A 57,671-nucleotide genomic window follows, 5' to 3' on the forward strand; every position below is an offset into this window, starting at 1 on the left:
TCGCCTTGAGGTCCTTGAGGTCCAAGAGGTCCTGTATCGCCTTGAGGTCCTTGAGGTCCAAGAGGTCCTGTATCGCCTTGAGGTCCTTGAGGTCCAAGAGGTCCTGTATCGCCTTGAGGTCCTTGAGGTCCGAGAGGTCCTGTATCGCCTTGAGGTCCTTGAGGTCCGAGAGGTCCTGTATCGCCTTGAGGTCCTTGAGGTCCAAGAGGTCCTGTATCGCCTTGAGGTCCTTGGGGTCCAAGAGGTCCTGTATCGCCTTGAGGTCCTTGAGGTCCGAGAGGTCCTGTAGCTCCGGTAAGTCCTGTGGCACCAGTAAGACCGAGTTCTGCAATGATTTCTTGAACAATGTCTGCGATGGCTCCAGTAGTACCAGTGGGCACTTCTAGACTTACGACGGCAGAACCAGGTGTTACCGAAATGTCTAACGTATTGGATATAAAGTTTATTGTATCTCCGAAACCGAGTGGAACGGTTCCGTCAGCGCCTGTATTCCCTTGAACCACGAATAAGGTGCCACCTGTAGCAAACGTTCCAGTCGGTCCTTGAGGTCCTTGAGGTCCTTGAGGTCCTTGAGGTCCTGTGATACCTTGAGGTCCTGCCGTGCCTTGAGGTCCTGGAGGGCCCGATGGTCCTGGAGGTCCTCCTGATGATCCGGTGGTTCCCGGAGGTCCTTGGGGTCCCGTTGGTCCCCTCGTAACGTCTGTGTCTAACACGTTTTCTAACTTCTGGTTTAAAATCCATTCTTTCTTACCGATTACATTAATTGTGTCGCGAACACTCGCATTGATCGTAAGTAAGTCGGTGATCGTTGGTTGAAAGGTGGTTGATACTCCGGGGAGCGTTCCGAGAACATATTGGAGTTTTTCCCCTTCGGCATTAATAATATGGCTAAGTCCTAGCTCTTCTAACGCAATCGAGGACAGCAGTAGATTGACTGCATCTTCTCTCGTAATGGAAATGTTTGGTGAAATGTTTGGGATATTGGCTTGAGACATGTTATACCTCCTTTGAAATAATTCTTGCTATAGTTATGCTCCTTAACTTGTTCGTGTTCCAGTTTTTTTGGGTAGGATGTCTACAAAAAAGTGGGTGAATGCTTGAAGAGGGGTAGGCTGTCGCTCTTCTCATAAAGAGGACGGCCTTTCCATTCAAACCTTCATCCCAATTGTTTTGTCTAGCATTTGTAGTTTCTGAGATTAGACAATAGGACCTAATCTTTTTAATGTCATAGAAGCATTGCTGAGTGGTGAAAGGGCACCAATTAGGCTGCCTAGTAAGGGAACAGATACACCACTTACATTTCGTAGTGTGATGGTTGCGTTCGCAGGGACGTCGATGATGACGGAACCGGATATTTGTGCTGCTAGATTTAGAACCCCTGTTAAGTTAATCGCAAAAGTAGATTGTGGGACGACTGTACCATTTACGGTAACGGCAAAAGCAGCTAGTAAACCTAGAAGTGCTCCTACGGCACTAACTTGGAAGTTGACTTCATACTGTCCTGCTTGAGGTAGGATGATCTGAGTGGATCCTGTAGTATGTGTAATGTTATTTAATACACCATTATTACTAAATGGTATATCTCCCCCTGCTCCAATGGTTAGTACTATACCAGTGGATAGATTGTATACTTGGCCATAAGCAGATAGCCCACCTTGAGCCGTCCGATTCTCTAAGGCTATGATTCGTCTTCTCAAACCATTAATGCGGTTGCCAAGTGCACAGAGTCTTTTCAGGATTTTCTGGATAATAGAGCACTTCGGTGATGGACAATGTTCTCTCAATCCTGCTGCTTTATCCTTCATAATAAACCTCCTTTTCTCCTACTATTCATATGGTGGACAAAATCGTTTGGCTTGGATCATTCATCTATTTTTTCGAGAATACACATCTAATTTTGCGTATTCTTTTGGATATATCGGGTTTAAATATCTGGAATATTTTGATAGAAGGATGGATATTTACTTCATAAATCCAGATGTGACCGTCTCGATCGATTCCGATATCGATGCCAAATTCGTTCCATTTGGGATAGGCTCTACTAATGGTATGGGCAGCTTGGAGGGAGAGTGCACGGATTTTCTCTACGGTTTTCTTTGCTTTGGGAGGAAGATAATCTAAGTCGTTTTTTAGTAATTTTCGAATTGGTTTGTATTCGACTCCGTGATTATAGTTGGTAACAATCAAGTGTTCAGAGGCTACACGACCTGCAATCCCTACAATTTTCCATGTCCATTTTTGACGGATAAGGTGGACTCGTAGGTCAAATAGATTGTGATTCTTTGTCAGACTATGGATGCCTTGCTGAATCAGATAAGGGCGATCCATGCGAAATTCTTGAATGTGATCGAAGATTTTTTGGGCATGTAGGGGGGCAGTGAGTGTATTACCGTGGTCGCTCGACATCAGGATCACGCGATTTTGTCTGTGGCGTTCGATCCGCACGATTCCTTTTCCTTGGCAGGAGTTGTTCGGTTTGATATAAAGCATTCTATATCTGCCTAGCATTTTGTGAAGGGAACGTAGGGTAAGTACTTGTGTGTCAGGGATGTTTTTCGCAATAAGAGGATTTTTCTTCAATAAATAGCTATTTGAGATTTTACTAATCACGCTCAATGTTACATAACTCCCTTCGACCTATATGAAGAGTACGGGATGATACACTTTATTCATGATATGAAAAAGAGCAACGTTATCAAGAGCGTATTTTCATAGTTTTAGAGAGATGTTTCAAATAGTAGGTGCAGTACGGTTGCTAACTTTTCAAGCATTTACTATACTTGATGCATAATAATTTTAGTGAGGTGTTTGGCATCCGCAAGAAACGGGTGCCATTTCCTATATGAGCCAATACCAAATACATGATCTACGCGAAGTCCGAGTCCGAGTGGCTTCGATTATTTATTCTGACCCAGTGGCTGAACCAGAGAAGATCGAACAAGAGATGACCGGTTCGTTTGAGCAGTCGAGGACAGATTGGAAAATCCGCTATAAAGAGAATCCGAATACATCCGAAGAGGTAGCCACGATGGTACGAGCTGGAGAAGAACAGCTTGTCATTATTCGCCGCGGTGGAATTTCGTACCGTCAAGTATATCGCCCGGGTGAGGTAACGGTAAGCCTGATGACGACACCGGGTGGACAGATGGAGATGGAAGTGCATACCCATCAGTATCACCGAGAGATGGGACAGGGTAGTGGAAAGATCGAGTTTTCATTTGAGTTATCGATGAGTGGGCAATTATTAGGATTGTACGAGCTGACGATTGATTGGTTGGAGGGGTAAAGATGAGCGTTTTGACGCAGATGAAGGAAACGTTAAAAGAGCAGATTAAGCAGGCTATTATGCAAGCGGAATTGGTAACAGAGGAACAGATTCCTGATATCTTACTAGAGGTGCCAAAGGATAAGAGCCACGGAGATTGGGCTACCAATGTGGCGATGCAGTTGACACGGATTGCCCGTCGTAATCCGCGTGAGATTGCGAATGTGATTGTAGAGAAACTAGATCAATCCAAAGCACAGATTCGCAAGGTCGAGATTGCGGGTCCGGGTTTTATTAACTTTACGATGGATCGTTCTTTTTTAACGGACGTGGCGCTTGAAGTTTATAAGCAAAAAGAGGCATTTGGTAGAAGTGAAGCAGGTAAGGGCGAGCGGGTAAATGTAGAGTTCGTGAGTGCCAATCCAACAGGCAGTCTTCATCTGGGACACGCGCGTGGCGCGGCAGTCGGGGATGCATTATGCAATGTATTGGATGCGGCTGGTTATGATGTAACCCGTGAGTATTACATTAATGATGCGGGCAATCAGATGAATATGATGGCGTTATCACTGGAAGCGCGTTATTTCGAGGGCTTGGGCATTGAGTGGGCATTTCCAGAGGACGGGTACTATGGACAGGATATGGTGCAGATTGCGGAGCAGATTATCGAGGTTGACGGGAAAAAGTGGACCGAGGTAGAGGGCTCTGAGCGTTTGGCTTATTTTAAAGAAGTGGGACGTGAGAAGCTACTTAATAAGATTGAGACGGATCTAAAAGGGTTCCGTGTCGGCTTTGATAAGTGGTTTAGCGAGAAGACTCTCTATGAATCGAATGTGATTGAACAAACGCTAGAAGAATTAAAGAAACAAGGTTGTACGTATGAACAAGATGGCGCGCTCTGGCTACGATCCACCGATTTTGGTGATGATAAGGACCGTGTGCTAGTGAAACAAGATGGTTCCTATACCTATCTTACGCCTGATATTGCGTATCATCGGGATAAGTTAAGTCGTGGTTTTGATCGTCTGATCAACATCTGGGGTGCAGATCATCACGGTTATATCGCTCGGATGAAGGCGGCCCTGCAAGCGCTAGGGCATTCGGCGGATACGCTTGATGTGATGATTATTCAACTCGTGAAGCTTTTCCAAGGTGGAGAAGTGGTGAAGATGTCGAAACGTACAGGGAAGGCGGTTACGTTGGTAGACTTGATGGAAGAAGTGGGAGTGGATGCGACTCGCTATTTCTTCGCGATGCGTAGCCAAGATACCCATTTGGACTTTGATATGGATTTGGCGATGAGTCAGTCGAACGAGAATCCTGTTTACTATGTTCAATATGCCCATGCGCGGATTCATAGTGTGTTTCGTCAAGCAGTCGAGAAAGGGGTCTCGGTTTCATTTGACCCTGCTGTGTTGAGCCGATTGTCGGAGGATGCGGAGTATGACTTGTTGCAGAAATTAGCTGAGTTCCCAGATGAGATCGCATCCGCGGCGGCAGCCATCGCCCCGCATCGTGTGATTCGTTATTTGTATGATTTGTCGACACAGTTCCATAGTTACTATGGTGCGCATCGGGTTGTGACAGAGGATGTGGAGTTGTCGCAGGCACGTCTGGCTTTACTTCAGTGTACGGCGCAGGTGATTCGGAATGGGCTGGGGCTCGTAGGAGTGACGGCTCCGGAGCGTATGTAGGGTTGTGTGGTTGTTGATGAAGTGGGCTATTGGATGATGGGAGAGAAGGGGGAGTCTATTTGATCACCACTCAAATACCCAACATCTCCTCTTCTCTTATCTATCGTGAATCCGATTCATTAACAAATTTGCTTGAGTAGTAGTGAGTAGGTACATTAATTCTATGGGTTAACTTGTATTAAACGCCTTCTTTGTAGTCTAGTTAATAGACGCGGGAGGGCGTTTGTTTTATGGTTTGGCTTTTTTTATCTTCTTGGTTAGTAAGGATCGTTTCATCTCTAGCGGGGGGAATGTTTTTTGATCGGTTTTGCTTAGATGTTCGGTGATTCGTTTGGCACGGTTGCCTTTTATATGGAATTCTCCTTGGAATCCGCCTACGATTGTATAGATATCTTGTGAGAAGAGGAGGTCCTTTGGATGGTATCGACCGAATAATATGACTTTCTCTGTTGCTTTCATGGTACTAAATCCTAGGAGGGTGACAAAGGTGATCGTGTTGCCGGCTACTACTTTCCCGCTTAAGGAGTTTGTTATTTTTACAGTCGATTTTACAAAGGTTACTCCCTCGGATTGAAAGGTGCTTCGGCTGGTCACGACTCCTTGGATGATAATGGAAGACTCTTTACTTAAGCTTTCTACGGAAGGATACACTTCCCCGATGCCTAGAGCTGTTCGAATGATTGAGTTAGTTGTAGTTGTTTTTTCGATGGAAGCTTTTAAAATTTCTGTTCTCTTCGCCTGCTGAGCCTCTATCGCCGCATTACAACCTGTCCCCATCAGCAAAACACCAATCATACATAGGAAAAACATTTTTCTCATAAAACTCAGTTCTCTCCTTCGATTTCTCTTATTCTATTAATGTGACATCGAGGTGGGAATTTCCTGCAATATGGAAATAGAATGAACCCCTTCAGTAGTCAATATTTTCTTCATTTCTTAAACCGACATCTGATACAATTTGGTTTGTGAAGCACATATGGATGACAAAATAGGAGGTACATAATATGAGCAGTCAGTCTAATAATGGAGATCAATTTCTAGGGAAGTGGGAAACGGAGATTGCTAGCCCGATGGGGAAAGTCCCGGTTTCGGTCGAGTTTACTTTTCAAGATGGACAAATAGTAGGAAATGCAAAGCAAGGCGAGGATACCTTTACGTTTCATCCTACGGTAGCTGGGGATCAGCTAAAGTGGACGATGAAGATTACGAAGCCGATGAGTCTTAGTTTGAACTTTGTCGTATCGGTAGACGGAGACACCATGAAGGGCGAGGCGAAGGCTGGATTTTTCGTTTCCTCCAAGTTAACAGGACACCGCGTTTCATCATAATCCAGAACCCCCCTATGCTACGGCTTAGCGGGGGGGTTCTTCTGTAATTTCTAAATATGAGAATATTTTACATGTATATTGTGTACACTATGTACATGTTATACAATGGAGGTGAGGAGTGATGTTGATGCAACCAGCTCTATCGACGGATGTACGTAAAAATTGGTCAGAGTTTTTTGACATGGTTGTTCGAGGGAAGCCCCAGGCTGTGCAACGTAATCGTGACTTAGCTATGTTTATTGCATTACCGCACATGAGAGAAATCCTTAAAAGATATCGTTTCACATTAGAGATTATACAAGAAGATGATGGCTCCTTTACAGGAGAATTACAAGAAGTCGATCTAATGTGGAATACGGATAGTATAGATCAGCTAAAAAAGATTTTAGCTCAAGATTTAATGGAGTATGCTAGAAACTATATGGAGGAATTTAATTTACACTTCCATTCCCCCAATCGTCGAGATCATTTCCCCTACGTTCTACATGTACTCATTCACGATAATCTAGTTGATATAGTGAAGCTAATCGATGGCGACTTGGAAAGAACTTAAGAGATATTGTGAGTCAAATGATTGGAGGCTTTACAAAGACACAGACCATTATTTTTACCGCAAAATCTTGCCAGATGGGACTGTATTACTTACAAAAGTATCAAAAGGGAGTGGGGAAATCCCGAAGGGTCTTTGGAAGCGAATCTTGAAGCAACAGTTAAAAACAACACAAGAAGAGTTTAACCGGAAAACATAATCCAGAGGCTGGGCACTTTGTGCTTTTTCCTTATTTGCGTTTCTTCTTTGCATCCACAATGAGTGAAGTAAATCCTAATTTTCCATCTTGATTTCGATGGTCGAATCGTTTCGAACGATAGATGAATCCATCTGCTTCGTTCCAGTCGAGATAATGGAACTGACCATTTTCATCAAAGTATTCTAAGAGGGTTACATCGAAGCCGGCAGATTCGAACATGGAGGTAATGGTTGTATAGGTGTATACGATTTGATGACTGGCGGCTGGATGGTCTGTGGGACCGGGTCCGCCGACTTGTACGATTTGTTGATATGCTTGATCTGGAAAGTATCCATCTGGTACGGCACATCGAATAAAGCCTTCTGTTTGAAGGAATTCGTGGCATATGGTGGCGGCTTGGATGCCTTCTCCATAGGTCAAATGTTCCCATACGTGTTCAGCGAGAATGGTATGGATTGAGTTAGGTGAGAAGCGTTTTATCCAATCATTTCGATTTAATAGACTTAGTTCATGTTGCTCGGTGTGAATCCAGCCAGGGTTGTTGTTTATTCCTTCCGCGCCTATAACGACTTTTAACTCTTGGGTGTGGCTCATCGTATCACTGCTTTCTGTAGAGTAAGAGATAAAAGAATAGCCCTTGCTTATAGGGTTCCTCTTGATGATGAGGAATCTTATAAGCAAGGGCTATTCATTGTATATGATTTCAGAGTTTCCGACAAACATAGATTGGAATGAGTCAGACTAGCGGTCGTTCACGGAACCAGAGAGTGGCGATGTATTTGATGCCCTCATTTAGTGGATGAGATCCGTGTAGTGACAGCGGATGAGGGTCAATGGTCCCCTTTATACAGTTTTGAAATACAAGGAGTGTTCCTGCCTGCGGTACAATTTCTAGGCCTAGGTTGGGGAAGAACGTCTCTCCGCCGACTCCAGCAGGAAGTGTATTTAAATAGAGTAGAGCCGTATAAGTGCGTTGTCCTCCGTGGGTCATGAATTGATAACTTGCTTCTTTATGGAGTTCAAAGGCATCAAAATGAGCGCCAAATCTTCCTCCAACTGGATATTGCCCTATTTGCATTTGTTCGGCGTGGCTGAGGGGTTGTCTCGTAATACTCGCAATTCGTTCACATATTTCAGTGGTGAATGGGCTAGTATGATGGGGGACCCAACCGGTATTACAGACTCTAAAGTCGGAATAGATTAGTCCGGTTTCTCCTACAATGGTCGACGGCTGCAATTGAGGCTGGACGATTTGAATGAGCTCTTGGCATTCCTCCAATGTAAGAATCTGTTCATACGTAACGATTAATGGGTCCAAACAGAGGACTGTTGCGGACCTGTGAATCATATGCCCCACCTCGTTTCTAAGTTATAAACAATATATTACGTAGAAGGAAGGAACATGATTTGAAAATGACGTAGAAGGTAGAGCCTAGCATAATAAGTAGAAAACATATACAATTATAAATATAAGTCAATGCCGACTATTGATCTTTTTCTGCCTAATTTTCAGCATAAATCAAATCTGGGGGGATTCCGTTGGTTCAACATGGGGGGCAAGGTGAATGTAGTGAGCATGTCTTTCAAGAGGTGTTGCATGGGATCCAAGAAGGTGTACATATTGTAAATGCGCAAGGGATTACGATTTTTTATAATCAAGCGGCTTCCCGTATAGATGGGATGGAATCGACAGAGGTGTTAGGGACGCATGTTTTGGAAGCGTTTCCATCCTTGACGGAGAAATCAAGCACGCTTTTATATGTGTTGGAGACTGGAGAACGGCTTCCGGATACCCAACAAACCTTTTTGAATCAAAAGGGAAAGCAGATTACTACCTTAAATCGTACCTTTCCGGTTCATGTCGAAGGGCGATGCTTAGGTGCGGTAGAGATATCCCGCGATTATACGCAAGTGAGAGAGCTATCCGAAGAGGTTCATGCATTGCGTGAGCAAGTGTGGAAAAAGGTGCCGCATAAGGAAATGAAGGCTTGTTTGTACCAGTTTGAAGATTTTCTAACCCAACACCCCGCCTTAGTGGCAGAGGTGAGCAAGGCGAGGAGAGTAGCCCATTCCAAGGCTCCTGTCTTGATTATTGGAGAGACAGGTACAGGGAAGGAGATTATTTCCCAGTCGATTCATCAGTTGGGGATGGGGAAGAAAAAGCCGTTCATTGTTCAGAACTGTGCAGCTATCCCTAGTTCGTTGTTAGAAAGCTTGTTGTTTGGAACGGAAAAGGGTGCTTTCACAGGTGCGGAAGATCGTGCGGGGCTGTTTGAACTAGCAGATGGTGGGACTCTCTTTTTAGATGAAATTCATGCGATGCCGATTGATCTGCAAGCAAAGTTGCTAAGAGTTTTAGAAGATAGTTTTCTGCGAAGAGTGGGGAGTTCGAAATTACGATCCGTTGATGTACGGGTGATTGCGGCTATTAATGAAGATCCGTGGTTGGCTGTCGAAACAGGGAAATTTCGAAAGGATTTATTTTACCGGTTACATGTGGTGAGCATTCATCTTCTTCCCTTGAGAAAGAGAAAAGAAGATCTGCAACTTTTGACAAATTATTTCCTGGGAAATCTTTCTCGGCAATATTCGATTTCGTCGCTGTCGCTTTCTGTAGAAGTGGAAATGTTATTCAGGCAGTATGATTGGCCGGGAAATGTGCGTGAGTTACGGAATGTGCTAGAGGGAGCGGTTCATTTTATCGAGTCAAATTGTATTGAACTCCGCCATCTCTCTCGTCATATGACAAAACATTCTACTCATGCTTTTCAAAGGAGTACGACGGTTAGCTTAGTGGATCGATTAGCCCAGTACGAAAGCGAGATGATTACACAAGCGATGATTCAAGCTGAGGGGAAAGTATCTAGAGCGGCAGAAGCGTTACAGGTTCCGAGGCAGACGTTGCAGTATAAGTTAAGAAAGTTAGGAATACAGAGGTAATCGGATAATAATCAGAACTGGATTGCCCCTAGTCTATTCTCATTTCGATTACATGATTGTGTGGGGAATGGAAGTGAGCTTCGTTGATATCTACATATGATTGCTTTTTTGATTAGAGAGGTGCCTAATAATGGGCACTTTTTTTGATGTGTTCAGCTATTTCCCTGTAGACACGCTATTTTGTGAATTGGCATAAAACTTGCATAAGGTAAGGATGTGGAGGTGGAGGAAGATGCAACAACGAAAAGGAGACCCGTTTGGGACGCATCGAGTGATCGAGCCAGAGGGTGTACTGCCTCAACCGGCTTGGAGACTTGATAGTGTATCTCCCTTATACGCAAATGAATGCCTTATAGACGTAGAACGATTAAATATTGATTCCGCTTCCTTTGTCCAGATCAAAGAAGCTTGTGAACATGATGATGCAAAAGTAAAAGAGATGATCATGAAGATTATTTCGGATCGGGGCAAGATGCATAACCCTGTAACCGGCTCTGGTGGAATGTTAATCGGAAAAGTGAGCCAGATAGGGGTGGAGTTTCCTGCATCAGATCTACAAGTGGGAGATCAAGTGGCGACGCTGGTGTCGCTTACGTTAACTCCGCTTTTAGTCGAAGAGATCCAACATGTAAATATGAATAACGGTCAAATTTCAATAAAGGGAAAGGCCATCTTGTTTGCGAGTTGCCCGTTTGCGATTCTCCCAGATGATTTGCCAGAATCCGTTTCTCTAGCGGCACTGGATGTGTGTGGTGCACCTGCGCAAGTGGCGAGATTGGTTAAACCGAGCGATACGGTTGTCGTGTTAGGTGCGGGTGGGAAGTCGGGCTTATTAAGCCTTGCGGTCGCTTGGCAAGCGGCTGGTGAGCAGGGTAAGGTGATCGCGATTGAATCCAATCCCGCGGCTTGCGAAGTCATTCGAGAATTAGGGATTGCTCATGAGGTGCAGTCTGTTAATGCCAAGCAGCCACTTGCTGTTAAAGAGATGGTTGAGGGGTTAACAGACGGGGGATTGGCAGATATTACGGTGAATTGTGTCAACGTACCTGACACCGAACTCTCTTCGATCTTAGCAACTCGAGATGGTGGAACAGTTTATTACTTCAGCACTGCCGTAAAATTTACCGCCGCTGCTCTCGGGGCGGAAGGAGCAGGCAAAGATGTCCAAATGATGATCGGCAACGGATACGCACCCGGTCACGCTGATTTAACTCTTCAGTTGCTTCGAGATCATCCGGCTTTAAAGGACATTTTTTATCAACGGTATCAGGCATAGGCAAACCAAACCCAAGGAGGAATTTAAATGAGAGACTGGCGCGAAATCGAACTATGGAAAGACGTTACCGAAGAGCAATGGAACGACTGGTTATGGCAACTCACCCATACCATTAAAAATTACGATGATCTTAGTAAAGTAATCGAACTAGCACCTGAGGAAATAAAAGGTGTTGAGATCTCCAATCAGACCATCCCGCTCAACATCACTCCTTACTATGCATTACTAATGGACCCAAAAGACCCAACTGATCCAGTACGGATGCAATCAGTACCAGTATCTTCCGAGTTATACCGCACTCCGTATGACATGGAAGACCCTCTGCTAGAGGATACCGATTCCCCTGTTCCGGGTCTCACGCATCGCTACCCAGACCGTGTCCTATTCCTGATTACCAACCAATGCTCGATGTATTGCCGTTACTGTACACGTCGTCGTTTTTCTGGGCAAGTGGGCATGGGCGTTCCAAAGAAGCAGATGGATGCTTGTATCGACTACATCCGTCGTACACCAGAGATTCGAGATGTGCTACTTTCAGGCGGAGACGGCTTGTTGGTAAATGACCGTATCCTAGAGTATCTACTGAAGAACTTGCGTGAAATTCCGCATGTGGAAATCATTCGGATCGGTACACGTGCTCCAGTCGTATTCCCTCAACGTATTACCGAAAACTTGTGTAACATTTTACAAAAGTACCATCCAGTTTGGTTAAATACGCACTTTAACCACCCGCGCGAAATTACACCAGAGGCTAAAAAGGCTTGTGAAATGTTAGCGAATGCTGGGGTTCCACTAGGTAACCAGTCAGTTATCTTAGCAGGGGTGAACGATTGCCCTCACGTGATGAAGAAGTTGATGCATGAGCTAGTGAAGATTCGCGTTCGTCCGTACTATATCTACCAATGTGATCTATCAGAAGGAATCGGTCACTTCCGCGCACCAGTCTCGAAAGGGATCGAAATTATTGAATATCTAAGAGGCCATACATCTGGATACGCGATTCCTACCTTCGTTGTCGACGCACCGGGTGGGGGAGGAAAAATCCCTGTGGCTCCTAACTATATTCTGTCGCAAAGTCCGACGAAAACGATTTTGCGAAACTTTGAAGGGGTTATCACCTCGTATCCGGAGCCGGAAAATTATCGTCCAACCCAATGTAACTGTGAAGATTGCCAGCGTGAACGTCAGTTGGTCGGAGTTGCGGCTCTCATGAGTAATCAACAGATTAATCTAGAGCCGAAGCAGCTAAACCGTGAAGAGCGCCGCCAACAGATGGAAGTGAAAGCCGCTGAGATTGAAGCAGCCTCTGCTCAGAGCGGTGATGGTGTGAAAGAAATTACATGAACCAAACGATGAAACAGTGGAGCCAGCGAGAGGATTTACAAGTTCTTTCGCTGGTTGGCATTTCTAAAAATGCAGGAAAAACCACTTTTTTAAATGGATTGGGCAGAGCATGGTCGGCAGAGTCGGTTGGTTTATTCAGCATTGGCGTAGATGGTGAGGCACAAGATGTGTGGAGCGGACGATCCAAGCCAGAGGTACGTGTTCATAAGGATTGGATCGTGGCAACATCAGGTGTTTGCCTCCAAAACGAAGCAGATGCGTGGGAGATTATCGAGGCTCTACCGATTGATTCGGTAGCAGGGCGAGTCTATCTAGCTCGTGCGAATCGCGATACCTCTGTCAAATTAACGGGAGTGCCTACTCGTCAGTGGGCTTCTCTTTGTATAGAGCAATTAAAAAAGGTCGGATGTGCCAAGGTGATTGTGGATGGAGCCTATAATCGGAAAGCGATGGCTAGCCCCGTTTGGAGTGATGGGTTCATATTAGTGGTGGGGGCTAGTTTTTCGCCATCGCTTCCTGCACTCGTGAAAGAAGTAAAGGGGTGGATGGCGAAACTGCTCCTTCCTTCTCCGGCTGATGATACAGAACTCTATCAATCATTTTATAGGCGGGAGGTTTGTGCGCTCCAAATAGATGAAAAATGGGTATCGTTTTTTTCCCATGAGTGGATTCAATCGCAGGGGAGCCACATTCCAGCGGAAGATCTTAAACAAGCTACGAAACTTTACTTTCATGGTGCACTGACGAAACGCGTTTTAGAACAGCTTCGGTCGAGTGGTTTTACAGGAGAGATCACGATCCCGGATTGGACCTATTTGTTTGATTTGCTAGTAAAAGGGTCCCAGATTCAGGTGTTGTTTCCTAGTAATCTACTTGCGGTTTCAATCAATTCTACTTCTCCAGATGGTTGGCAAGTAAATCCTGAGGAGCTTCGGACACAGATACAGCAAGTAGTAGGCGATATACCCGTCTGGGATGTATACCGAGAGGAGTGGAATCCAGATGTTTCTTGACTCAGAGACTGCGGAAGCGCTCCGCATTTCTGAATATCTCAAACGAGTTGCGCCCTATACTCCTTTAGGTAAGAAGTGGAAGGGTCGATTAAAGCCCTATACGCTTTCTCGGGTAGAAGAGTGGGAGCTAGATTTACAAGATCAACAAGAGATAATGGAGCTATTTTCAGAATCACGTGCTACGTATTTCCTTACCTGTTGTGAACTAGTAGATGATATTGATTTCACCTTACAGGAAGTGTTACAAGACCGATCTACTACGCTTACTTGGTTTCATATAAAGAGATTCTTAGTTACATGGTTCAGGTGGGATGAGTTTGTAAGCTCAGAATCAAGTCCGCGCTTTATGAGAATGAATCCGGAAGAGCAGAGAAAACTCCATTTCCTTCTTCTGTTGCTTCAAAAATCGGGTCACTTTACGACTACATTTGAAGTTTCGCAGCTAGGTGATTCAAAATGGATCGAGATGAATCGGCAGAAGAATCAGCTGACGAAAGCGATTCAGCAACTTCGCAAAGAGCGGCAAAAGCAGATTAGCGAGCGATTACAGCGAAATCCGAATTTCCAAGGGGAATGGGTGATCAGCAGGCACCAAGAATCGGCTAAGGTGTTTGCAGTGGACCCGGATATCAAGCTGGTACGGGAAACGATTTATGAACAGATTTACGAGCTTGTACCGGATAAACAGGAGCATGTATGGCAAGAGCAGTTGCTGAGCTTCCAGGAAAAGCTATCGATTCATGAACAATTGTTGTTTCGGCAGATCAATCGTCTATTCAGAGATCATATCCCCTTTTTACAAAGCCTCGTACAACGATGGACAAGACTTGATTTATTATGGGCGAAATGTCGTGCGGCTCAGAGTTGGAATGGGGTTAGACCTGTCTATCTAGAGAATCAAGTTCGAATGATCAAGGGGACTCTTCCACTGGAACAAGGGGCTTGGATGCAAAAAGGGTATGAAATGACTCCTGTTACGCTAGAGATGAAGCCGGGATGCACACTACTGATCGGTCCTAATATGGGAGGAAAGACGACTGCCCTGCGAGCGGTGGGTTTATGCACCGTATTAGCGCAATATGGCTTATATGTACCTGCTGAGGAATTTTGTTTCCCATTATTTCCGTGGGTTCGTACATGGATAGGGGATCATCAAAATGCAGAGCAGGGGCTTAGTAGTTTCGGTGCGGAGATGAATCGACTTGCGCAGTGGATAGACAGAGATCCGGAAAACCAAGGGTTAATCTTATTAGATGAAATCGGACGAGGCACCAATCCAATCGAAGGCTCTGCGATCAGCTGTGCGATTACTCGCTATTTGCACGAGTCTCAGGCATGGGCGGTTCATGTAACTCATTTCCCAGAAGCTCTTCAGATCGAGGGAATTCGAGGCTATCGGGTACGGGGGCTTTCTACTATCCCGAAGTGGGATTCAGATTATCCGAACCAAGCAGAGGATTGGATCCGGTTGCTTTATCAGGCGATGGATTATCATCTTGATCCTATTGCGGAACAGGATGTGGTGGCAACTCAAGCCATTTCCATCGCAGAGATATGCGGGCTACCTGAAAAGGTGATAGAACAGGCGCGGACAGCTGTAAAACAAAGAATACAGGAGGGGGATTATGGAAGAGAGATTGCATTTGGATCCACAGAAGATTAACAGGGGTCGAGAAGCGGCTCGCAAGATTGCAGAGGGTGTCGATCAATTTATCGCTCCGCTTACTACAGTGGCGGTTGAGCGGACGGTAGCGCGCCTCTTTGGGATTGATGGGATTGATGATGAATATGTTCCGCTTCCCAATCGGGTAGTGGATCATCTATTGGAGAAAGGGGGCCTCGGCAGGGGCGTTGCACCGTGGCTGATTCAAGCGATGATGCACGAGGAACAAGATGCGCAAACCATTGCGGAGCGTGTGGCACAGGGAGAGCTTGATTTAACAAAAGTCCCGACTCGATCAGACGAAGAAATTAGTCGCTTTGGTAAACAAATTGCCGATCAACAACTAGACCGCATTGCGCAAAATCGAAAAAAACGGGATGAGTATCTGGCTACATTGGGAGAAGGAAAAAAGCCGTACCTTTATGTCATCGTGGCTACGGGGGACATCTATGAAGATGCGGTGCAAGCCCGTTCGGCTGCTAGACAAGGAGCAGATATCATCGCGGTGATTCGCTCAACGGGGCAGAGTTTGATTGATTATGTCCCTTATGGCGCTACACGCGAGGGATTTGGCGGAACGTATGCTACACAGGAGAACTTTCGTATTATGCGTCAAGCACTGGATGAAGTAGGCGAAGAGGAAGGCAGATATATTCGTCTCTGCAATTATTGTTCGGGGTTATGTATGCCAGAGATTGCCGTCATGGGTGCGTTGGAACGGCTTGATGTGATGTTAAATGATGCATTGTACGGGATCCTTTTCCGCGATATCAACATGCAACGAACCCTAATCGATCAAGCATTCTCCCGCATGATTAACAGTTATGCCGGTATCATTATTAATACAGGTGAAGACAATTATCTCACGACTGCTGATGCCGTAGAAGCCGCTCATACGGTGCTGGCTTCTCAGTTTATTAATGAACAGATTGCGTTACTATCAGGGCTTCCGGAAGAGCAGATGGGGCTGGGCCATGCTTTTGAGATGAGTCCAGAGCTAGAGGATGGCTTCTTACTGGAATTAGCGCAGGCGCAGATGGCTCGTCAAATCTTCCCAGACGCCCCGCTCAAGTATATGCCTCCCACAAAGCATATGACGGGAAATATCTTTAAAGGGCATATTCAAGATACGCTATTTAACCTCATTAGTGTTATGACTGGTCAAGGAATTCAGCTACTTGGGATGATGACGGAAGCGATGCACACCCCGCATATCCACGATCGTCAACTCGCGATTGAAAATGCCCAATATGTATTTAATAATGCGCGTAATCTAGGGCAGGAAATCCAGTTCCGTCCGGGTGGCAAGATTGAGAAAAGAGCACAAGAAGTGCTCGATGAAGCAGTCCAGTTGTTAGAGGATGTACAGGAAACGGGTTTTTTTGAAGCGATCCATCGGGGTACCTTTGCCGATGTGAAGCGAGCCTTAGACGGTGGCAAAGGATTAGTAGGTGTTATCCGAAAGTCTGTCGATTACTACAACCCTATGGAACAAGAGTTGCGCAAACGTCTACAGCTACCCAGTCGGGAGGAGGTGTCCCATGGCTACCGATCTTACTAGAGTCAAACCGTATGGAGATACGATGAACGATGGCGTGATGCAGCTAAGCTTCTCCATGCCTGCTCCCTATGGAGAGGAGGCGAAGGAGGCAGCTAGACAACTCGTGATGAAGATGGGACTGACCGAACCACAAATCTATCACATGAAAGATCTAGGAGAGGGTTACACCTACTTCATTGTCTATGGGAAATGCGAGCATCATGTGGATTATACGACGATCCAAGTTCCAAAGGTAGAGAGCCAAGTGATGAGCTTCTACGATATTAATCACTATATTGAGGAACACATCGGTCGAAAAGTCGTCGTCGTAGGGGCTTGTACAGGTACCGATGCTCATACAGTTGGCATCGATGCGATTATGAACATGAAAGGGTACAACGGTGAATATGGCTTAGAGCGATACCCATGGGTGGATGCGTATAATTTAGGTAGCCAAGTCGAAAACGATGTCCTCCTTGCCAAAGCACTCGAATTACAAGCCGATGTCCTGCTCGTCTCCCAAATCGTCACCCAAAAAGGCGTTCATATCACCAATTTAACTGAGTTAGTCGAACTACTTGAAGCCGAAGGGTTACGGGACCGCTTTCTCCTCATCTGTGGTGGTCCCCGCATCTCGCATGAGCTAGCTCTCGAGCTAGGCTTCGATGCCGGCTTCGGTCCTGGCTCCCTCGCCCCACACGTTGCTTCCTACTTCTCACAAGAGATTGCGAAGCGGGTGGAGAAATAAATGACACCTCTATTAGCTAGATTAGAAGTCTAGTTAATAGAGGTGCTTTTTTTTCTTACAAACTAGTAAGGGAATTGAAAGATGAATCCATGGGAAGAATATATAAAACAGATTAGCATAGAGATAGAAACGATGGAGGTGGGAGAATGAAGGGTTTAACAGCGATCAAGACTTTTGTTGAAGTAGTTTTTAGCGTTTGGATTGGAAATGAGAGAGGCGGCATCTAGATATGGAAGCAATTAAAATATAAGGGACGATTCTACTTTAAAAATAGAATCGTCCCTTTTTCTACAGTCTATTTATATTCTAGTAACCAACAATCCTCATCTATGCCCTCATGTAGTTCGTGCTGTGGTAGAAAGGATATTTTTCTAAATCCACACTTTTCATAACAACGAATCGCTCTTTTGTTACGGGCTTGTGGATCCATCACAATGGCTTTTGCTCCTATCTCATGAATGAGATAATCGACCATGCAGGAAATCAAACGAGTTCCGACGCCTTTGTTCCAATAATGGGTTTCACCAATGAATTGATCCATGCCCCATACATTTGGTTCTTCCCAATAGTCGATGTCCTTCTTTTCCTGATCGGTTAGTGGATAGAATTGGATATATCCAATGGGTTCATGATCATATTCTACGATGCACCTTTTTTCTCGTTGATCTTTGTGGTTCATGTACTGTTTCCGTACTTGCTCAGGAGATTGTGGCTGATCTCTTCCTTCATAAAAATAAAGAACATCCGGATTTGTGAGCCATTTTGAGAGGATTTCTACATCGTCCTCGCTAACAAGTCGTAACGTAATGAGACCTGATTTTATCATCATTTCCCCTCCTTCTATCGATGATAACAGTGTATAGGAAAAGCAGGCACACCATGCAATGCATGTACCTGCTTAGAAAGAGCTCCTTTCTCCTATCTCACAGTTTCAGTAATTCACGTATCTCATGATATCTCTTTTCCAATGCTTCTTTTTCCTCTTCTTTTAAAGAAAGAGATAACCGACTTATTACCTCGGTTAGTTCGTACTGTAATAGAAGCTGGTCTGGATTTTGTTCCGATGAGAAACTCCCTTTTTTCTTTTCTAGATATTCGTCATAGGTTCCATTAAAACAAGTTGCAATACCTTCTTCTAATATAATGAGGAATGTGGCTACAGAAGAGAGTAGTTGCCGATCATGTGAGGAAAATAGAATGGTTCCTGGATGAGAGACGAGTACCTTTTCTAATTCTTCTCGTGTGGAAATATCTAAAAAATTGGTTGGTTCATCTAGTACAAGGAAATTGGCATCACTGAGGAAGATCTTTGCCAATTGAACTCTTTGTTTCTCCCCGCCACTTAAGGAAGAGACTCGTTGCCATATGGTATCTCCTGGGAAAGACAGACGAGCAAGGATCGTGCGAATCATCGATTTCGTATATCTACTCTGCTCACTCACGTTTTCTAAGATGGTTTGATTTCGTTTTAGGTTCTGTGTTTTCTGATGAAAGTAGCCCATTTTCGCCTGAGGAGAAAGTTTTACACCCGATTCTTGATTCACAATCATGTCCAATAAGGTAGACTTTCCTGCACCATTTTTCCCGATGACGGCTACCTTTGCCCCAGTAGGAATCGAGCAAGTTAGCTCTTGGAATAGAGCGCGGTCCCCGATTGTCTTCGAAACATTCTCCAGTCGAAGGGAAATTTTACTCTCTAATGGATGATGATAGTGTAAATCCAACGGAACGGGTTTGATCTCTGTTGGCTTCTCTACTTTCCCTACCTTTTCGATCCGGCTCTCAAATGCTTTTACTTGTTTCGCTACTTTTGCAATTTGAGCTCCTTTACCAGCTTTGTAAAGCCGTGACTCGGACGTGCTCATACGTGTTGGAGTTTTCCCCATTCGCTCAGCTTGTAACTTCTTTTTTCTAGCTGCATCTAGTAGCCGCTTCTTCTCATTTTCTACTTGTTGGTATTCAAACTGCATTCGATTGGTTGCCAGTTCTTTCTGCTCTAGATAGGATTGATAGTTTCCGTTGTATATATGGATTTTCTCTCCATCGATCTCTAGTATTTGTGTACAAATAGTGTTAAGCAATGCCCGATCATGGGAAACGATAAGCAGAGTACCTGGATAATTGACAAACTCCTTCTCTAGCCATTGGACCCCTTGCGCATCTAAATGACTTGTGGGTTCGTCGGCTAATAGCAAAGAAGGTTGTTGACTGAGAGCATGTGTAATGCGGCGTTTCGTCTCTTCTCCGCCACTTAAGGAGGAGCCATTTTCATCTTCCTCTTGCTTAATCCATGCGACCGTGCCCTTCACACGAAGGATACCTTCATTGATATCCTCTTCATGACTCAACATGCGAAGCAAAGTCGTTTTTCCCGTTCCATTACGCCCAACGATGCCGATCTTCTCGCCATATTCAACTTGAAGCTTATCAATTGAAAATAGCAAACGATTTCCGAACCATTTTTTAACATGATTCATCTCTAAAATAAACATAAAAAATCCCCCTCCAAATAACACCGAATAAGGCGTTGTTTTCGCTAGAGAGGGTTGAAAGGATGACAATGAATGCCAGCAACAACCTACTCTAACGCATTTGTTTGTTCTACACGCACCGATTGTTGTTTGTTCATTGGTCCGTACCATCCTTTCGATTAGATAGAATGATTATACAATAGGGTATGAAAAAAAGAAAACGAGATGAGAGGAGTTGAAGTTAAGAATCTTCTTATTAGCCTTCTTTCCCCTCAATACTAGATTTGTGTCGGGCTACTTTTACGCGGTTTCCGCAGATTTTCATCGAGCACCATTTTCTCCGTCCTCTTTTATCGATGAATAATAATACACAGTCAGGGTTGTTGCAGAGTCGAAGATGCTTCCATTCCTTATTTGCGAGAAGTTGTAGTGCATCGAATGAAATGAGCGAGAGAAGGGAATCTACGGGATTACCAACGGGGATTGGAGTTAACTGGTGTTCTATGATTTTGTAGATAAAAGGCGCTTTTTCTATCAACATTTCTAATTGGGATGTCCATTTTGCTTGTAGTTGTTGTTCTTTTATTGCTATTTCTAATATATTTCTTAGTGTGGAACGGAAATGTTGTAGAGCATGTAACACGTCGGTTGAACCATAGGCTAGGGCAGGCTCCATTGTCGGCAGTGCTCCGATTTCGTTCATCCGCTTGATCCATAGGTCTAGTTGCTCGATCGATGATAGTAGATTATGACGGCTCCCCCACCGTACTACCTCCGTATTTACTAAATCAAGGGAGATGTGCCCTGAGATGAGCGGAAATGTCTCTTCCATTTTGTGATTCTCCTTCATGTCTAGTAACTAACCTCATAATATATCATTGACAAGTTAGCTACAACAAAATAAAGTAACCATATAACATTAATTAATAGGTTAGTAATAGGAGGATTTTAAAATGATTAAGCCCCCGTTTACGTGTGAAATGGCATTAGCTAAGGTGAAAGCAGCTGAGGATGTGTGGAACACTTGTGATCCGGATCTTGTCGTGAAAGCGTATACATTCGATTCAGAATGGAGAAATAGAACGGAGTTTTTGATGGGGAAAGAAGCGATTCATGAGTTCTTGCAACGTAAGTGGTCGAAAGAACTTCATTATCGTTTAATGAAGGAACTGTGGTGTTATAATCATGATCGTATTTCCGTAAGGTTTGAATACGAATGGATGGATAGAGATACAAGACAGTGGATGAGAACACATGGAAATGAACATTGGGAATTTGATGCAGAAGGCTTGATGAAGAGGCGCGATATGAGTGCAAATGATTATCCAATTGACGTGTCGGAGCGGCGATATTAAGGATTCCTTCTTGCACATCTATTGAACATTTGGCAGAGTTAAAATGAACAAGAGAAAAACGAAAAACAAATAAACAGGCCAAACAAATGAGGAATCATCATGGTAGAGTTTAAGGAGATAACGTCCCGAACCATTTTAACGCCTGCCAATGGTTCGCTGGATGGAAGTCGATTTACATTTACCCTAAACCCATACGTAGGCTGTGTATTTGGCTGTAAGTATTGCTATGTGCGAGAGATGCCAGCAGCGAAACACAGAGAGGCGGAATGGGGAGAGTACGTTGATATTAAGACCAATGCGGCACAGTTGCTAGAAAAAGAGATTCAGAAAGCGAAGAAGAAGGGGACACCTGTATCCATCTTTATGAGTACTGCGACCGATCCGTATCAAGGGGTGGAAGCGAAAGCGGGATTAACACGTTCTCTTCTTGAAGCGATGTTGTCCCAGAAGGATGAGATCGATTACTTGATGATACACACGCGGTCTCCCTTAGCAAAAAGGGATATTGATCTCTTTCTCGAGTTTGAGCAGAAAATCATCGTGAGTATGACGATTGAAACGGACTTAGAGAAGGTTAGAAAAGTATTTACGCCAAGCGCTCCGCCTATTCCTGCGAGACTAGCGACACTACGAGAGATTACGGAAGCGGGGGTACCAACAAGAGCTTCGATTTCTCCGATGTTACCCTTAAGTAAACATATAGCCAAGACGTTACGGGGGGTCACGAACCAAGTGGCACTGGATGATTTCTTTATGGGGGATGGAAGTCGTGGTAGGCGGACGGAGCGAATGAATATAAAGAAGCTTTACGAGCAGTTAAACCTGTTACAGTGGTTTGAACGGGGAGCTTATAAGAAAGTATTGGTTCTCTTAAAGGAAGAGTTCGAAGAAGTGGATGTATTTAATGAAATATAATGAGGTTAGCTAATTCGAAAGACATCGGTCTAGTGGATTAGCTTCTTCGAATCTATCTATATTTTTTGATTGGAATAAATATTCATATATATAAATATTCATTAAAATATAATGCTATCTTCTATAAAAAAATACAATTTAGTCTATTGTGCATATTATAATTGTTATGTATACTTTAATTCGTGCAGTAAGAAATTTTCCTTAGGGGGAGAGATATGTTATCTCTACAAACAACAGACTCCATACTAAATGGACTGAAAAGTATTGATATTCATGCAAATACCGTGGATGAATTAGTAAAGCACGGTATTTGCCATATTTTGGACAAAGGAGATCGGGTCTCAACGAGAGCTGGGGATGCCTTGCAAGCGTATGATGTGAATTATCTCTTGCTAGACTCCAGAGATCGGGTTCATACAGCTCGCCCTCAAGCAGTCAAATACTTTGCTAGAGAGTTGTGCGCTTATTTCCAAGGAAGCCTGAAAGTGGATGGCGGATTATCTAAAGCTTCGAAATTTTGGAATCATCTAGCTGATCAGAATGGAAACATTAATTCGAATTATGGATATTATGTGTTTTATCAGCCAGTTCCAGATGTAAAAATTAGTAGCCAGTATGATTGGGTTATCAAACGCCTTTGTGATAACCGGGATTCAAGACGGGCTATTATCAATATAAATCAAGGGATGCACAAAACGGCAACGAAAGATTTCCCTTGCACAGTAGCAATTAATTATTTCATTAGAGAGGGCTTTTTGTGTTCAAAAGTATTCTCTCGCAGTACAGATGTGATCACTGGTTTGCCATATGATATGGGCTTCTTTTCGTTTCTAACAGAGCTTGTCTATCAAGATCTAGTAGATAGAGGCGTACCAGATTTGAAGCTAGGTTATACCATGATGGCTAGTAATTTTACGCAAATCTATGATCGACATGCAGATAAGGCTTTGGATATTTCCAATAGTTTCGTGCATCAAGAAGCAGTTATGATGCCAAAGATTACAAATGCAAGCGAAGTATTGGAAGATATCTACAACGGTACTTCAAACAGTGAAGTGATGAAATGGGTTTATGAAAACGCTACGTAAGTAGATTGGAGATAGTACATGAGAATCTTACTAACCTCAACCAATGAGGCAAAGCAGAAAGCACTACAAAATATAGTAGACCGATTCTACGATCTGGCTATCATCGAAACGATTTCAGTCGATTCAGGAGTTTCCAAAACACCAACCAATGATCAGGAAGCGATCCAAGGTTGTTGGAATCGAATTGATCGAGCAAGAGAGATCAAAGGAGATTACGATGCCTATGTCTCGTTTGAAGGATTGATTTCGAATCATGAATTCGGGATGTTCTTATACGGATGGTGCTTGTTTGTCGACGGTACGAAAAACGAATATGGCTTAGGAGCTAGTTCTCAGGTGATGGTTCCTCGATTTATCAGTAGCAAAATTTCGGCTGATGTAGAATTTAGCGATGTGGTAAAAGCGGATTACCCTTCGGAACATCTTTCCAAGATGCCAGTGGTAGGGAGCAACGGTTTGTTTACCAATCTACATTATACGAGGGTTCAAGAGTTTGAGGATGCAGCTCTTTGTGCGCTGGGATATCTTCATAATCCTGCCAATGTAGGGGATCAACGCTCAGTACCTCAAAAATAAACAGGCTAGGATGATCAGAACATGGATCTAGTCATCAAAAACACTCATTTTTTAGACCGTAATTGTCAGATTCGCTTTGGTTCCATCGTGATGGAGAAGCAAAAGATAAAGCGGATTTTCTACAGTGAGTCGGAAGTAGAACTCTTTTTGGCAGAGAGTGGCTTTTCAGGTAGGGTTGTGGATGGTGAGAATCTCGTATGTATTCCTGGAATGACAAATGCTCATCTGCATCCGAGTAAAGATCTATATCGAGGTCTTTTCTTAGGACAATCACTTCCTACGATTCTCTCTTTGATTCATCAGCAGAATGGCCAAGAGTCGGACGAGGATCAGTACTGGGCCTCTGTGTACAGCTACAAGCGAATGATTCAAATGGGCGTTACCACGACAGGTGTATTTACCAGTCGATACGAACCAGACTTAAAGGCTGCCGAGGCATCGGGGATTCGTTGTTTCCTAACGTATGCCGTCAATGAGAAATGGAACGGCAATGGTGTATCGCCCCAAGTGATTTCGGATGAACAAGCATTTGAGCGAGTGGATCAGTTTTTAACGAGTGACATCAGTGATCGTATTTCGTTGTCCATTGGGACTTCTTCTGAATTAACTTCGTCTCCTCAGTTTATGAAGGATCTCTACGAGGTGGCAAAGCGAAAGGAAGTACTGTTTTCGCTACATGTGAGTGAAGGTGAAACGCAATCGAACAAATGCAAAGAAGTACATGGTTTACACAGTGTTGAATTTCTAAACAGTCTTAATATATTGACTGAAAACACTTTGTTAATTCATGCTTCTTTTCTAACTCCAAAAGAAGTTGAACTCATAGCAAATTTGCCCGTAAAGCTAGTAAGTTGTCCGTTGGCGAATGCTTTTGCACAGGCTGGATTGTTCGAGTTGCTAAAATTAAGCGATGGAAAATGTAGCATAGGACTCGGAACGGATGCTGGAATGATCAATCCACAAAATAACTTGATGGCTGACGCGCTATTTTCCTACTTTTCACAGCGTGTGATGAGCAAGGAAAAGCAAGTAGACTTCGAGAAAATTTTTAAATTGATCACGGTTGAGGGTGCTAAGGCTCTTGGTTTAAACCAGGTCGGCGTGATTGAAGAGGGCTGGGAAGCAGACATAGCGATCTTCTCCGTTCTGGAACATGCCCCGATTAACGAATTTAATCCGTTGCTTCTGATCACCGAAGTCCTTATGACGTCGTTGGCGAGGTATGTAGTAATCGGTGGTGAACTCGTCATTGACGACTATGAGTTTAAGCGGATGGATGAGGAGTTTATAAATCAGAAATTCTACAGCATTAAATCGAGGCTGGCGGCACCGCTGATGAAGCATTTGCAGGAGCTTGAGTCTGTTGATTCGTTGCGACATTAACCGAGGGCAATGCTACTTTGATGCGGAGTTGGTAGTGGGTTGAGTCTTTAAAATCAGTATGAGATTTCGTTAGCAGAGTAATAGGCTGTGGGCAGATACATGCTCCGGTCTAGACCCAGTAGTCAAATCGAATTAAACAGCTTTATATGAATGAAGTAAGGGAGTCGAGGACATTGAGTCAAGATAAAAGAAGAATCATGATCGTGGAGCCGAATTGTTCAGGTGGTATCGAGCTTTTGAAGAGCGCGAGAAGAATGGGTGCCGAGGTTCACGTGGTTACGCATGAAGACTTGTATCAGCAAAACTATTCGGCTGAGTTGAAGGAAATGATCGACCATACGTTGTTTACGAACTTCTGCGTCGAAGCAGAGGCGATTGCCGATATGGTTGCGTATTGCAAAAGAGTGGGGATTGAGGGAGTAGTAGCGGGTTTCGAGTTCGTTTCGGATATGACGGTGAAAGTCGCCAGCGAATTAGGTCTACCTACTCATGATCCGCTTACATGTGAGGCGCTACGTAGAAAAGATTTGATGCATCTACAATTTGTAGAGAATGAAGTGGCTTGTGCTAAAACGGTCATCGTTCAAACGTGGGATGAGTGCATCGCGGGAGCACTTAAAATCGGCTATCCTGTCGTGATTAAGCCATCTTCGAATGCAGGATCATGTAGTGTTTTTAAAGTGAACAGCGAAGAAGAGCTAAAGAAAGCATTTGAAGTGATTCGAGAGAGTAATGTGGAGTTCCCTCACGGTATGCCTTTGGACGATCATATCTTGATTCAAGAGTTTCTATCTGGACCAGAGGTGAGTGTCGAAGTAGTTGTTTTCAACGGTGACGTAAGCGTACTGGCGATTACAGATAAAACGACTACTACAGGAAATTACTTTGCCGAGATTGGTCACACTCTTCCATCTAAGTTAAGTCCTCGTGAGCAGAAGCTGGTGATGGATATGACGAAGTTGGCTGTTCATTCTCTGGGATTGAAAAATGGGATTGGTCATGTCGAGTTGAAGCTGACTCCGGACGGTGTAAAGATTATTGAAGTAGGGGCGAGAATGCCAGGGGATAAGATTCCGAATCTCTTATTGCATGCTTGTGGGATTGATGAGGGGATTGTCTACATTCAAGCTTCGATGGGGCAATTTCCTGATGTAACGCCAAGGAATCATCAGTTTGCGGCGATTCAGTTTATCACGAGCGAGCGAGAAGGAGTGATTGAATCGATTGGTCGACTGGAAGGAATCCAGAACGTTTCCTCAAACGGTGAGGAAGGGATCGTGGATGTTGAGATCTATGTGGAAGAAGGGCAAAAAATCGGAGTTCCGATTAATAACATTGACCGAATCGGCCATATCATCGCGGTCTCCAATAGTTATGAAAGAGCATCTGTTTTATGTTCGGAAGCATTAGAAAAGATCGAATTACAAATCGCTGAGTAGATGTAGCGGAGTTTAGTTGAGCTGATGATGAGGAGAGGAAAAGATGGATCAAGAGCAACGGAAGATTATGATCATCGAACCAAATTGCTCCGGTGGTATCGAGCTATTGAAGAGTGCGAGGCGAATGGGTGTCGAGGTGCATGCGGTTACGCATGAAGACTTGTATGAACATAGCTATTCGGATGCGGTAAAGGACATGATTGACTATACACTGTTTACGAACTTCTGCGAAGAAGTGGAAGCGATTACAGAGATCGTAGAGTATGGCAGAAGCGTGGGGATCGAAGGGGTTGTAGCGGGTTTCGAGTTTGTGACCGATATAACCGTAAAAGTGGCGAGTGAATTAAATCTACCCACACATGATGTGTCGAAGTGTGCGGCGCTCCGAAGGAAAGATTTGATGCATCAATATTTTGCAGAACATCAGGTCTCCTGTGCCAGAACGATTGTGGTTCAAACATGGGATGAGTGCAACGCGGCGGCGCTTGAAATCGGCTATCCTGTCGTGATTAAGCCATCTTCGAATGCAGGATCATGTAGCGTTTTTAAAAGTAACAGTGTACAGGAGCTAAAGCAAGCTTTTGAAGTCATCAAGCAGAATAATGTGGAGTTTCCACATGGTATGCCTCTCGATGATCATATCTTGATCCAAGAGTATCTATCTGGACAGGAAGTAAGTGTAGAAATAGCGATTTGTAACGGGGATATGAGTGTGCTTGCGATTACGGATAAGATGACGACCTCGGGTAATCACTTTGCCGAGATCGGACATACCCTCACTTCCCATTTAGATCCTTTGGAACAAAAGCAAATCACAGATATGACGGAATCGGCCGTTCGCTCTCTCGGATTGAAAAATGGAATTGCTCATGTTGAAGTGAAACTTACTTCAGATGGTGTGAAAATCATTGAAGTAGGGGCAAGGATGCCGGGTGGAAAAATCCCCTGCCTCCTATTACACGCTTGCGGAATTGATGAGGGGATTGTTTATATGCAAACTTCTCTGGGACAAGCTCCGGATGTTACCCCTCGAAACGATCAATTCGCCGCCATCCGTTTTATCACGAGCGACAAAGAGGGGATTATCGAGTCGGTTGATCGGCTGGAAGAAATCCAAAAAGTTTCTTCGGATGGACAGGAAGGCATTGTAGATATCGAAATATATGCCAAACAAGGACAGAAAATTGGAGTCCCGATTAACAATATTGACCGAATCGGTCATATTATTTCTGTTTCCAATTGTTATAAAAGGGCATCGGATTTGTGTTCGGAAGCATTAGAAAAAATTGAATTGCAAATTGCTGAGTAGAGGTGGGCATCAATGAGGATCGCATTTACTCGATCGGTAGATATCGGACAGGCACAACCCTTTTTAAGTTATATTAGCAAGTATGTTCAGAAAAAAGGGTATGAAACAAAACTTTTCTATACAGATGGTGAATGTAGCTCAGACATGTTTCCGGGTGAGATTGAAAAGGTTTCAGCTGATGTCTCCAGTGAAACGCTCGTTAACAAAATATTGGAATGGAAAGCGGATGTAGTCATATCGATCTCGCTTCCAGATGATAATAGCTTGCGCGATGCTTGTGTAAAGGAAATCTTGATGGAGAAGCATCAGATTCCGATGATTATGCACTCGATGGAAGCGACTGCGATCATGTGTAATAAGTGGGAGACAAAAAGTTTCTTACGTAATTTGGGATATGCCGTTACCGATGGATTCTTAATTCATGGTGATTTGATTAATGATCGGGGCATCCGCTACCACTCGTACCGCGAGTTCATTTTTAATAAAGTGCAGAAAATGGGCTTCCCGATTATCGTCAAACCGCTGTGGGATTCGATGTCATGTGGGATTCAGATTATGGATACTGTGGAGGAACTACAAGAATATTTATCCACGAATCCTCCAACCGCTGATGTCTTAGTGGAGCAGTTTATAGAGGGAGAGTTATTTGGTATCGAAGTACTTGGGTGCGATGGGAATTATCGTTGCCAACCTTTAGTCAGAAAGTGTTCAAACTCGGTTCGCAATCTATTCCCATTTGACCATCTCCGATTTGCCCCATTTACGAATGAATCGTACCCAATTCAGGAATTAGAGGAAATGGTTTTAAATATTGCCTCTAAATTAGAGGTAAGTGGGTCAATCGATGTAGAATTAATATATAAGGACGGTATTTTTTACATCATTGAGATCAATCCTCGAATCTCGGGTATGACCAATCTGTCGTCTGCTGTGTCTGGGCAGAATGCATTCCAATGTCTCCTTGAAATGGCAGAGGGAGAGTGGGAAAGCAAGTACGGTCTACCGAAGCAAGATCGTTTTGTAGCTGAGTTTCCGTTGGAAAATATGGTTGCTGCCACTGCTGAGCGGATGCAAAATCGTGATGATGTGGTTCATGTAAGCTTTAATCGCTACCACGACGGAAGAACGCAGTATAAGATGATGCTTAGCGCAGTAGATGCAGAAGATTGCTTCTCAAAATTGATGGGCTTAAATGAGGAAAATAAGATCGTTCCACATCATATCATCGAGGAATTACGAAGCAGTATGACGTAATAAGAATATATGGGACTATGAATCCAATGTAGTCCCATATATTCATTCATGTAGCGAATTGAGGTGTAGTATGAAGAATCTCTTCAAGAATAATTTGCAACTATTTCTATTAGCAGATTTAATATGTCAATTTGGCGCGGGGATTACACTCGGAACCTTAAACTGGCTTGTGCTTGACCACATGGGCAAGAATGAGCTGGTCAGTTTGGTGTTTGGTGTAAACGTCGTCTGTGGTTTGTTGATATCATTCTTTTCTGGATTGATAGTCGACCGTTTTGATAAGAAGGCAGTTGTAATCTGGTCAAATGTGTTTCGAATTGCGTTAACACTGATTACGCTGTTGTTATTTTTATTTACTGGTTTCCACTATAGCTACGTGTTCCTTTTAGCAATCAGCAATGGAATCGGATGGAACATTTATTTTCCAGCTACCAAGGCGCTCCTGCAAAACATTACGGCAAAAGGGGGAAATGTCTTAAAAGGAAATTCAGGTGCGGAAATTGCGATGCAAGTAGGGATGTTCTCAGCAGGTGCGGTTGGAGGTTTACTGTATAAAAAACTCGGATTTAATTCGATCCTGATCATCAATATTGTGATGTTTATCATCGCGAGTTTATTGGTTAAACTCATCTCGGTTGAGACAACTCCAGCTAAAACAGGGTTAAAGCTGGCTCATCTAAAAGAAGATTTTATCAATGGGTTTAAGTATTTCCGTCATCGTTCCGCTATTTTCTTGCTCGGTATTACGATGTTTATCCCATTTGTAGCGGCAGGTCTGATCAATGTTTCTCTTCCGGGCTATGTAAGTACATTTTTACATGAGGACTCTGTAAAATTTGGGCTCATTACGATGTGTTATGGGATAGGTGCCTGTATCTCTGGTTTGATCATTATGAATCTCTCTTCCAAAATCTCACGAAAAGGGTTAGTGCTCGTTGGATTTATCATCGCGATTCTCTGCGGGGTATTCATGTTTGTGAATCACAGTGTTGCAGTTGCCTGCTTTATCAATATGATGTTTGGGTTCTGTGGTTCGGGGATTCGAATCATTATGTACTCGGAAGTGATGGAGAAGCTGCCGTCTGAATACATCGGTAGGGCGATGTCGATCTGGAATGTGATCGGAATGTCCTTACAAATCGCCTGCACATATGTAGTAGGGAAATCGATGGATGCATGGGGTGCGCAATATGGCTTCTTAATTCTATCAAGTGTGATGACGCTAGGATTCATCATCTATAGCCTCTCTTATCGAATGGATAAGAAGAGTAGCAGTGGTAGCACAATGGCTGGATAGGGGGATACAGATATGATTGCAAAGCTCAAAGAAGAAAGCCCACCCTTAATTTGTTGCTTTTGCGGTGCTAGAACAGGCAAGGATCCTATGTGGATGGAGCAAGCAGAAATAGCGGGAAGAAAGCTAGCAGAGGCTGGCTTCGGTATCGTGTACGGTGGTGGTACTGTAGGCATGATGGGGAAATTGGCAGATGAGGTAGCTGTTGGTGGCGGGAAAGTCGTAGGGGTTTTGCCAGAGTTTCTCAAGCATCAAGAGGCAGAAGGCGGTGCACGGGCATCTACGATCTTTACCCAAAGCATGCATGAGCGAAAAAATACGATGTATCAATTAGCATCTGGCTTTTTGGCTATGCCGGGTGGGATTGGTACCTTTGATGAACTATGTGAAACGATTGCGTGGCTAAAGATCGGGATACACGACGCGCCTCTTTATATATGGAATATCAATCATTTCTTTGATCCGTTTATCCAGTTGATTGATAATTTGAAGCATCACGGATTTTTGCACGATGATGACTTGACGAAAGTAAAGATTGTCGATGACATTGATACGATTGTTTCTTCATTAAAAGAAGCCATTCCCATTCATAAATAGCAAATTCCCTTGATTTGGTGGAGGTACAACAATGATAACGAACCAAAATATAGTGATTATGAACCGATGGAGCGATGATTACGGGAACTATGCGACCCTCCTTGATCATCATCAGAATAACGTTTCCTACATCGTAAATGCAGGGGGTGCGGTTTACCTAGAAAACCATCCAGAGATCCCCAACTATGCACAAGTGGTTAACGATTTGAAAGATGTAGAAGAAGTAAGTGCCGCGTTCGAGAATATCATAAGTCGATTTGGGAAGATTGATGTTCTCATTGCACTATCTGAAAATGATATCTTGGTTGCGGGGAAAATGAGAGATCGTTATTCAATTCAAGGTATGAGTTTACAAGATACCTTACGATTTATTGATAAAGTGGAAATGAAAAAGAGTTTTGTCGGTACCAAGGTTGCGGTTCCGCGATATTTAGAGGATTTGACAGAAAAGAGTTTGCGCCATTTTGTATCTGAGACTGGGTTTCCCGTTGTGTTAAAGCCGAGAACAGGGGCTGCTAGTGCAGGAGTGAAAATCATACCTGATAGGGAACAGTTAGAGGCTGCGATGAAAGAGATCGATATCCATACCTATGAGTGTGAGGAGTATGTAGAAGGTCCGATTGTTCATATGGATGGCATTATGAAAAATGGGGAGCTTGTCTTTGTAAAAACATCTCGCTATCTAAACACCTGCTATGATTACACGCTAGGAAAATCAGTTGGCTCCATCATCATTTCCGACGAGCAGAGATCGAAGAAATTCGCAGATTTTACGGAAGAGGTGATGAAAACACTCCGACTGGACAACGGTGTGTTTCATCTAGAGGCAATTCTGCGGGATGGAGATGAGCCTGTATTCCTTGAGCTAGGTGCACGTCAAGGGGGCGGGGAAGTGGTACCGCTGATGAGACTTCTATACGATGTAGACTTAGTGAGGGCGCTTTTCCAATCCCAACTGGGTGAAGAAATTGAGATAGCCCCTCGAGAGACGCCTTTTGTATCTGGATTCTTGTTAGTGCCTGAGCCGAAAGAGGTTCCTTGTAAAGTGGTGAAGGTATCTAAAGTAGAAGGATTATCTACACTATCCTATCAGTATATTCCGGAAGTAGATTCGATTCTAGATGGTAAGGGTGGTTACTATTTTAACGCTGGTAAATTTGCCTTTATTGGCCCTGAAGAAGAGATCGAGTCGGATCTTCTCCGAGCGATGAACGAATATGAAATCGTAACAGAACCAATATCATAAAAAGGAAGGCACCTCTTTGCTTCGGTTGATTTTTGCTAACCATTTTGAAGTAGGTGTCTTTTTTATATGTAAAATAAAAAAAACTGAATGAATGACCACTCATTTTTATGTTACAATGGAACCACTTAGTAATGGTAAGATTATATATAGTTACCGTAAATGAAATGTTTTGAAAGGAGCGAGCTAGTAATGTCTACGTTACAAATTTTCAATATCATTGCACTTATTGTTGTAGCTAGTTATGCGTTTTACTTGTTCGGCTATGTAGTATATCAACGTTATCAGTACATTCGATTGGGCAAACCAATTGAATTCCAATTGAACTTTGGAGAACGTTTCCGTGAGATTATGATTAATGTATTTGGGCAAAAGAAGCTTTTTAAAGATATGAAAAGCGGAATTATGCACACCGTTATGTTTTATGGGTTTATTATTATTCAGTTTGGTGCGATTGACCTTTTTTGGAAGGGCTTACAATCGGGAGGGCATCTACCTCTTGGTCCGGTTTATGGAGTTTTCACTTTCTTGCAAGAAATCACAACGTTCCTAGTGCTTATCGCCACGTTGTATGCGTTTCATCGTAGGTATGTGGAGAAGCTTGCACGTCTGAAGCGAAACTTTAAATCAGGTCTGGTTATCATCTTCTTAACTTCGTTGATGTTTTCGATCCTGATGGGTGGCGCATTTGAGCAAATCGCTCTCCAGCATCCATCTAGTTGGTCAACTCCGATTTCATCTATGTTGGCATCGCCGTTTTCGGGACTATCGGAAGGTGTAGCAGAGGCGGTATTCTACGTGTTTTGGTGGATGCATGCACTTGTACTCTTTACTTTCATGGTGTATGTACCGCAATCCAAGCACTTCCACTTATTAATGGGACCTGTAAACGTCTTTATGAAACGTCAACAACCACCAGGTAAACTCTCGTTAATCAATTTTGAAGATGAGACAGTTGAAGAGTATGGAGTCGGGAAGATTACGGATTTTAACCAAAAACAATTGATTGACTTATATGCCTGTGTGGAATGTGGTCGTTGTACCAATATGTGCCCTGCTTCTGGAACAGGTAAGATGTTATCCCCGATGCAGTTGATTGTGAAGCTACGGGATCACTTAACAGAACAAGGTGCAGCGATTACACAAAAGGCGCCTTGGGTACCACAAGTGGCTTTTTCGAATGCGAATCAGGCAGCGTTGGAAGTAGCAGTTGGCGAGAGCGGTCCTGCGATGATCGGGGATGTTATTACAGAGCAAGAGATTTGGGCTTGTACCACTTGCCGTAACTGTGAAGACCAATGCCCGGTTATGAACGAGCACGTAGATAAAATTATCGATATGCGCCGCCATCTCGTGATGACACAAGGGAAGATGAGTGCAGAAGCCGGTCGTGCTTTCTCCAATATCGAGAAGCAAGGTAATCCATGGGGGATTAGTAAAAAAGACCGTGATAAATGGGCAGGAGATGCAGAAGTTACTGTACCAACGGTAAAAGAAGAGAAAGAATTCGAATACCTTTTCTTCGTAGGCTCCATGGGTGCTTATGATATGAGAAGCCAAAAAATCTCTCGAACCCTAGTGAAACTCCTTACCCAAGCAGGCGTGAAATTCGCGATTCTCGGAAACAAAGAGAAAAACTCTGGTGACACACCTCGTCGTATGGGGAATGAGTTCTTGTTCCAGCAATTGGCGGAAGACAATATAAAACAGTTCCAAAAGAACAACGTCAAGAAGATCATTACCATTGACCCACATGCGTACAACACATTTAAAAACGAGTATCCGGACCTTGGTTTGGAAGCGGAAGTGTATCATCATTCCGAAGTACTTGCAGATCTCATCTCAGACGGGCGACTCGTTCCGAGCAAGACATTGACCGAACGTATCACGTATCATGATTCCTGCTATCTCGGACGTTATAACGATATCTATTCCGCTCCGCGCTTTATCTTAAGTAAGATTCCAGGGATCGACTTGGTAGAGATGAAACGTAGCTTTGAAGATGCCATGTGCTGTGGTGCGGGCGGTGGCATGATGTGGATGGAAGAGCACGAGGGAACACGGGTTAACGTTGCGCGTACCGAACAGGCACTCGAAACCAAGCCGACCATGATTGGTAGCGCTTGTCCTTATTGCTTGACCATGTTGTCAGATGGAACCAAGGCAAAAGAAGTAGAGGAGTCAGTTCAAACACTCGACGTCGCTGAGATACTTGCTCTCTCCGTTGAATTTACGATTGAACAAGAAGAGCAAGCCTCCTAATAAGACTATAGACAAACTGAGAATATTCATAGGTTAGGGGTGAACACAATGCATGTACGGAAAATTTCCGATAAAGGGCAAATCGTGATTCCGAGTGAGATCCGTCGAAAGTTAGAGATGAACGAGGGGGATCAGATCGCTTTTATCGAGACGAAAAAGGGTAATCTTTTGTTGGTAAATGTGAATAAGATTATGATTGATGAAGTTCAGGAGCTTTGATACAATGTCGTGATTTTGTTGTTGCTATTAGGGTTCTGCAGTTTGACAGTTTGATTATCACTTTAATGATAAGACAATCATTAGCCGGTTGGAGTAATCCCGGGGCATGTGTCTACCCACAGCTCAAATAGTGAACCTGCAAGGATGTGGAAAAGCAAGTCCGCTTCGTTCTTCGAAGATAGGGCAAGTGGCAAAACTCGCGAAGAACACACTCAAACATTGCCACAAAACGCCCTATCTTCGAAGGACTACGCTAAGCAGGCTCTACTTAATCGCAGTGGGTAGACACATTGCCCCTAGTTTGTTTCTGTTTATTGGTTGATTAAGTGTCTTGTTTAAATAGTGATTATACAAAGAGAAAAAATCTGTCTGTTATAGGCAATTATTTCTTTTACATTATCTTTTTAAATGGCTTTCAACTTGAGATTAGATTAAAGGGGAATGGAGAGTCTGTTCGATACCTTGCGATGTTAGCGATCCTACCTAGCGAAGCTATCCGTAGTAGGGGGCGTTTTTGGTGCAACATGTCTGAGCGTTCTTTGCGAGTTTTGCACCTGCCCCCACGGAGGATAGAGGAGCGGACTTTCTTTTCCACATCTCAGCGGATCGGTATTTGAGCAGGCATCGAACAGACTCTCCTACCCCCTATTTATCAATAAGCCATAGTGAATTTTCTTTTCTCTTTTCCACATTTCAGCGGATAGTATTTTGAGCAGGTATCGAACAGACTCTCCTGCCCACTACGATCAATAAGTCATAGTGAACTTTCCCTTTTCTTTATTCTTTCAAATAGTTAATATTACTATGTTTTCAATTCTTATTAGACCGAAATGAAATACTATTGTAAATAAAAATTCAATCCTGTATCCTTAACTTGTAAGCGTTTGCATATTTGTTGCAATCCAAAAATGAACGAACGCTCGGTCAAGGGAAACCATTGGGAATTCATCTGGAGGTGTATGTTTGTGAGAGAAACAGTAATCTTAGGTGGAGCTCGTACTCCATTTGGTAAATTTGGTGGGGCATTAAAAGATCAAACGGCTGCTCAACTAGGCGGAGTGGCGATTGAAGGTGCGCTTCAGCGTTCGGGAGTGGTGGCGGACCAAGTAGAAGAACTCATTATGGGAATGGTGCTACAAGGTGGTGCTGGTCAGATTCCATCCCGTCAAGCGGCTCGTCATGCCGGCCTTCCTTGGGAAGTGAGAACGGAGACGATTAATAAAGTATGTGCTTCCGGGATGAGAAGTGTAACCTTATCGGATCAAATCATTCGCGCAGGCGATGCAGAGATCATGGTGGCAGGTGGCATGGAGAGTATGAGCAATGCTCCGTATCTACTTCCACAAGGTAGATTTGGGATGCGCATGGGCAATGGTCAAGTATTGGATGCCATGGTTCATGATGGTCTATGGTGCGCGTTCCATGATGTTCATATGATCGTTCACGGTAGCGCAATTGCGAAGAAATACGAAGTGAGTCGGGAAGAGCAGGATGAATGGGCGGTTCGGAGTCATCAGCTAGCCGCGGCGGCGATGGATGCAGGTAAATTTGCTGATGAGATCGTCCCGGTTCTTGTGAAATCTCGTAAGCAAACCATTGTGGTGGATCAGGATGAGGCAGTTCGTCGTGATACCAGTATGGAAGCTTTGGCTAAGTTAAAGCCAGCATATGTGGCAGATGGCACAATTACAGCAGGAAATGCACCGGGCGTAAATGATGGTGCCGCAGCAATGGTGCTCGCATCCCGTGAAAAGGCAAAAGAGTTAGGAATGGAGCCATTGGCAACATTGTTAGGTCATGCGGCGATTGGCCTAGAGGCACCTGATTTTCCGATTACACCTGCCTATGCTGTTCAGAAATTATTGAAGAAGCATAATCTCACGATAGATCAGATTGATCTATTTGAGATGAATGAGGCGTTCTCAGTAGTAGCTCTGGCAAATGCCAAAATACTTGGCGCAAATCCAAATAAGATCAATGTAAACGGAGGAGCCGTTGCTCTCGGTCATCCGATTGGTGCCAGTGGTACACGGATTATCCTTACTCTAATTGAAGAGTTAAAACGTCGTGGTGGTGGCCTTGGCGTAGCGGCGATTTGTAGTGGAGCGGCACAAGGGGATGCTGTATTGGTTCGAGTAGGTTAGGTAGAGGAGGGGCTTTTATGTCGATAAAACATGTGACAGTTATCGGTGCAGGCCAGATGGGTAGCGGAATTGCTCAAGTGTTTGCCCAATCGGGATTTGAAGTGACGGTATTAGATCAACAGGAGGCATTTGTCCAAAAAGGTTTGTCTTCAATCGAAAAGAACCTGGCTCGTCAAGTAGAGAAGGGCCGGAGTACGCAAGAAGAAATAGACTCTATTTTAAGCCGTGTGACAGGTACAACGGATCTGAAGATGGCGGCTACGAAAGCTGATTTAGTGGTAGAGGCCATTATCGAACAAATGGAGGCAAAGGTTTCGTTGTTCCAGCAATTAGACGAACTCTGCCCTGCACATACAGTGCTTGCGTCCAATACTTCTTCTCTCCCTATTACCGAAATTGCCGCTGTGACGAAACGTCCAGAGAAAGTGATTGGCATGCATTTTATGAATCCTGTGCCGGTGATGAAGCTAGTGGAGATTATTCGAGGCCTTGCGACGGATCAAGAGACCTACGACTTGGTTGAACAGCTATCTCGGGAATTAGGAAAACACCCCGTAGAGGTAAATGATTTTCCTGGTTTTGTATCAAATCGAATTCTCATGCCGATGATCAATGAAGCGATTTACACGGTTTATGAAGGAGTTGCAACACCAGAAGCAGTGGATGATGTGATGAAGCTGGGGATGAATCATCCGATGGGTCCGCTCACATTGGCTGATTTTATTGGACTTGATACCTGTTTATACATTATGGAAACCTTGCATGAAGGATTTGGAGATTCCAAATACCGTCCTTGTCCCCTTCTTCGCAAATATGTAAAAGCAGGCTGGTTAGGAAGAAAAAGCGGCCGCGGATTTTACGTATACAAGTAGATAGTTGGGAGTGAGTCAGATGCGGTTTTCATTTACGGAAGAACAAATTTTATTACAACAGATGGTGCGCGATTTTGCTCAGAAAGAAATCGCGCCGGAAATTGAACGGATGGAGACAGAGGACCGTTTTCCGCGTGAAGTGATACGCAAGATGGGTGAACTCGGATTAATGGGGATCCCGATTGCCGAAGAATGGGGCGGATCTGGGGCAGATTTTATCTCTTATATCCTAGCGATCGAAGAGATTTCGAAAGTGAGTCCAACTGTGGGAGTCATTCTCTCTGTGCACACCTCAGTGGGAACGCTCCCTCTTCTACGATATGGAACGGAGCAACAAAAAAAGCGTTATATTCCTAAACTGGCTAGTGGGGAGTATATCGGCGCATTTGGTTTAACCGAACCCCAATCTGGATCCGATGCGAGCCAGCTTCGCACGACAGCTAAGCGTGTGGGGGATGAGTATATTTTAACGGGTAGCAAAATGTTTATTACCAACGCTGAGGCGGCTGATTTGTACAATGTTTTTGCTGTAACGGATCCGGATAAGGGGAGCTACGGTATCTCTGCTTTCCTTGTACGGAAAGATACCCCAGGGTTTTCAGTTGGGAAAAAGGAACAGAAAATGGGGCTTCATGGCTCCAATACGTGTGAGTTGATATTGGAAGAGGCACGGGTTCCGGCTGACCATCTGATCGGTCGTGAAGGGCAAGGATATGAGATTGCCTTGGCTAATCTAGCGAGTGGTCGTGTCGGAATAGCGGCACAGGGATTGGGAATTGCACAAGGCGCTTATGCGGCGGCAAATGCCTATGCGAAGGAGCGGGAACAGTTCGGGAAGCCGCTTCATGCACTACAAGCAATTCAATTTAAATTAGCTGATATGGCAACTCAGATTGAAGCTTCACGTTTGCTTGTGTACCGTGCGGCTGAGCTGGTTTCACAGAAGTTACCTTGTAAAAAAGAGGCATCCATGGCGAAGATGTTTGCGACAGATACGGCGATGAAAGTTACCACTGAAGCTATCCAGGTCTTTGGCGGATACGGCTATTCTCGTGAGTATCCAGTTGAACGCTTTTTTCGGGATGCGAAGGTTACACAGATTTATGAGGGAACGAATGAGATTCAACGGATTGTGATTGGGAATGAGATTGGGAAGTAGGCTGGTTGATTTGGCTATTGAGTGATCGAGGGCAGGAGAGTCTATCCGAGATACCTCACATCCTTGTAACTCACTATTTGAGCTGTGGTCAGATATATGCCCCGGGTCCATCTATCCCGACAAAGCCTATTCCTTAGTCACTTAATCTTTAATCAATCATTAATGGAACAAGTTTATCTATCTAGACCTCACTAACTAAAACTTGAAACGATAAAAAACCTACAAAAAGGGTGAAGACAACATGCAATTCCGCCTATCAGAAGAACACGAAATGATGCGCCAAATGGTCCGCGATTTCGCCGAAAAAGAAGTAAAACCGAGTGCCGCAGAACGCGACGAACATGAGATTTTTGATCGTTCTATCTTTGATAAGATGAGTAAACTCGGCATGGCAGGAATCCCGTGGGGAGAGGAATACGGCGGTGTTGGATCAGACTATCTTAGCTATGTGATCGCAGTGGAAGAGCTATCCCGTGTATGTGGCTCTACGGGTGTTACGCTATCGGCACACATCTCCCTTGCCAGCTATCCAATCTTCACATTTGGAACCGAAGAGCAAAAACAGAAGTATCTCAGACCGCTTGCAGAGGGGACGAAGCTAGGAGCATACGGCTTAACAGAACCGGGATCAGGCTCGGATGCTGCCGCGATGCGTACGACGGCTGTGAGAGACGGCGATGATTACATTTTAAATGGAAGCAAGATTTTTATTACAAATGGCGGAGATGCAGAAATCTATGTCGTTTTTGCCGTTACGGATCCTTCCATGAAACATAAAGGAATTACCGCATTTATCGTAGAAAAAGGAACCCCAGGCTTTTCGATCGGGAAGAAAGAGAAGAAGTTGGGGATTCGTGCGTCTGCTACGACAGAGATTATCTTTGAAGATTGCCGAATTCCGAGCAGTCAGCGTTTGGGATCTGAAGGGGAAGGCTTTAAGGTTGCGATGAAGACGCTAGATGGCGGGCGAAACGGGATTGCGGCCCAAGCAGTGGGGATTGCCCAAGGAGCATACGAAGAAGCACTCACTTATGCCAAGGAACGGAAGCAGTTTGGCAAGCCACTCATCGCACTACAAGCCATTCAATTTAAATTAGCTGATATGGCAACGAAGATTGAAGCGGCCCGTCTGCTCACGTATCAAGCAGCATGGCTAGAAGCGGAAGGGCTTCCATACGGCAAAGCATCTGCGATGGCGAAACTCTTTGCAGGGGATACGGCGATGGAAGTGACAACTGAAGCGGTTCAGGTTTTTGGTGGATACGGCTACTCCCGTGAGTATCCAGTAGAGCGCATGATGCGGGATGCGAAGATTACTCAGATTTATGAAGGAACTAATGAAATTCAACGCGTTGTCATAGCGAAATATATTTCGAACGAATAAGAGTGATATCGGATGATGGACTGGATCGAAGGGATTAAAAATCGTGAAAGAAGGGCGATTGCGCGAGTGATTACCTTCTTAGAAAATGATCATTCGGACTCAGAGTTATTAGTGAAAGAATTGGAACGACTAACAAAAAAAGCATATGTCATTGGGATTACAGGCCCTCCTGGAGCTGGAAAGAGTACGTTGATTGACTGTCTGATTACGACGCTACGAGCAAAGGGTCTACGTGTGGGGGTCATAGTAGTAGACCCAACAAGCCCCTTTACAGGAGGAGCTATTCTCGGGGACCGTGTACGAATGGTTCGACATGCGCTGGATGAGAATGTGTTTATTCGTAGTATGGGTAGTCGGGGTAGCCTAGGGGGGCTTTCTCGCGCTACGAAAGATGCGGTTCGTGTGCTGGATGCAGCTGGCTTTGATGTGATCATCGTAGAGACTGTGGGTGTGGGGCAATCGGAGCTAGAGATCATGCATCTAGTGGATAGTGTGGCTCTGGTCGTTCATCCGTACAGTGGCGATGTGGTGCAGGTGTTTAAAGCAGGTGTGATGGAGATTGCCGACTTGTATGTGGTGAATAAAGCGGACATACCTGGAGCGGCGAAGATGGTTGCCGAGATTGAACAGTATGTACATTTAACAAACAACCACGATTCATGGAGCCCATCAGTGTCCCAGACCATTCCGATACAGGGAAAGGGAATCGTTGAATTATGGGAGCAGTTTCAGCGTCATCGGGTCTTTTTAGAAGAAAGCGGTGAAGGAGTTCGTCGTCGCAGAGAACAAACAGTCCGCGAGGTCAAAGAGAGAATTGATGCTGAATTTCAAGCTTACCTCCAGCAATATTTCCAGGAACCTGCTTGCAAGCAACAGTTGGAAGAGGTTTGGCATGGCGCAAAGTTACCACATCAATTTGCCCGTGAATGGATCAAGAGTCACCTGATTAAACAGGATCGGGAGGGGATCGAGTGACGAAGAAGAAAGAAATCATTCCCTCTATGATTAAAAACCAGAGGCTCGTACAAGAGCGCCGTCAGCAGATTGTAGAAGGAGCAGTTAGGCTGTTTATCGAGAAGGGATTCCATAAGACAACCACCCGCGAGATTGCTCGTGAGTGTGGTTTGTCGATTGGGACGATGTACGAATACATTCAGTCGAAAGAGGATGTTCTCTATCTTGTTTGTCACTATATTCATTCCCTATTGCTAGAGAAGCTTCATTCTCTCTCCTCACACCATCTGACGGCGAAAGAAATGCTTGCCTCGAGTCTTACCCAGTATTTTCAAATCATGGATGAACTGCGTCCTTATGTACTACTAATCTATCAAGAAACGAAGTCGCTTCCCAAAGATCAGATGAAGCTAGTGCTGGCGAGGGAGGAAGAGATCATTCTCTTTTTTGAACAAATGTTAGTTCGAGGGATCGAAGATGGTTCCTTTCAAATCCCTGCCTCCTCTGTTCGACTGACGGCACATAATATCGTCGTACTAGGTCAGATGTGGGCTTTTCGCCATTGGGCACTCAAAAAAATGTATACCCTCGAAGAATATACCGAAAAGCAAGTTTCCCTATTAATGATAGAGATACCAAACAAGGGGTGAGACGATGATGGAAACAGAAATTGTACGTCCCAAGCACGCTGTCCGGTTCTTAACAGCTGCCAGTTTGTTTGATGGTCATGATGCTTCAATTAACTTAATGCGTCGTTTGCTTCAAGATTCAGGGGTGGAAGTGATTCACCTCGGTCATAATCGCTCGGTAGAAGAGATTGTCAGAGCGGCGATCCAAGAGGATGTTCAAGGGATTGCGATTTCGTCCTATCAAGGTGGCCATATTGAGTTTTTTAAATACATGATCGACCTGTTGAGAGAAGAAAATGCAAACATCAAAGTGTTCGGCGGAGGCGGAGGTGTCATCGTCCCACGAGAGATAGAGGAACTGGAAGCGTATGGAGTGACGAAAATCTTCTCTCCACAAGATGGTCGGATTTTAGGGCTACAAGGGATGATCAATTTCATGGTTCGCGAGACTGATTATCCATCGGTTCAAGAGCTTGATCTGGAAAAAGAAGCTCTCTTACAAGGGGACTTCCAAGCCGTAGCCAAAGCGATTTCATACGTAGAACAAACGTTTGAGCAACGGAATGACCGAAATGAAACGGCGGCAACATTATCGAAAAGTTGGCTAGCTGATTTACCAATTGCTACGAAGCGTATCCCCATTGTAGGGATCACAGGTACAGGTGGAGCAGGGAAAAGCTCGCTAACGGATGAGTTGGTACGTCGTTTCCTCGAGGATTTCCCGGATAAGAAAGTGGCGATTCTCTCGATTGATCCATCGAAACAGAAGACAGGTGGGGCGCTACTGGGTGACCGGATTCGTATGAATGCTGTCCATCACCCACGAGTTTATATGCGTAGTTTGGCAACGCGTAAGACTCGTACCGAACTAAGTGGAGCGATTCTAGAAGCAATTCATGTAGTAAAAAGCGCTGGTTACGATTTCATCATCGTGGAAACGAGTGGGATTGGGCAAGGGAATGCCGATATCGTTCCAATCAGTGACTTGTCGATCTATGTGATGACGGCAGAGTTCGGCTCTCCTTCTCAGCTAGAGAAGATTGAGATGCTAGATTATGCGGATCTCATTGCGATTAACAAGTTTGACCGTCGAGGTTCTTTAGATGCATTGCGCGATGTGAAGAAGCAATACCGACGAAACCATAATCTTTTCCATGCACCTGATGAAGAAATTCCTGTATACGGTACGATGGCTTCTCGGTATAATGATCCCGGAACCAATCTATTCTATAAAAAGATGGTAGAAGCGATGGGCATGAAGTGTGAAGTAGATTGGGTCTCCACGATTGATATACCTGTGGGTGTCAGCCAGTTAGAATATATTATTCCGCCCGAAAGAATCCACTACCTACGGGACTTAGCCCAAACCGTTCGCAAGTACTATGAAGATGTTGAACAACAAGCCAAAGTAGCAACGGAACTCTATCAGCTGTATGGAGCTCGAAATCTACTTGATACCCACTCGATTGAAAGAGAAGTCGTGCAAGGAATTGAGCAGGTTACCCAGCAAAAAGAGCTAGAGTTGCTACCATATAATAAAAAAATGCTAGACGAGTGGGATCAGCTCCAGTCGATGTATCGTCAAGATTTCCTAGAATCCAAAGTGAGAGATCGAGTCATCCGCACTCCTTTGTATAATGAAACCTTATCCGGTAGTAAAATTCCCAAGGTCGCCCTGCCGCGCTTTCAGGACTGGGGGGAGCGATTGCGTTGGTTGTTAAGAGAAAACGTACCTGGTCAGTTCCCATATACCGCTGGCGTGTTTCCTCTGAAGAGGGCAGACGAAGATCCGAAGCGTCAGTTTGCTGGAGAGGGGTCCCCGGGACGTACCAATCGTCGCTTCCACTACTTATCTAAAAATGATACAGCGAAACGTCTCTCGACTGCATTTGATAGTGTGACGCTTTACGGCGAAGATCCAGCAGAGCGCCCAGATATTTACGGGAAGGTGGGCGAATCCGGCGTTAGCATCTGTACCTTGGACAACATGGCGGAGCTATTTTCCGGATTTGACCTTTGCGGTCCTAACACCAGTGTATCGATGACGATCAATGGTCCTGCGCCGATTGTCCTAGCGATGTATTTAAATGCAGCGATCGACCAACAGGTTTCCTTGTTTACAGAGCGAGAAGGTAGAAAGCCAAGCGAAGAAGAACGGAATCAAATTCGCGAATTTACCTTGCGTACGGTAAGAGGAACCGTGCAGGCGGATATCTTAAAAGAAGATCAAGGTCAAAACACATGTATCTTCTCAACCGAATTTGCTCTTAAAATGATGGGTGATATGCAAGAGTTCTTTATCCAAAACCAAGTGCGCAACTACTACTCGGTCAGTATTAGTGGTTATCACATTGCTGAAGCGGGTGCGAATCCTATCTCCCAGCTTGCGTTCACTCTTGCCAATGCGTTTACCTATGTCGAGTATTATAAGAGCCGCGGGATGAATGTAGATGCGTTTGCCCATAATCTTTCTTTCTTCTTTAGTAATGGACTTGATGCAGAGTATACCGTTATCGGTCGTGTGGCTCGTCGGATTTGGGCGATTACGATGAAACGTCTCTACGGCGCCAACGAACGAAGCCAGAAACTGAAGTATCATATCCAAACTTCTGGACGCTCCCTTCATGCGCAGGAAATTGACTTTAACGATATTCGAACCACTCTGCAAGCGTTGATGGCGATTTATGACCAATGTAACTCTCTTCACACCAATGCGTACGATGAAGCAATCACCACGCCTACAGAAGAATCAGTACGCCGTGCTATGGCGATTCAAATGATTATTACCAAAGAACTCGGATTAGCCAAAAACGAAAACCCACTACAAGGTGCTTTCATCATCGATGAATTAACAGATCTAGTGGAAGAAGCAGTATTGCAAGAGTTTGAACGAATCAGCGATCGCGGTGGGGTGTTGGGTGCGATGGAAACCCAGTATCAACGTAGCAAGATCCAAGAGGAATCCATGTATTACGAGATGAAAAAGCACTCTGGAGAACTACCGATCATCGGCGTTAATACATTTGAAAACCCTCATCCACCTGAAGAGGCAGAAATTGAACTATCCCGGGCAGATGCCAGCGAAAAAGAATTGCAAGTTGCTCACGTACAGGAGTTCCAGAAGCGTTATGCTTCTGAAGCCGCTGTTGCTCTACAACGTCTCAAAGAAGTGGCTCGTCATAATGGTAATATCTTCGAGGAACTCATGAACACTGTCCAAGTTGCTTCCCTCGGACAAATTACATCTGTTCTCTATGAAGTAGGCGGTCAGTACCGTCGTAATATGTAGAAGTGCAAATCTAATTCAATTCGCTTGAGACCCTTTTTTGCCTGATGGCTATGCTGTCAGGCAATTTCTTTTCTTCTTTCGTTGCTCTTTGTAGTCATACTCCGTTGGATAAGTGAATTTACTACTATAAGAGCTCAACGTTTGGTTCTGAATGACTCAGAGCCTAAGAAGTGAAAAAGGGAGGAAGACATTTTGTTTCATCCAACTCAAGCACTACATGAATTGCAAATTAGAAAAGCTAATCTCACTCAACATAAAAATGTAGAACATACCATACATGGTCTTAAAATAGGATTGATTTCTAATTTAAATGATTATCATACGTTAGAACAGCTTGGTTCTCTTACTTTTTCCATGGGCTACTTGGAAGATGCCAAGTTTTACTACTCAAAAGCGTTAGCAATAGCTCAGCCAACACAAGTGACCGAATTGTATCATGAGTTGTTTTTAATCGAGACAGCCATGCAACTGAAGTATGATGATTTTGTGGTAGATCGTCCCACGCATTTTTTGGATCATTTTATTCGCTATCTGTATGAGTGCTCCACTCAAAATCATGTTTTTAACCTAGATATTGATTGGATTTCATACCTAGGAGTTGCCATAACAGATAGAGCGTTCATTGATACGAACACGGAAATGAGACAATTCTTTGACCATGTAGATGGCCTGCTATACTTGTATGATCGTCTGAGTAATGACGATTCACGAAATGTGCTGATCAATGTCATTGCACTTCGAATTTGGGGGGGCAAAAGAGTAAAGTCAGTTCTGAATGACTCTGCATATTGGAGGAGAAGGAGCTTAATCCTCGGTTTGTCACAACCAAATGATGTCATTTACAACAATCATTGGGCTCTGCCCTTATATGATCTTAGTAAGATGGGGTATCCTATCAGTTTATATTCTATGAATGTAGTGATTAGCAATACTTTTATGGAGAAGCAGTATGAGTATGTAGGATCCAACCATCGCATAAAAGCTCAAGCTGGAGATGTGGTAATAGATGCTGGTGGTTGTTGGGGTGATACAGCTCTTTACTTTGCTCACGAAGTAGGAGAGGACGGTCAGGTCTATTCTTTTGAATTTATCCCATCTAATATAAATACGATGAAGAAGAATTTAGATTTGAATCCCCATCTGAGAGATAGGGTTACGATTATTGAACAGCCCGTTTGGAATACATCTGACCAATTATGCTATTATTTAGATAATGGACCTGCCAGTACCGTATCCAATACGAAGATAGAAGGTGGGACTGGAGAAACCGTAACTTTGTCTATTGATGACTTAGTTATACGAAATGATATCAAAAAGGTAGATTTTATTAAGATGGATGTTGAATGTGCTGAGATGAAAGCTTTACAAGGTGCTGTGAAGGCAATTACGAAATTTAAACCCACTCTCGCGATTGCGGTTTACCATCATATGGCTGATTTTGGTGATATATGTCGGTTTATTTCGGAACTCAATCTAGGATATCAGTTCTTTTTAGGGCATTATACGATTACGAGAGAAGAAACCGTATTGTTTGCTGTCACAGAGTAACAAGTTTCTAGTAGTGTTCACTCTGTCTTTCTATTTTCGATTCTCTCAAGTTGGGTGGGGGATGTATGTCAGGAGCGAAAAAAAGACGCCTTGCGGTGATTGATACATACTTTCCATGGAAATTAAGTGGTTTTCGCTATTGGGAGAGTTATGAAATTCTGAAGCATAGGCCAGATACATTATTTTTTGCATCACAGTTGAATGTCGATGAGTTTCCAGCAAAAGTATTTCCTTTTTCTCAATTTCAACAAGTGGCTGAGGAAGAAGGTATCACTGACGTATATTGTGTTTTTCTGAATTTGACCTTGAGCCTACTAGGTCACCCCATAGCACCTGGATCGAATGCTTCGTTGAATATCAGATCGTTTTTGGATCAGAATAACATCAAATTGCATTCAACCTTGTATCCTGGAGGAGGATTGAATCCTTCTACACCAAATGAGCATATCCTCCTTGCTGCAGAGGGATGCGAGACGGTATTTTCTAATATTAGAGAAGTTTTAGATATTGTGGCTAAATCGAAACTGGTTACAGCAGCGATAAACACAGATTACTATTCGTACTTACCTAAGGCAGAAACATTACCAATAGAGCTTGTTTTTTGTGCATATAATGCTCCTAGAAAAGGGTTTGATATGCTGGTTGAAGCTTTTAATCAACTGGATTTGAATTTTCATCTTCATCTAATTGGCGATTGGGACAATCAGCTATATAAACTCCAAAATCCAAATTACACTTTCTATGGTCCTTTGAATCCTACCGATCTACTACCCATCTATCGAAAATCTCATGTGGTTATTAATTGTAGCATTCCGGATGGAGAGGCGCTTGATGGTTTTCCGACGACTGCGGCATCAGATGCTATGGCTACAGGATGCTTATTAATTACTACAAATCCACGTAACGATACATATTTTATACAGCCTAATGCTGATTATTTAAGGGTGTCTAGCTCTCAAGAAATTGTGAATTTCCTCAATTGGATCAAAGCAGACTTATCATCAGCACTACAGATTGGCATTAGTGGGGCGAAGAAAATACATGAATCCTATAGTTGTCGGGCAAATGTTTCGAAAAAGTTAGCTTATATATTTGGTTCTGGTGAAAGTGAGCAAAATGAAAAATATCTAGAAAGACCTCTTAACCAAGGCATCTAAACAGACATAAAAATAAATCTTTCCACGTCATCTATACCTCTACACGTTGACTTCAACCGTTTTTTGGATAAAATAATGACGAGAAGGTAGACGTGTAGTTGTATCGTTTACCTACATTGGAAGGATGTGTCCAGATTGAGCGACAACCTCACTCTTGAGCAAATTAGAGAAACAGCTATGGTCGATTTAGCATACATAGCTTTAGGACAAAATAATGGTCAACCGCTACTCTATCGTGATTTGATCGAATATGTATCAAAGACCAAGGGATTTACAGAAGAAGATGTCACTCAATACATCGCCCAATTCTACACTGATTTAAACGTAGATGGACGCTTTGTATGTGTAGGTCGTAGCTTGTGGGGACTACGTGAATGGTATCCAACTGATCAAGCGACTGATTCTGCGATCGCGAGTAACATTCTGGACGATGATGACTTTGGTGATGAGATATACGAAGATGAAAGTGATGACTTCGCTCCAGAGCCGATTGAAGAAGATCCATTGTACACCGTTGGTGCGGAAGACGCAGATGAGCCAGACGATGATACAGCGGACGGCTTTACGGAGGAAGACTTAGATGGGGAAGAGGACGAAGACGAGGATGATGACTTAGACCTCGAAGATGAAGACGAGCTCTAAGAACGTTTTCGTAGATACCCAAAGATGGATGAACCGACATTACCATAGCAATCGGAATGTCGGTTTTTTATTGCCTAAAAAATAAAATGATATTTTTGACTAATGAGTTTATTGACAACTGTATTGAGTTTGGTTAGAATATTTTCTGGGCTCATTAAAAATGGGTACACAATAATGACGAAATCAACCGAGCGCCTCTATTTATTTAGGGGCGCTTTTTCTATGTTTTTTGGAAGAATGTTTTTTAAAAAGGGAATACTTTCTTATATAGGAGGCAAATGGAGATGAAAACGAAATTTGTGTTTGTAACGGGTGGAGTCGTTTCTTCGTTAGGAAAAGGGATTACCGCTTCTGCATTAGGGCGGTTGCTGAAAAATCGTGGCCTAAAAGTAACGATTCAAAAGTTTGATCCATACTTAAATATCGATCCAGGTACCATGTCCCCTTATCAACATGGTGAAGTCTTTGTAACGGATGATGGGGCAGAGACGGACCTAGACTTGGGGCACTATGAGCGCTTTATTGACATAAATCTGAGCCAGAACAGCAACGTCACCACAGGTAAAATTTATCAATCGGTCATTAAGAAAGAACGCCGTGGCGATTATCTGGGAGGTACGGTACAAGTAATCCCTCACATAACCAATGAAATCAAAGATCGTGTATTTCGTGCAGCTCGTGAAACTCAACCGGATGTCGTGATCACCGAGATTGGGGGAACCGTTGGCGATATCGAGAGCCTTCCTTTTCTAGAAGCCATTCGCCAAATTAAAAGTGATGTAGGTCGCGAGCATGTGATGTACATCCACTGTACCTTGGTTCCGATGCTACGTGCGAGTGGAGAGCTGAAAACGAAGCCAACCCAGCACAGTGTAAAAGAACTGCGTAGTATCGGGATTCAGCCAAATATCATCGTAACGCGTACAGAGTATCCATTGACCGAATCCATGAAGCGTAAAATCGCTCTCTTCTGCGATATCGATCGCGATGCAGTCATCGAAGCGCGCGATGCAGAAACATTGTATGAAATCCCGCTGATGATGCAACAAGAAGGCTTAGATGAGATCGTGGTCAAACACTTTGGTTTCGATGTACCAGAAGCGGACATGAAAGATTGGACTGCATTGGTACAAAAAGTGAAAAACTTGAAGCGCCGAACCAAAATCGCGATCGTGGGGAAATATGTTTCCTTACAAGATGCGTATATGAGTGTCGCCGAATCATTGCGCCACGCGGGCTTTGAAAATGATGCCGAGATCGAGATCAAATGGGTAAACTCCGAAGATGTAACGGATGAAAATGTGACAGAGTTCCTAGAAGAAGTAGATGGAATCCTCGTTCCAGGCGGCTTTGGAGATCGTGGAATCGAAGGTAAAATCATCGCTACTCGCTTCGCACGTGAGCAAAAAATTCCGTTCCTCGGGATTTGCTTGGGTATGCAAATGATGTGTGTAGAAGGCGCTCGGAATGTTGCAGGTCTCCCGTCCGCTGACAGCTCTGAATTTGATCCAAGCACCCCATATCCAGTGATTGACCTACTGCCTGAACAAAAAGAAGTAGAAGATCTAGGTGGCACATTACGTCTAGGCTTGTACCCTTGTAAAGTAAGCACAGGCACACTGGCCCATAAAGCATACGGGGAAGACCTCGTCTATGAGCGTCATCGCCATCGTTACGAGTTTAACAATGAATTCCGTGAACAGATGGAGCAAGCAGGATACGTATTCTCTGGAACCTCCCCAGACGGTCGTCTTGTCGAGATAGTAGAATACAAAGACCACCCATGGTTTCTGTCCGCCCAGTTCCACCCAGAGTTCACCTCCCGCCCCAACCGCCCACAACCCCTATTCCGTGACTTCGTAGCTGCAACATTGCATGTGAAAAAGTCGAGTGGAGTAGAGGTATAAGATAATAAAAATGGACGTCTCCACATTCATGGGAAACGTCCATTTTTTATTGAATACTAAAGCTTTATTTATTGTTTCGGAGTTGGATTGGTTACAGCCCAATCTTTCACGGTATCCGTATCAACTGTCGGATCGATTCGGGAAATAGATTTCCCTTTTCCTGCTGCAATGTTCCAATCTGGTGCTTTTTCATAAGCGACAAAGTCGAGCATATTCCCTGACTTGTCTTTCAGTGTAAGCTGGTCGCCGTTGTTATTAAGCGATAGTTTCATTCCGGCTATATCAGGTTGCATCTCAAATCGTGCTTGAAATCCGGCTTGGTTTCGAGCGATTACGATTCGCTTTCCGGGCGCTATGGTTGTGCCTGAGGGGATTTTGTAGGTGGCTATATCGTCGGAAAGGGTGTAGTCACTCATGTCGAGTGTTTGATTGCTATGATTATATAACTCTACATATTCTTCCACCGCATCGTTGCCGGCGGTATCATAATGGACTTCAGAGATACGGAGCTTTCCTTTTCCTTCGTCTGGATCAGGTTTCTTGGCCCCGTCCGTAAAATCCCATAAAAAAACATCCTTATAGAAGCCTGCTACCTCCGCATTTTCGACAATGACACCCGCCTCTCGATTGTTTTCTGGACTATTCCGCGACCAGTTAATGCTGGATACAAGTACTTTTTGATCGGCGATAATCCCTTTGTTATGAATTTTATCTACGTGCAAGGCGGACTGATTAAAGAGCTTTGCTTCCATATCGAGCTTTTCGCGAGCTGCGATTTCATTGATGTATTGGATCGTATATTGATTATCTCGTGGGTCAGAAGCGTCTAGAAAAGAACCATCGAGTACAACGCGCACTTTTACCCCACGCCTCGCCGCATTGATCATCTCTTCCAGATAGATATTGGGTGTTGATTCAGGGGACCCCGTTTTGGTATCGCCCCAGTGCTTATGGATATAGAGTTGTTCCACAAATAACTCAGATTTCGCATTGCGTAGCATCCCTAGAATCGCTTTTTCCTGTAGCATTGTTGAGTCCGGAGCAAATATAGGCGTTACAGTAAAAGCACCACTTATATTCTTCGCAGGGAAGGGAGATGGATAATTGCCAGTTGGATTACCTGTATCGGGAACGAAGCCTGCCGCGGGTTCTCCATACTTGGTGCCGGGAGTATAAGGAAAACTATCTCGGAAAGACGGGTTCCAATCTTCTTCAAACACTTTTTCTACATAAGAAGCAAAGTCTGGGTTTTGGATGATGATTCCCCAACCGCGATTCCCATATGTATTGGTTGTAGGAACACCCGTACTCTTCCAATTCTCGCTTTGCATTAACACACGGGAACCATCCACAATGGCATATTTGGCATGATTAAAGCGATACCGTTTATACCGTTCATTGGTCGTATCGCTGATGATAAAGCGTACTTGTCCGCCTGCATTTGTGATTTGTTGCGCTACATATTTCGATTGATCAAGGAGTCCCCCTACAGGTTGTCCTTCTAGGAAGACGCGCACTTTTACCCCACGTGCTATCGCTTTTTTCATCGGTTCTAGCAAATAGGTATTTTGAAACTCGTAGACATTTAAATCAATCGTTTTTTGGGCACTATTTAGATATTTTTCCAATGTGCTAAAACTACTATCCGGGGAAGTATAAGGAGTTACGGTTCCATTAAACGTAAAGCTGGCTAAGTCAAAACGCGATTGCCCCGCTTGGTAGACACGGAGTTGATCGAAGTCGGCACGGGTATTGGTATCTTCCCACATTCCAGTAGACTCTGTGCGATCCCGTACGGTCACGACCCCAGATGGTTTAGTCGGGATCTTCTCTCCTGACCAGCCAGTTCCGTTGTAGGACGAATTACCATACACAACAGCATCCACAACGGTATTCCCGTTTTGTAGGAGGACTTCTCCACCACTATTGGTCAGAGCCCCGATACTCGAACTCATCTGCGGAGTGCTCGTGCTACTATCTGCTCCATATTCAAAATCAGGGGTGATCGTTACAAACTCTTGCAGAAACTTACTCGCATTTCGGGTGATATACAACGTTTGATTCGGGGAAATGGAGGTACCACTCGGAAAGGACATACTACTTTTTCCACTAGTGAGTCGCCAGCCCGCGATGTTCAACGAAGCGCGAGTCGGATTTGTCACCGCGATGTATTCTTCTGGCTCATTAGGAAGATTGGTGTCCACATATACTTCTGTGATCAAGACATGATCCACAGGAGAGGCTTGGACAACCGACGAACTGGGAAATACCACACTAATCAACATAACAACAGACGCAAACAGAATAGATAACTTTTTCATAGATGGTTCCCTTCTATGATGGAATTGGATTACTACGATATCATATAATTTATGCATTAATGTGTAAATATTAATTACTATCTGTTAAGTTAAAATAATGTAAAAATATTTTTGGTGTATGATGGTGGATTACTCTAAAAGGCAATAAAGAGGATGAATCTATTTCAATTCACAAATAGATTCATCCTCTAACTATGCTTACTGGTATATCAATTACTTCTAAGAGATTTCATAACAGTACTTTACAAAACCGTGCTACGACTTCTCAAATAAGGAATGATCTTTAAATAAAATGGCACAAATACGATGGATACTAAAATTCCTTTTATCACGTTAAAAGGCGTAATAATATTGAGGATAAAGGTGGTTTTCTCTGTTGGATCGGTAATCGCCGCATAAAGTGGTAGGAAGACAAAGAAATTAGCAATCGCCATAAAGAGCGTCATCATGATGGTAGCGGCGATAAAGCCATATATAAAGCCCTTCCAGCCCTGAAATTTACGGTAAATGACGGAGATGACAGAGATAAAGATGCTTCCAGCTAGGAAGTTAGCTGTGACTCCGACAATCTCCCCTCCTGCAAACATCAGGTGAAAAGCATTCTTGATAAATTCGACCACGATGCCCCCTAAAGGACCGAAGAGAATGGCTCCTACGAGAGCGGGAAGCTCACTGAAGTCTACCTTGAGAAAGGGTGGTATAGTAGGAATTGGAAAACTAATGTTTTCGATTAAAAAGGAGATCACACCTAATAGCGCGAGTAAAACCATCTTGGTTACTTTGCTTTTCTGTTGCATCAGAACAACACTCCTCTAGTGATTTGTGAATTCTGATGACAACCGTACGAATCATGGCAATAAAAAACCGAAGCAAAAAGGAGTGCGGTATCTCCTAGCTTCGGGGGTTGTGTGTACGCCAAATACGAACTACAGGATTTTCATAAACTTAAAGTAAAAGTTATACCCAAAAAAGCCCGTAGATACGCTGTTTTTTAACAGTCGTACGAGTTATCATCCTTCTCCCATCCAGACTATACTGTCGGCCCCGGAGTTTCACCGAGTCAACCGCTATAAGCGGGTCACGGGCTGAGGTAGTGTATACTACCATCACCGTCGGTCGGGAATTGCACCCTGCCCCGAAGGATCTATGAAATCTATTCACTTTTCCATACTATATAAATATAAAATGTTACAGAGGATAGGTCAACTTACTTATATTTAAAATCATAATAAAAAAATCTGGAACTAACACATTGACATATCGAGAAATCGTGATATGATTAAGTTATGGAACCAATTGAGATCTTTAAAGCCCTAGCAAATGAATCAAGGTTGCAGATTTTACACTGGCTGAAGGAGCCCGATCGTCATTTTATGCCCCCTGAAGGGATCGATATGAATATAACAGGGGTATGTGTTAGTCAGATAACAGATAAATTGAACATGACACAATCGACTGCTTCCCAATATCTCGCCATCCTGTTACGAGCAGGTCTTATCAAGGCAGCTCGAATCGGAAAGTATACGTATTACAAAAGAGATGAGGAAACCTTTGTAAAAATTGCTGATATGATGAAAACAGAGATCTAATCATAGAACTGTATGATCATACGAAAGCCCAGTTTCATACCGTTATAAAAATAGACATCTTTGGATGTAGGTGTCTATTTTTTCAATAAAACAAATCTACATATCGCGATTTGTTGTTATAAATACCTCAATATGTAAAAGATAAGGAAGTAGATCATATGTCTAACACTTGGAAGATTTATATTTTAGCTTTAGCCAGCTTTTTAGTAGGAACCTCAGAGTATGTGATTTCAGGAACTTTGGATAAGATTGCTCATACACTTGGGATCACCATAGGCGCTGCGGGTCAGTTAATTACGATCTTTTCCCTTGTATATGCGATTTTCACCCCTATTTCGATGGCATTGACAGCCAGTATGGATAGACGGAAATTAATGATGTATGCCCTCGGTTTGTTTGTGGTAGGGAATATCATAGCGTATACACTACCTGGATATAGATGGTTTCTGGTAGCTCGGATCATTATGGCACTAGGAGCAGGTATCGTGGTTGTGAATGCATTAAGCATTGCAGCTAAAATCGCACCAGAAGGAAAGAGAGCTAGCGCAATTGCTACGGTTGTTATGGGATTCACAGCTTCTCTCATTATCGGAGTTCCCATTGGTAGAACGGTGGCAGCGGCATTTGGTTGGAAGTCTGTATTTGGTGGAATTGCCTTATTGGGATTGCTCATCATGTTGGTTTTATACTTGATTCTTCCTCAGATCAAAGGGGATAAGCCTGTACCTTTATTGAAACAACTTGCTCTTTTTAAGAATCCCAAAATTGTAATGGGATTATCGATCACCTTTTTCTCGATAGGCGGATATGCGATTGCCTTTACGTATTTGTCACCATACCTTCTTCGGGTTTCTGGGATCAGTGAGAGCATGATGAGTGGAATTTTACTTATGTTTGGTATCGCAAGTTTGATAGGATCAAAATTCGGCGGATTTAGCACAGATCGCTGGGGAGTTTCTTCTACATTGATTGGTGGCATGACCTTACACATCATGATGTTAATCTTGCTCTCAGTTGTAACAGGCTCTTATATTGGCGTGATGATCATTCTGATACTATGGTCGTTCGCTGCATGGACCACAGGCCCAACCCAACAATATAACCTAGCTACTCTAGAGCCAGAAGCATCTACTGTATTGCTTGGTATTAATCAGTCTATGATGCAACTAGCTATGGCTGTGGGAGCAGGAGTGGGAGGCATTTTCGTTGATAAGGTTTCCTTGTCTTCGGTTACTTGGATCGGTGCATTAGGGGTTTCCATTGCGATGATTGTCACGTTCATGTTATTCAGTAAACAGAAGGCATCGAATTTAAAAGAGGTAACTTAATGATATGGATTGAATAGGTTCACTGTCATTCCATTCGTATTGAACAGAAAAGAAAGCCTTGTTCCTCATGAAAGTTGAGAAACGGGGCTTTTATACTGTAGGTCCCTTATATGGCGTTTTTTACAACTAGGTTATTGCGAATTAGCCAGTGGTGGAGAATTGAGCACAGAGAAAAACATCTGTCACTGGGCGCATTTCGTTATTTGTGAGGGTTTGTTTCTTAGCAAGGCTGTTGAAGTCATTTGGGTGATCAAGGGCCGGAGAGTCTATTCGATACCTGCTCAGATACCGATCCTGCAAGGAAGTAGGGATGTCCGCTTCGCAATCCTCCGCTAGGGCAGGTGCAAAACTCGCAAAGTACGCTCAAACATGTTGCACCAAAAGCGCCCTATGCTACGGATTGCTTAGCTAAGTAGGATCGCTAACATCGCAAGGATCGAATAGACTCTTCTTTCCCTTCGCCCCAATTCGATCATCAACAGGCTTGTAAGAAGGTGTTATGAGAGGTTTAGTTGATAGTTTAAAATGTCATTTGGAAGTCTCGAGAATTTATACGCAAAGGTTATTGAATTAGCTTGATTAAATATGTGTCTAGAAGATTTTAAGGATTTTCGTCACTCTCTTTTACAATAGTCTCTTGATCTATTGATTTAGGAAGCCAGTAAAAGTGGAATAGGGGCAATGTGTCTGACCACTGCGAGGTTTGTGAGCCTACCTAGCGCAGTCCTTCGTAGCAAGGGCGTTTTGTGGCAATGTTTGAGCGTTCTTTGCGAGTTTTGCCACTTGCCCGAAGCGGAGAATGACGGAGCGGACTTTCTTTTCCACATCTTCGCTGGCTCACTATTTGAGCTGTGGTCAGATACATGCCCCGGGACACATTATTCCAGAAAAGCCCAGTACTTGTTTTTTTCTAAAGTAGATCGTATCATCTCTTATTCTGGATCGTTTCAATCACCAGTATTTGGTCCTTTTTCAAAGTAGATCCCGAATTTTTCATTCACTAACTAACAGCTCCTATTCACCCCGTGTTGCTTGATAAGCAGATAACGCAGTATAGATCGTTTCAAGCGTAGGTGCTTCCATTTGCTCCGGTTTTACCCGTAACAGATACCCATGAAAATGGTCTGTCTCAATCGGTTGTCCCTTTTCAATATCACGAGACATCGATGATTTCATACTCTCATGTAAGTGTAGAGATCTCTTCATGACTTGTTGATAAACCTCGTCAAAATCAAGCTGTGGCTCTTGAGATTGGGCGATCTGGATGACCTCTTGTGCAAGGCTTCGATACGTCTGCTCGCCAGTAGGTGTATTCCAGATGGTACCGATGCTACTGCGAGTAAGTGATGTCATGCCACTCATGGTTGAGATAAACACATATTTCTTCCATACATCTAGCCCGATCTGCGAGCTTTGTGTCACATTACAACTAACCCCTGCAAATAGTTCTGCCATCCGGTCCATTCGTTCACTCGCTTGTCCAGACCATTCTCCATAGACCAGATCATGAAACGGGCTGTATTGTTCAATATGTCCTTCCGCATTTACCGTAGATTCGATAACACAAAGTCCTCCTAATACCTTCTCTTTTCCATAACGCTCCCGTAGAAGAGGGAAGTGGGCAAAGCCATTTAATAACGGGAGGATGGCTGTGTTAGATGATACATAAGGATCCAAAGAGGATAATACATCTGTTAAGTGATATGCCTTTACAGATAAAATAATGAGATCAAAAGGTCCTGCCGATTGACCGTATGTAATCGTAGGCACGGCTAATTTAGCA

The 57,671-nt window shown here is 43.7% G+C and carries 50 protein-coding genes and 1 riboswitch (1 of these 51 running past the window's edge); of the genes, 38 read left to right on the top strand and 12 right to left on the bottom strand.

Features of this window, described 5'->3' with window-relative positions; genetic code table 11:
- The 3 genes from J2Z48_RS12285 to J2Z48_RS12295 all read right to left on the bottom strand — a co-directional run.
- The coding region (locus J2Z48_RS12285; protein ID WP_503128549.1) for an alpha-helical endospore appendage domain-containing protein at positions 1-995 on the bottom strand (995 nt) is incomplete at its 3' end.
- Between the two features lie 201 nt (positions 996-1,196).
- Positions 1,197-1,805 (bottom strand): BclA C-terminal domain-containing protein, encoded by a 609-nt coding sequence (locus tag J2Z48_RS12290; protein ID WP_307253948.1) that lies wholly within the window; start codon positions 1,803-1,805, stop codon positions 1,197-1,199.
- 64 nt (positions 1,806-1,869) lie between these two features.
- Positions 1,870-2,610 carry a YheC/YheD family protein gene (locus J2Z48_RS12295; RefSeq protein ID WP_307254081.1) on the bottom strand — a complete coding sequence of 247 codons (741 nt, stop codon included), beginning with the start codon at positions 2,608-2,610 and terminating at the stop codon, positions 1,870-1,872.
- Between the two features lie 232 nt (positions 2,611-2,842).
- Between J2Z48_RS12295 and J2Z48_RS12300 the strand changes: the two genes are divergently transcribed.
- Together J2Z48_RS12300 and argS are read left to right on the top strand one after the other, a co-directional pair.
- Positions 2,843-3,286 (top strand): YwiB family protein, encoded by a 444-nt coding sequence (locus J2Z48_RS12300; RefSeq protein ID WP_307253951.1) that lies wholly within the window; start codon positions 2,843-2,845, stop codon positions 3,284-3,286.
- Positions 3,287-3,288: 2 nt separating this feature from the next.
- On the top strand, positions 3,289-4,959 hold the full coding sequence (argS, locus tag J2Z48_RS12305; RefSeq protein ID WP_307253953.1) for an arginine--tRNA ligase: 1,671 nt from the start codon (positions 3,289-3,291) through the stop codon (positions 4,957-4,959).
- Positions 4,960-5,187: 228 nt separating this feature from the next.
- Here the strand turns inward: argS and J2Z48_RS12310 are convergent, their stop codons facing one another.
- Positions 5,188-5,778 (bottom strand): hypothetical protein, encoded by a 591-nt coding sequence (locus tag J2Z48_RS12310; protein WP_307253954.1) that lies wholly within the window; start codon positions 5,776-5,778, stop codon positions 5,188-5,190.
- Between the two features lie 185 nt (positions 5,779-5,963).
- On the opposite strand from J2Z48_RS12310, the gene J2Z48_RS12315 reads away from it, so the two are divergent.
- From J2Z48_RS12315 to J2Z48_RS12325, 3 genes are all read left to right on the top strand, one after another.
- Positions 5,964-6,287: a hypothetical protein gene (locus J2Z48_RS12315; protein WP_307253956.1), complete on the top strand. Its 324-nt coding sequence runs from the start codon at positions 5,964-5,966 to the stop codon at positions 6,285-6,287.
- 121 nt (positions 6,288-6,408) lie between these two features.
- Entirely contained in the window at positions 6,409-6,840 is a 432-nt protein-coding gene (locus tag J2Z48_RS12320) for a RelB antitoxin-like protein (protein ID WP_307253958.1), read from the top strand.
- A complete protein-coding gene (locus tag J2Z48_RS12325) occupies positions 6,818-7,036 on the top strand; it encodes a type II toxin-antitoxin system HicA family toxin (protein ID WP_307253959.1) in 219 nt (72 codons plus the stop codon). Before J2Z48_RS12320 ends, J2Z48_RS12325 begins: the two co-directional genes overlap by 23 nt.
- A gap of 30 nt (positions 7,037-7,066) precedes the next feature.
- Here the strand turns inward: J2Z48_RS12325 and J2Z48_RS12330 are convergent, their stop codons facing one another.
- Positions 7,067-7,630, bottom strand: coding sequence for a class I SAM-dependent methyltransferase (locus J2Z48_RS12330; protein ID WP_307253962.1), 564 nt, complete (start codon positions 7,628-7,630; stop codon positions 7,067-7,069).
- A gap of 142 nt (positions 7,631-7,772) precedes the next feature.
- Complete coding sequence (locus J2Z48_RS12335; RefSeq protein WP_307253966.1) at positions 7,773-8,384, bottom strand: prolyl hydroxylase family protein; 612 nt, start codon at positions 8,382-8,384, stop codon at positions 7,773-7,775.
- Positions 8,385-8,575: 191 nt separating this feature from the next.
- Here J2Z48_RS12335 and J2Z48_RS12340 point away from each other — a divergent pair, with 191 nt between their 5' ends.
- From J2Z48_RS12340 to kamE, 7 genes are all read left to right on the top strand, one after another.
- Positions 8,576-9,976 (top strand): sigma-54 interaction domain-containing protein, encoded by a 1,401-nt coding sequence (locus J2Z48_RS12340; RefSeq protein WP_307253967.1) that lies wholly within the window; start codon positions 8,576-8,578, stop codon positions 9,974-9,976.
- A 232-nt stretch (positions 9,977-10,208) separates the two neighbouring features.
- The gene (gene kdd / locus J2Z48_RS12345; RefSeq protein WP_307253969.1) at positions 10,209-11,252 is read left to right on the top strand and encodes an L-erythro-3,5-diaminohexanoate dehydrogenase; all 1,044 of its coding nucleotides are present in this window, start codon (positions 10,209-10,211) and stop codon (positions 11,250-11,252) included.
- 27 nt (positions 11,253-11,279) lie between these two features.
- Positions 11,280-12,596, top strand: a complete 1,317-nt coding sequence (kamA, locus tag J2Z48_RS12350) for a lysine 2,3-aminomutase (RefSeq protein WP_307253970.1) — start codon at positions 11,280-11,282, stop codon at positions 12,594-12,596.
- Positions 12,593-13,609, top strand: a complete 1,017-nt coding sequence (gene kamB, locus J2Z48_RS12355; protein ID WP_307253971.1) for a lysine 5,6-aminomutase reactivase subunit KamB — start codon at positions 12,593-12,595, stop codon at positions 13,607-13,609. The genes kamA and kamB overlap by 4 nt, the downstream gene beginning before the upstream one ends.
- A complete protein-coding gene (kamC, locus tag J2Z48_RS12360; RefSeq protein ID WP_307253972.1) occupies positions 13,599-15,272 on the top strand; it encodes a lysine 5,6-aminomutase reactivase ATPase KamC in 1,674 nt (557 codons plus the stop codon). Before kamB ends, kamC begins: the two co-directional genes overlap by 11 nt.
- Complete coding sequence (kamD, locus tag J2Z48_RS12365) at positions 15,235-16,833, top strand: lysine 5,6-aminomutase subunit alpha (protein WP_307253974.1); 1,599 nt, start codon at positions 15,235-15,237, stop codon at positions 16,831-16,833. The genes kamC and kamD overlap by 38 nt, the downstream gene beginning before the upstream one ends.
- Positions 16,814-17,560: a lysine 5,6-aminomutase subunit beta gene (gene kamE, locus J2Z48_RS12370; protein WP_307253975.1), complete on the top strand. Its 747-nt coding sequence runs from the start codon at positions 16,814-16,816 to the stop codon at positions 17,558-17,560. Before kamD ends, kamE begins: the two co-directional genes overlap by 20 nt.
- Positions 17,561-17,855: 295 nt before the next feature.
- Here kamE and J2Z48_RS12375 read toward each other — a convergent pair whose 3' ends face one another.
- The 3 genes from J2Z48_RS12375 to J2Z48_RS12385 all read right to left on the bottom strand — a co-directional run bounded on the left by J2Z48_RS12375 (position 17,856) and on the right by J2Z48_RS12385 (position 20,863).
- On the bottom strand, positions 17,856-18,389 hold the full coding sequence (locus J2Z48_RS12375) for a GNAT family N-acetyltransferase (RefSeq protein ID WP_307253976.1): 534 nt from the start codon (positions 18,387-18,389) through the stop codon (positions 17,856-17,858).
- 94 nt (positions 18,390-18,483) lie between these two features.
- Complete coding sequence (abc-f, locus tag J2Z48_RS12380) at positions 18,484-20,052, bottom strand: ribosomal protection-like ABC-F family protein (protein ID WP_307253977.1); 1,569 nt, start codon at positions 20,050-20,052, stop codon at positions 18,484-18,486.
- Positions 20,053-20,287: 235 nt separating this feature from the next.
- Positions 20,288-20,863: a CGNR zinc finger domain-containing protein gene (locus J2Z48_RS12385; RefSeq protein ID WP_307253978.1), complete on the bottom strand. Its 576-nt coding sequence runs from the start codon at positions 20,861-20,863 to the stop codon at positions 20,288-20,290.
- Between the two features lie 121 nt (positions 20,864-20,984).
- Here J2Z48_RS12385 and J2Z48_RS12390 point away from each other — a divergent pair, with 121 nt between their 5' ends.
- From J2Z48_RS12390 to pyrG, 24 genes are all read left to right on the top strand, one after another.
- Complete coding sequence (locus J2Z48_RS12390; protein ID WP_307253979.1) at positions 20,985-21,386, top strand: nuclear transport factor 2 family protein; 402 nt, start codon at positions 20,985-20,987, stop codon at positions 21,384-21,386.
- A gap of 99 nt (positions 21,387-21,485) precedes the next feature.
- Positions 21,486-22,301 carry an SPL family radical SAM protein gene (locus tag J2Z48_RS12395; RefSeq protein WP_307253981.1) on the top strand — a complete coding sequence of 272 codons (816 nt, stop codon included), beginning with the start codon at positions 21,486-21,488 and terminating at the stop codon, positions 22,299-22,301.
- Between the two features lie 215 nt (positions 22,302-22,516).
- The gene (locus tag J2Z48_RS12400) at positions 22,517-23,389 is read left to right on the top strand and encodes a thymidylate synthase (RefSeq protein ID WP_307253982.1); all 873 of its coding nucleotides are present in this window, start codon (positions 22,517-22,519) and stop codon (positions 23,387-23,389) included.
- An 18-nt stretch (positions 23,390-23,407) separates the two neighbouring features.
- A complete protein-coding gene (locus tag J2Z48_RS12405) occupies positions 23,408-23,965 on the top strand; it encodes an inosine/xanthosine triphosphatase (RefSeq protein WP_307253983.1) in 558 nt (185 codons plus the stop codon).
- A 21-nt stretch (positions 23,966-23,986) separates the two neighbouring features.
- Positions 23,987-25,348, top strand: coding sequence for an amidohydrolase family protein (locus tag J2Z48_RS12410; protein ID WP_307253984.1), 1,362 nt, complete (start codon positions 23,987-23,989; stop codon positions 25,346-25,348).
- A gap of 173 nt (positions 25,349-25,521) precedes the next feature.
- Complete coding sequence (locus J2Z48_RS12415) at positions 25,522-26,787, top strand: ATP-grasp domain-containing protein (protein WP_307253985.1); 1,266 nt, start codon at positions 25,522-25,524, stop codon at positions 26,785-26,787.
- A 43-nt stretch (positions 26,788-26,830) separates the two neighbouring features.
- A complete protein-coding gene (locus tag J2Z48_RS12420) occupies positions 26,831-28,096 on the top strand; it encodes an ATP-grasp domain-containing protein (protein WP_307253987.1) in 1,266 nt (421 codons plus the stop codon).
- 12 nt (positions 28,097-28,108) lie between these two features.
- On the top strand, positions 28,109-29,350 hold the full coding sequence (locus J2Z48_RS12425; RefSeq protein WP_307253988.1) for an ATP-grasp domain-containing protein: 1,242 nt from the start codon (positions 28,109-28,111) through the stop codon (positions 29,348-29,350).
- Positions 29,351-29,420: 70 nt separating this feature from the next.
- Positions 29,421-30,647, top strand: a complete 1,227-nt coding sequence (locus tag J2Z48_RS12430) for an MFS transporter (RefSeq protein WP_307253989.1) — start codon at positions 29,421-29,423, stop codon at positions 30,645-30,647.
- Between the two features lie 12 nt (positions 30,648-30,659).
- Entirely contained in the window at positions 30,660-31,241 is a 582-nt protein-coding gene (locus tag J2Z48_RS12435; protein ID WP_307253990.1) for an LOG family protein, read from the top strand.
- A 31-nt stretch (positions 31,242-31,272) separates the two neighbouring features.
- The gene (locus J2Z48_RS12440) at positions 31,273-32,487 is read left to right on the top strand and encodes an ATP-grasp domain-containing protein (RefSeq protein WP_307253991.1); all 1,215 of its coding nucleotides are present in this window, start codon (positions 31,273-31,275) and stop codon (positions 32,485-32,487) included.
- 189 nt (positions 32,488-32,676) lie between these two features.
- Complete coding sequence (locus J2Z48_RS12445; protein WP_307253993.1) at positions 32,677-34,746, top strand: (Fe-S)-binding protein; 2,070 nt, start codon at positions 32,677-32,679, stop codon at positions 34,744-34,746.
- Between the two features lie 48 nt (positions 34,747-34,794).
- Entirely contained in the window at positions 34,795-34,965 is a 171-nt protein-coding gene (locus J2Z48_RS12450; protein WP_083426531.1) for an AbrB/MazE/SpoVT family DNA-binding domain-containing protein, read from the top strand.
- A gap of 965 nt (positions 34,966-35,930) precedes the next feature.
- Positions 35,931-37,109, top strand: a complete 1,179-nt coding sequence (locus J2Z48_RS12455) for an acetyl-CoA C-acetyltransferase (protein WP_307253994.1) — start codon at positions 35,931-35,933, stop codon at positions 37,107-37,109.
- A 17-nt stretch (positions 37,110-37,126) separates the two neighbouring features.
- Positions 37,127-37,981 carry a 3-hydroxybutyryl-CoA dehydrogenase gene (locus tag J2Z48_RS12460; protein WP_307253996.1) on the top strand — a complete coding sequence of 285 codons (855 nt, stop codon included), beginning with the start codon at positions 37,127-37,129 and terminating at the stop codon, positions 37,979-37,981.
- 19 nt (positions 37,982-38,000) lie between these two features.
- Positions 38,001-39,140: an acyl-CoA dehydrogenase gene (locus J2Z48_RS12465; RefSeq protein WP_307253997.1), complete on the top strand. Its 1,140-nt coding sequence runs from the start codon at positions 38,001-38,003 to the stop codon at positions 39,138-39,140.
- 241 nt (positions 39,141-39,381) lie between these two features.
- Positions 39,382-40,524, top strand: coding sequence for an acyl-CoA dehydrogenase (locus J2Z48_RS12470; RefSeq protein WP_307253999.1), 1,143 nt, complete (start codon positions 39,382-39,384; stop codon positions 40,522-40,524).
- 12 nt (positions 40,525-40,536) lie between these two features.
- The gene (meaB, locus tag J2Z48_RS12475) at positions 40,537-41,499 is read left to right on the top strand and encodes a methylmalonyl Co-A mutase-associated GTPase MeaB (RefSeq protein ID WP_307254000.1); all 963 of its coding nucleotides are present in this window, start codon (positions 40,537-40,539) and stop codon (positions 41,497-41,499) included.
- Complete coding sequence (locus J2Z48_RS12480) at positions 41,496-42,128, top strand: TetR/AcrR family transcriptional regulator (RefSeq protein WP_307254001.1); 633 nt, start codon at positions 41,496-41,498, stop codon at positions 42,126-42,128. Before meaB ends, J2Z48_RS12480 begins: the two co-directional genes overlap by 4 nt.
- A gap of 7 nt (positions 42,129-42,135) precedes the next feature.
- The gene (gene icmF, locus J2Z48_RS12485) at positions 42,136-45,396 is read left to right on the top strand and encodes a fused isobutyryl-CoA mutase/GTPase IcmF (RefSeq protein WP_307254083.1); all 3,261 of its coding nucleotides are present in this window, start codon (positions 42,136-42,138) and stop codon (positions 45,394-45,396) included.
- A gap of 192 nt (positions 45,397-45,588) precedes the next feature.
- Entirely contained in the window at positions 45,589-46,944 is a 1,356-nt protein-coding gene (locus J2Z48_RS12490) for an FkbM family methyltransferase (RefSeq protein WP_307254003.1), read from the top strand.
- Positions 46,945-47,009: 65 nt separating this feature from the next.
- On the top strand, positions 47,010-48,101 hold the full coding sequence (locus J2Z48_RS12495; RefSeq protein WP_307254006.1) for a glycosyltransferase: 1,092 nt from the start codon (positions 47,010-47,012) through the stop codon (positions 48,099-48,101).
- Between the two features lie 135 nt (positions 48,102-48,236).
- Positions 48,237-48,743, top strand: coding sequence for a DNA-directed RNA polymerase subunit delta (gene rpoE / locus J2Z48_RS12500; protein ID WP_307254008.1), 507 nt, complete (start codon positions 48,237-48,239; stop codon positions 48,741-48,743).
- Between the two features lie 284 nt (positions 48,744-49,027).
- Complete coding sequence (pyrG, locus tag J2Z48_RS12505) at positions 49,028-50,650, top strand: CTP synthase (RefSeq protein ID WP_307254011.1); 1,623 nt, start codon at positions 49,028-49,030, stop codon at positions 50,648-50,650.
- 68 nt (positions 50,651-50,718) lie between these two features.
- Here the strand turns inward: pyrG and J2Z48_RS12510 are convergent, their stop codons facing one another.
- The gene (locus J2Z48_RS12510) at positions 50,719-52,971 is read right to left on the bottom strand and encodes a lamin tail domain-containing protein (RefSeq protein ID WP_307254012.1); all 2,253 of its coding nucleotides are present in this window, start codon (positions 52,969-52,971) and stop codon (positions 50,719-50,721) included.
- Between the two features lie 242 nt (positions 52,972-53,213).
- Positions 53,214-53,768, bottom strand: coding sequence for an ECF transporter S component (locus J2Z48_RS12515; RefSeq protein ID WP_307254014.1), 555 nt, complete (start codon positions 53,766-53,768; stop codon positions 53,214-53,216).
- Between the two features lie 212 nt (positions 53,769-53,980).
- Positions 53,981-54,118, bottom strand: a riboswitch (FMN riboswitch).
- Between the two features lie 139 nt (positions 54,119-54,257).
- On the opposite strand from J2Z48_RS12515, the gene J2Z48_RS12520 reads away from it, so the two are divergent.
- The gene (locus J2Z48_RS12520) at positions 54,258-54,560 is read left to right on the top strand and encodes an ArsR/SmtB family transcription factor (RefSeq protein ID WP_307254017.1); all 303 of its coding nucleotides are present in this window, start codon (positions 54,258-54,260) and stop codon (positions 54,558-54,560) included.
- A gap of 158 nt (positions 54,561-54,718) precedes the next feature.
- Entirely contained in the window at positions 54,719-55,888 is a 1,170-nt protein-coding gene (locus J2Z48_RS12525; RefSeq protein WP_307254019.1) for an MFS transporter, read from the top strand.
- A gap of 1,014 nt (positions 55,889-56,902) precedes the next feature.
- Here J2Z48_RS12525 and J2Z48_RS12530 read toward each other — a convergent pair.
- On the bottom strand, positions 56,903-57,671 hold the 3' portion of the coding sequence (locus tag J2Z48_RS12530; RefSeq protein WP_307254021.1) for a ketopantoate reductase family protein. It continues 152 nt past the right edge of the window; 769 of the gene's 921 nt are visible here — the last part of the coding sequence; the start codon falls outside the window, past its right edge; its stop codon occupies positions 56,903-56,905.

Origin of the sequence: Croceifilum oryzae, from assembly GCF_030814315.1 — a bacterium.
In the GTDB taxonomy this organism is placed as follows: domain Bacteria; phylum Bacillota; class Bacilli; order Thermoactinomycetales; family Thermoactinomycetaceae; genus Baia; species Baia oryzae.

Bases quoted from the DNA above. Each gene is read 5' to 3' on its own strand.
- J2Z48_RS12375 (WP_307253976.1), bottom strand. From the start codon at position 18,389: ATGATGATAAAATCAGGTCTCATTACGTTACGACTTGTTAGCGAGGAC.
- J2Z48_RS12520 (WP_307254017.1), top strand. From the start codon at position 54,258: ATGGAACCAATTGAGATCTTTAAAGCCCTAGCAAATGAATCAAGGTTG.
- J2Z48_RS12510 (WP_307254012.1), bottom strand. From the start codon at position 52,971: ATGAAAAAGTTATCTATTCTGTTTGCGTCTGTTGTTATGTTGATTAGT.
- J2Z48_RS12445 (WP_307253993.1), top strand. From the start codon at position 32,677: ATGTCTACGTTACAAATTTTCAATATCATTGCACTTATTGTTGTAGCT.
- J2Z48_RS12430 (WP_307253989.1), top strand. From the start codon at position 29,421: ATGAAGAATCTCTTCAAGAATAATTTGCAACTATTTCTATTAGCAGAT.
- kdd (WP_307253969.1), top strand. From the start codon at position 10,209: ATGCAACAACGAAAAGGAGACCCGTTTGGGACGCATCGAGTGATCGAG.
- J2Z48_RS12315 (WP_307253956.1), top strand. From the start codon at position 5,964: ATGAGCAGTCAGTCTAATAATGGAGATCAATTTCTAGGGAAGTGGGAA.
- kamA (WP_307253970.1), top strand. From the start codon at position 11,280: ATGAGAGACTGGCGCGAAATCGAACTATGGAAAGACGTTACCGAAGAG.
- J2Z48_RS12465 (WP_307253997.1), top strand. From the start codon at position 38,001: ATGCGGTTTTCATTTACGGAAGAACAAATTTTATTACAACAGATGGTG.
- J2Z48_RS12290 (WP_307253948.1), bottom strand. From the start codon at position 1,805: ATGAAGGATAAAGCAGCAGGATTGAGAGAACATTGTCCATCACCGAAG.
- kamC (WP_307253972.1), top strand. From the start codon at position 13,599: ATGTTTCTTGACTCAGAGACTGCGGAAGCGCTCCGCATTTCTGAATAT.
- icmF (WP_307254083.1), top strand. From the start codon at position 42,136: ATGGAAACAGAAATTGTACGTCCCAAGCACGCTGTCCGGTTCTTAACA.
- J2Z48_RS12385 (WP_307253978.1), bottom strand. From the start codon at position 20,863: ATGGAAGAGACATTTCCGCTCATCTCAGGGCACATCTCCCTTGATTTA.
- pyrG (WP_307254011.1), top strand. From the start codon at position 49,028: ATGAAAACGAAATTTGTGTTTGTAACGGGTGGAGTCGTTTCTTCGTTA.
- J2Z48_RS12470 (WP_307253999.1), top strand. From the start codon at position 39,382: ATGCAATTCCGCCTATCAGAAGAACACGAAATGATGCGCCAAATGGTC.
- J2Z48_RS12390 (WP_307253979.1), top strand. From the start codon at position 20,985: ATGATTAAGCCCCCGTTTACGTGTGAAATGGCATTAGCTAAGGTGAAA.
- kamD (WP_307253974.1), top strand. From the start codon at position 15,235: ATGGAAGAGAGATTGCATTTGGATCCACAGAAGATTAACAGGGGTCGA.
- J2Z48_RS12405 (WP_307253983.1), top strand. From the start codon at position 23,408: ATGAGAATCTTACTAACCTCAACCAATGAGGCAAAGCAGAAAGCACTA.
- J2Z48_RS12460 (WP_307253996.1), top strand. From the start codon at position 37,127: ATGTCGATAAAACATGTGACAGTTATCGGTGCAGGCCAGATGGGTAGC.
- J2Z48_RS12435 (WP_307253990.1), top strand. From the start codon at position 30,660: ATGATTGCAAAGCTCAAAGAAGAAAGCCCACCCTTAATTTGTTGCTTT.
- J2Z48_RS12335 (WP_307253966.1), bottom strand. From the start codon at position 8,384: ATGATTCACAGGTCCGCAACAGTCCTCTGTTTGGACCCATTAATCGTT.
- kamB (WP_307253971.1), top strand. From the start codon at position 12,593: ATGAACCAAACGATGAAACAGTGGAGCCAGCGAGAGGATTTACAAGTT.
- J2Z48_RS12310 (WP_307253954.1), bottom strand. From the start codon at position 5,778: ATGAGAAAAATGTTTTTCCTATGTATGATTGGTGTTTTGCTGATGGGG.
- J2Z48_RS12420 (WP_307253987.1), top strand. From the start codon at position 26,831: ATGGATCAAGAGCAACGGAAGATTATGATCATCGAACCAAATTGCTCC.
- J2Z48_RS12325 (WP_307253959.1), top strand. From the start codon at position 6,818: ATGGCGACTTGGAAAGAACTTAAGAGATATTGTGAGTCAAATGATTGG.
- J2Z48_RS12450 (WP_083426531.1), top strand. From the start codon at position 34,795: ATGCATGTACGGAAAATTTCCGATAAAGGGCAAATCGTGATTCCGAGT.
- J2Z48_RS12400 (WP_307253982.1), top strand. From the start codon at position 22,517: ATGTTATCTCTACAAACAACAGACTCCATACTAAATGGACTGAAAAGT.
- argS (WP_307253953.1), top strand. From the start codon at position 3,289: ATGAGCGTTTTGACGCAGATGAAGGAAACGTTAAAAGAGCAGATTAAG.
- J2Z48_RS12425 (WP_307253988.1), top strand. From the start codon at position 28,109: ATGAGGATCGCATTTACTCGATCGGTAGATATCGGACAGGCACAACCC.
- J2Z48_RS12395 (WP_307253981.1), top strand. From the start codon at position 21,486: ATGGTAGAGTTTAAGGAGATAACGTCCCGAACCATTTTAACGCCTGCC.
- J2Z48_RS12495 (WP_307254006.1), top strand. From the start codon at position 47,010: ATGTCAGGAGCGAAAAAAAGACGCCTTGCGGTGATTGATACATACTTT.
- J2Z48_RS12525 (WP_307254019.1), top strand. From the start codon at position 54,719: ATGTCTAACACTTGGAAGATTTATATTTTAGCTTTAGCCAGCTTTTTA.
- meaB (WP_307254000.1), top strand. From the start codon at position 40,537: ATGATGGACTGGATCGAAGGGATTAAAAATCGTGAAAGAAGGGCGATT.
- kamE (WP_307253975.1), top strand. From the start codon at position 16,814: ATGGCTACCGATCTTACTAGAGTCAAACCGTATGGAGATACGATGAAC.
- J2Z48_RS12410 (WP_307253984.1), top strand. From the start codon at position 23,987: ATGGATCTAGTCATCAAAAACACTCATTTTTTAGACCGTAATTGTCAG.
- J2Z48_RS12320 (WP_307253958.1), top strand. From the start codon at position 6,409: ATGTTGATGCAACCAGCTCTATCGACGGATGTACGTAAAAATTGGTCA.
- J2Z48_RS12330 (WP_307253962.1), bottom strand. From the start codon at position 7,630: ATGAGCCACACCCAAGAGTTAAAAGTCGTTATAGGCGCGGAAGGAATA.
- J2Z48_RS12300 (WP_307253951.1), top strand. From the start codon at position 2,843: ATGAGCCAATACCAAATACATGATCTACGCGAAGTCCGAGTCCGAGTG.
- J2Z48_RS12440 (WP_307253991.1), top strand. From the start codon at position 31,273: ATGATAACGAACCAAAATATAGTGATTATGAACCGATGGAGCGATGAT.
- abc-f (WP_307253977.1), bottom strand. From the start codon at position 20,052: ATGTTTATTTTAGAGATGAATCATGTTAAAAAATGGTTCGGAAATCGT.
- J2Z48_RS12515 (WP_307254014.1), bottom strand. From the start codon at position 53,768: ATGCAACAGAAAAGCAAAGTAACCAAGATGGTTTTACTCGCGCTATTA.